Annotated in this window: 53 protein-coding genes; 10 read left to right on the plus strand and 43 right to left on the minus strand. The window is 69.4% G+C overall.

The genetic code is table 11. The features are described 5' to 3' along the window. Window positions 1-128: 128 nt before the first annotated feature. On the minus strand, window positions 129-1,370 hold the full coding sequence (locus ACIBBB_RS19570; RefSeq protein WP_398983584.1) for a HupE/UreJ family protein: 1,242 nt from the start codon (window positions 1,368-1,370) through the stop codon (window positions 129-131). A 188-nt stretch (window positions 1,371-1,558) separates the two neighbouring features. Between ACIBBB_RS19570 and ACIBBB_RS19575 the strand changes: the two genes are divergently transcribed. Continuing rightward, window positions 1,559-2,227 carry a hypothetical protein gene (locus ACIBBB_RS19575; protein ID WP_398983586.1) on the plus strand — a complete coding sequence of 223 codons (669 nt, stop codon included), beginning with the start codon at window positions 1,559-1,561 and terminating at the stop codon, window positions 2,225-2,227. Window positions 2,228-2,276: 49 nt separating this feature from the next. Here ACIBBB_RS19575 and ACIBBB_RS19580 read toward each other — a convergent pair whose 3' ends face one another. The 4 genes from ACIBBB_RS19580 to glmS are packed head-to-tail and all read right to left on the minus strand — an operon-like array spanning window position 2,277 to window position 6,191. Next, the gene (locus tag ACIBBB_RS19580) at window positions 2,277-2,450 is read right to left on the minus strand and encodes a hypothetical protein (RefSeq protein ID WP_398983588.1); all 174 of its coding nucleotides are present in this window, start codon (window positions 2,448-2,450) and stop codon (window positions 2,277-2,279) included. Continuing rightward, entirely contained in the window at window positions 2,447-3,901 is a 1,455-nt protein-coding gene (locus ACIBBB_RS19585; protein WP_398983590.1) for an NAD(P)H-hydrate dehydratase, read from the minus strand. The genes ACIBBB_RS19580 and ACIBBB_RS19585 overlap by 4 nt, the downstream gene beginning before the upstream one ends. Before the next feature lie 30 nt (window positions 3,902-3,931). Then, complete coding sequence (locus ACIBBB_RS19590) at window positions 3,932-4,300, minus strand: holo-ACP synthase (RefSeq protein WP_398983943.1); 369 nt, start codon at window positions 4,298-4,300, stop codon at window positions 3,932-3,934. A 43-nt stretch (window positions 4,301-4,343) separates the two neighbouring features. Next, window positions 4,344-6,191 carry a glutamine--fructose-6-phosphate transaminase (isomerizing) gene (gene glmS, locus ACIBBB_RS19595; RefSeq protein WP_398983592.1) on the minus strand — a complete coding sequence of 616 codons (1,848 nt, stop codon included), beginning with the start codon at window positions 6,189-6,191 and terminating at the stop codon, window positions 4,344-4,346. Between the two features lie 175 nt (window positions 6,192-6,366). Between glmS and ACIBBB_RS19600 the strand changes: the two genes are divergently transcribed. The 3 genes from ACIBBB_RS19600 to ACIBBB_RS19610 are packed head-to-tail and all read left to right on the plus strand — an operon-like array spanning window position 6,367 to window position 10,290. Continuing rightward, complete coding sequence (locus ACIBBB_RS19600; RefSeq protein WP_398983594.1) at window positions 6,367-8,268, plus strand: hypothetical protein; 1,902 nt, start codon at window positions 6,367-6,369, stop codon at window positions 8,266-8,268. A gap of 50 nt (window positions 8,269-8,318) precedes the next feature. Continuing rightward, a complete protein-coding gene (gene coaA, locus ACIBBB_RS19605) occupies window positions 8,319-9,317 on the plus strand; it encodes a type I pantothenate kinase (RefSeq protein ID WP_398983945.1) in 999 nt (332 codons plus the stop codon). Between the two features lie 28 nt (window positions 9,318-9,345). Next, window positions 9,346-10,290 carry a DUF389 domain-containing protein gene (locus ACIBBB_RS19610; RefSeq protein ID WP_398983597.1) on the plus strand — a complete coding sequence of 315 codons (945 nt, stop codon included), beginning with the start codon at window positions 9,346-9,348 and terminating at the stop codon, window positions 10,288-10,290. 71 nt (window positions 10,291-10,361) lie between these two features. On the opposite strand, the gene glmM is transcribed toward ACIBBB_RS19610, so the two are convergent. The 4 genes from glmM to ACIBBB_RS19630 all read right to left on the minus strand — a co-directional run bounded on the left by glmM (window position 10,362) and on the right by ACIBBB_RS19630 (window position 14,836). Next, window positions 10,362-11,729, minus strand: coding sequence for a phosphoglucosamine mutase (gene glmM, locus ACIBBB_RS19615; protein ID WP_398983599.1), 1,368 nt, complete (start codon window positions 11,727-11,729; stop codon window positions 10,362-10,364). Between the two features lie 211 nt (window positions 11,730-11,940). Then, window positions 11,941-12,468: a 30S ribosomal protein S9 gene (gene rpsI / locus ACIBBB_RS19620; protein WP_189107637.1), complete on the minus strand. Its 528-nt coding sequence runs from the start codon at window positions 12,466-12,468 to the stop codon at window positions 11,941-11,943. A 42-nt stretch (window positions 12,469-12,510) separates the two neighbouring features. Continuing rightward, complete coding sequence (gene rplM, locus ACIBBB_RS19625; RefSeq protein ID WP_398983602.1) at window positions 12,511-12,954, minus strand: 50S ribosomal protein L13; 444 nt, start codon at window positions 12,952-12,954, stop codon at window positions 12,511-12,513. Between the two features lie 250 nt (window positions 12,955-13,204). Beyond that, entirely contained in the window at window positions 13,205-14,836 is a 1,632-nt protein-coding gene (locus ACIBBB_RS19630; protein WP_398983604.1) for an ABC-F family ATP-binding cassette domain-containing protein, read from the minus strand. 86 nt (window positions 14,837-14,922) lie between these two features. Here ACIBBB_RS19630 and ACIBBB_RS19635 point away from each other — a divergent pair, with 86 nt between their 5' ends. After that, window positions 14,923-15,807, plus strand: a complete 885-nt coding sequence (locus ACIBBB_RS19635; RefSeq protein WP_398983606.1) for a hypothetical protein — start codon at window positions 14,923-14,925, stop codon at window positions 15,805-15,807. Here the strand turns inward: ACIBBB_RS19635 and truA are convergent. The 31 genes from truA to rpsJ all read right to left on the minus strand — a co-directional run bounded on the left by truA (window position 15,775) and on the right by rpsJ (window position 33,122). Beyond that, window positions 15,775-16,674 carry a tRNA pseudouridine(38-40) synthase TruA gene (truA, locus tag ACIBBB_RS19640; protein WP_398983608.1) on the minus strand — a complete coding sequence of 300 codons (900 nt, stop codon included), beginning with the start codon at window positions 16,672-16,674 and terminating at the stop codon, window positions 15,775-15,777. The two genes, ACIBBB_RS19635 and truA, sit on opposite strands and share 33 nt — an antisense overlap. A 101-nt stretch (window positions 16,675-16,775) precedes the next feature. Continuing rightward, a complete protein-coding gene (rplQ, locus tag ACIBBB_RS19645; RefSeq protein ID WP_398983610.1) occupies window positions 16,776-17,291 on the minus strand; it encodes a 50S ribosomal protein L17 in 516 nt (171 codons plus the stop codon). Between the two features lie 80 nt (window positions 17,292-17,371). After that, a complete protein-coding gene (locus ACIBBB_RS19650) occupies window positions 17,372-18,394 on the minus strand; it encodes a DNA-directed RNA polymerase subunit alpha (protein WP_003956430.1) in 1,023 nt (340 codons plus the stop codon). Between the two features lie 143 nt (window positions 18,395-18,537). Then, on the minus strand, window positions 18,538-18,942 hold the full coding sequence (gene rpsK / locus ACIBBB_RS19655) for a 30S ribosomal protein S11 (protein WP_003956432.1): 405 nt from the start codon (window positions 18,940-18,942) through the stop codon (window positions 18,538-18,540). A 64-nt stretch (window positions 18,943-19,006) separates the two neighbouring features. Continuing rightward, window positions 19,007-19,387 carry a 30S ribosomal protein S13 gene (rpsM, locus tag ACIBBB_RS19660; RefSeq protein WP_164252337.1) on the minus strand — a complete coding sequence of 127 codons (381 nt, stop codon included), beginning with the start codon at window positions 19,385-19,387 and terminating at the stop codon, window positions 19,007-19,009. A 186-nt stretch (window positions 19,388-19,573) separates the two neighbouring features. Continuing rightward, window positions 19,574-19,687 carry a 50S ribosomal protein L36 gene (gene rpmJ, locus ACIBBB_RS19665; protein ID WP_003956441.1) on the minus strand — a complete coding sequence of 38 codons (114 nt, stop codon included), beginning with the start codon at window positions 19,685-19,687 and terminating at the stop codon, window positions 19,574-19,576. Window positions 19,688-19,742: 55 nt separating this feature from the next. Next, entirely contained in the window at window positions 19,743-19,964 is a 222-nt protein-coding gene (gene infA, locus ACIBBB_RS19670; protein WP_003956442.1) for a translation initiation factor IF-1, read from the minus strand. Window positions 19,965-20,157: 193 nt separating this feature from the next. Next, window positions 20,158-20,994 (minus strand): type I methionyl aminopeptidase, encoded by an 837-nt coding sequence (gene map / locus ACIBBB_RS19675; RefSeq protein ID WP_398983947.1) that lies wholly within the window; start codon window positions 20,992-20,994, stop codon window positions 20,158-20,160. A 164-nt stretch (window positions 20,995-21,158) separates the two neighbouring features. Further along, window positions 21,159-21,821: an adenylate kinase gene (locus ACIBBB_RS19680; RefSeq protein WP_398983613.1), complete on the minus strand. Its 663-nt coding sequence runs from the start codon at window positions 21,819-21,821 to the stop codon at window positions 21,159-21,161. Next, window positions 21,821-23,140 (minus strand): preprotein translocase subunit SecY, encoded by a 1,320-nt coding sequence (gene secY, locus ACIBBB_RS19685; protein ID WP_078075536.1) that lies wholly within the window; start codon window positions 23,138-23,140, stop codon window positions 21,821-21,823. The genes ACIBBB_RS19680 and secY overlap by 1 nt, the downstream gene beginning before the upstream one ends. Before the next feature lie 266 nt (window positions 23,141-23,406). Beyond that, on the minus strand, window positions 23,407-23,862 hold the full coding sequence (rplO, locus tag ACIBBB_RS19690) for a 50S ribosomal protein L15 (protein ID WP_078075537.1): 456 nt from the start codon (window positions 23,860-23,862) through the stop codon (window positions 23,407-23,409). A gap of 1 nt (window position 23,863) precedes the next feature. Further along, window positions 23,864-24,046, minus strand: coding sequence for a 50S ribosomal protein L30 (gene rpmD, locus ACIBBB_RS19695; RefSeq protein WP_189107645.1), 183 nt, complete (start codon window positions 24,044-24,046; stop codon window positions 23,864-23,866). After that, window positions 24,046-24,648 carry a 30S ribosomal protein S5 gene (gene rpsE, locus ACIBBB_RS19700; protein ID WP_023539330.1) on the minus strand — a complete coding sequence of 201 codons (603 nt, stop codon included), beginning with the start codon at window positions 24,646-24,648 and terminating at the stop codon, window positions 24,046-24,048. Before rpsE ends, rpmD begins: the two co-directional genes overlap by 1 nt. 46 nt (window positions 24,649-24,694) lie before the next feature. Next, window positions 24,695-25,078 (minus strand): 50S ribosomal protein L18, encoded by a 384-nt coding sequence (gene rplR / locus ACIBBB_RS19705; RefSeq protein WP_398983617.1) that lies wholly within the window; start codon window positions 25,076-25,078, stop codon window positions 24,695-24,697. Between the two features lie 2 nt (window positions 25,079-25,080). After that, window positions 25,081-25,620, minus strand: a complete 540-nt coding sequence (gene rplF, locus ACIBBB_RS19710) for a 50S ribosomal protein L6 (RefSeq protein ID WP_078075540.1) — start codon at window positions 25,618-25,620, stop codon at window positions 25,081-25,083. A 21-nt stretch (window positions 25,621-25,641) separates the two neighbouring features. Further along, a complete protein-coding gene (rpsH, locus tag ACIBBB_RS19715) occupies window positions 25,642-26,040 on the minus strand; it encodes a 30S ribosomal protein S8 (protein WP_398983620.1) in 399 nt (132 codons plus the stop codon). Window positions 26,041-26,266: 226 nt separating this feature from the next. Beyond that, window positions 26,267-26,452, minus strand: a complete 186-nt coding sequence (locus ACIBBB_RS19720) for a type Z 30S ribosomal protein S14 (RefSeq protein ID WP_003948630.1) — start codon at window positions 26,450-26,452, stop codon at window positions 26,267-26,269. Between the two features lie 2 nt (window positions 26,453-26,454). Further along, window positions 26,455-27,012, minus strand: a complete 558-nt coding sequence (gene rplE, locus ACIBBB_RS19725; RefSeq protein ID WP_023539334.1) for a 50S ribosomal protein L5 — start codon at window positions 27,010-27,012, stop codon at window positions 26,455-26,457. Then, entirely contained in the window at window positions 27,012-27,335 is a 324-nt protein-coding gene (gene rplX / locus ACIBBB_RS19730) for a 50S ribosomal protein L24 (RefSeq protein WP_398983622.1), read from the minus strand. Before rplX ends, rplE begins: the two co-directional genes overlap by 1 nt. A gap of 2 nt (window positions 27,336-27,337) precedes the next feature. Continuing rightward, window positions 27,338-27,706 (minus strand): 50S ribosomal protein L14, encoded by a 369-nt coding sequence (rplN, locus tag ACIBBB_RS19735; RefSeq protein ID WP_023539336.1) that lies wholly within the window; start codon window positions 27,704-27,706, stop codon window positions 27,338-27,340. A gap of 103 nt (window positions 27,707-27,809) precedes the next feature. Continuing rightward, on the minus strand, window positions 27,810-28,100 hold the full coding sequence (rpsQ, locus tag ACIBBB_RS19740; protein WP_189107649.1) for a 30S ribosomal protein S17: 291 nt from the start codon (window positions 28,098-28,100) through the stop codon (window positions 27,810-27,812). Beyond that, window positions 28,100-28,324 (minus strand): 50S ribosomal protein L29, encoded by a 225-nt coding sequence (rpmC, locus tag ACIBBB_RS19745; RefSeq protein WP_031230018.1) that lies wholly within the window; start codon window positions 28,322-28,324, stop codon window positions 28,100-28,102. The genes rpsQ and rpmC overlap by 1 nt, the downstream gene beginning before the upstream one ends. Next, a complete protein-coding gene (gene rplP, locus ACIBBB_RS19750) occupies window positions 28,324-28,743 on the minus strand; it encodes a 50S ribosomal protein L16 (RefSeq protein ID WP_023539339.1) in 420 nt (139 codons plus the stop codon). Before rplP ends, rpmC begins: the two co-directional genes overlap by 1 nt. A 5-nt stretch (window positions 28,744-28,748) precedes the next feature. Then, window positions 28,749-29,603, minus strand: a complete 855-nt coding sequence (gene rpsC / locus ACIBBB_RS19755) for a 30S ribosomal protein S3 (RefSeq protein ID WP_398983626.1) — start codon at window positions 29,601-29,603, stop codon at window positions 28,749-28,751. Beyond that, window positions 29,603-29,950 carry a 50S ribosomal protein L22 gene (rplV, locus tag ACIBBB_RS19760; protein WP_364605559.1) on the minus strand — a complete coding sequence of 116 codons (348 nt, stop codon included), beginning with the start codon at window positions 29,948-29,950 and terminating at the stop codon, window positions 29,603-29,605. The genes rpsC and rplV overlap by 1 nt, the downstream gene beginning before the upstream one ends. Before the next feature lie 42 nt (window positions 29,951-29,992). Continuing rightward, entirely contained in the window at window positions 29,993-30,274 is a 282-nt protein-coding gene (gene rpsS / locus ACIBBB_RS19765; protein WP_023539342.1) for a 30S ribosomal protein S19, read from the minus strand. 12 nt (window positions 30,275-30,286) lie between these two features. After that, entirely contained in the window at window positions 30,287-31,123 is an 837-nt protein-coding gene (gene rplB / locus ACIBBB_RS19770) for a 50S ribosomal protein L2 (RefSeq protein ID WP_147874343.1), read from the minus strand. Between the two features lie 47 nt (window positions 31,124-31,170). After that, complete coding sequence (rplW, locus tag ACIBBB_RS19775; protein WP_078075546.1) at window positions 31,171-31,488, minus strand: 50S ribosomal protein L23; 318 nt, start codon at window positions 31,486-31,488, stop codon at window positions 31,171-31,173. Continuing rightward, entirely contained in the window at window positions 31,488-32,150 is a 663-nt protein-coding gene (gene rplD, locus ACIBBB_RS19780; RefSeq protein WP_398983629.1) for a 50S ribosomal protein L4, read from the minus strand. Before rplD ends, rplW begins: the two co-directional genes overlap by 1 nt. 4 nt (window positions 32,151-32,154) lie before the next feature. Then, window positions 32,155-32,799 (minus strand): 50S ribosomal protein L3, encoded by a 645-nt coding sequence (gene rplC, locus ACIBBB_RS19785; RefSeq protein WP_354607261.1) that lies wholly within the window; start codon window positions 32,797-32,799, stop codon window positions 32,155-32,157. A 14-nt stretch (window positions 32,800-32,813) separates the two neighbouring features. Then, window positions 32,814-33,122, minus strand: coding sequence for a 30S ribosomal protein S10 (gene rpsJ / locus ACIBBB_RS19790; protein WP_003948644.1), 309 nt, complete (start codon window positions 33,120-33,122; stop codon window positions 32,814-32,816). A gap of 531 nt (window positions 33,123-33,653) precedes the next feature. Here rpsJ and ACIBBB_RS19795 point away from each other — a divergent pair. The 4 genes from ACIBBB_RS19795 (at window position 33,654) to ACIBBB_RS19810 (ending at window position 38,356) form a co-directional block, all read left to right on the plus strand. Then, on the plus strand, window positions 33,654-33,818 hold the full coding sequence (locus ACIBBB_RS19795) for a DUF1059 domain-containing protein (protein ID WP_398983632.1): 165 nt from the start codon (window positions 33,654-33,656) through the stop codon (window positions 33,816-33,818). Between the two features lie 745 nt (window positions 33,819-34,563). Beyond that, window positions 34,564-36,249 (plus strand): methyltransferase domain-containing protein, encoded by a 1,686-nt coding sequence (locus ACIBBB_RS19800; protein ID WP_398983634.1) that lies wholly within the window; start codon window positions 34,564-34,566, stop codon window positions 36,247-36,249. Between the two features lie 230 nt (window positions 36,250-36,479). Further along, entirely contained in the window at window positions 36,480-37,781 is a 1,302-nt protein-coding gene (locus tag ACIBBB_RS19805) for a HEAT repeat domain-containing protein (protein WP_398983636.1), read from the plus strand. 278 nt (window positions 37,782-38,059) lie between these two features. Next, the gene (locus ACIBBB_RS19810) at window positions 38,060-38,356 is read left to right on the plus strand and encodes a hypothetical protein (RefSeq protein ID WP_398983638.1); all 297 of its coding nucleotides are present in this window, start codon (window positions 38,060-38,062) and stop codon (window positions 38,354-38,356) included. A 193-nt stretch (window positions 38,357-38,549) separates the two neighbouring features. On the opposite strand, the gene ACIBBB_RS19815 is transcribed toward ACIBBB_RS19810, so the two are convergent. Beyond that, entirely contained in the window at window positions 38,550-39,176 is a 627-nt protein-coding gene (locus ACIBBB_RS19815; RefSeq protein ID WP_398983640.1) for a GPP34 family phosphoprotein, read from the minus strand. Window positions 39,177-39,244: 68 nt separating this feature from the next. On the opposite strand from ACIBBB_RS19815, the gene ACIBBB_RS19820 reads away from it, so the two are divergent. Beyond that, complete coding sequence (locus ACIBBB_RS19820; RefSeq protein ID WP_398983642.1) at window positions 39,245-39,448, plus strand: hypothetical protein; 204 nt, start codon at window positions 39,245-39,247, stop codon at window positions 39,446-39,448. A gap of 37 nt (window positions 39,449-39,485) precedes the next feature. On the opposite strand, the gene ACIBBB_RS19825 is transcribed toward ACIBBB_RS19820, so the two are convergent. After that, complete coding sequence (locus ACIBBB_RS19825; protein WP_398983644.1) at window positions 39,486-42,287, minus strand: poly(A) polymerase; 2,802 nt, start codon at window positions 42,285-42,287, stop codon at window positions 39,486-39,488. Beyond that, window positions 42,287-43,990 carry an RNA ligase family protein gene (locus ACIBBB_RS19830; protein WP_398983646.1) on the minus strand — a complete coding sequence of 568 codons (1,704 nt, stop codon included), beginning with the start codon at window positions 43,988-43,990 and terminating at the stop codon, window positions 42,287-42,289. Before ACIBBB_RS19830 ends, ACIBBB_RS19825 begins: the two co-directional genes overlap by 1 nt. Between the last annotated feature and the right edge of the window lie 239 nt (window positions 43,991-44,229).

Raw genomic sequence — 44,229 nt, forward strand, 5'->3', positions numbered from 1 at the left:
GAGACGACCGCGACCTTCGCACCAGCTGAACTTATGGACTTCCGGGAACTTCTGGACTTTCCAGAGAACCCGCGCGGGCGTCCCGGCCCGCCACGTCACACCCCGTCACACCACGTCACGTCATCACGTCACAGCCCGAACAGCCGTTGCGTGAACCAGATCAGCCCCATGACGCACACACCCGCGGAGATGGCGCCGGTCGCCCAGAGGGCGGCCCTCGGCGCACGGTGCCGCAGCAGGGCCAGCAGCGGGAAGACCAGGGCGATGATCGCCAACTGCACAGCTTCGATACCGACGTTGAACACCAGGAGCGACCAGAGCAGGGTCCACGAGAACGCCTCGTCGATGCCCAGCGCGCCCGCGAAGCCCAGGCCGTGCACGAGGCCGAAGCAGAACACCACCCCGAGGCGGAGCCGGCCCGCACGGTCCAGGCCGAGGCGACCACGTCCGGCCGATCCGCCGGAGCCGGTTACCGGGCCGGGGCCGAGGTCGAGTTCGCCGGCGTGATCGCCTCGCCGCCGGATCCGCCAGAGGTACCAGCCGGCCACCACGGCGATCGACAGCGCGATGACGGGCTCCACGACGCTCGACGGCACGTCGACCAGACCGAGGGCGGCGAGCATGAACGTCACCGAGTGCGCCAGGGTGAAACTGGTCGCCGCGAGCACGATCTCGCGCAGCCGCCGTGACCCGGCGATGAGGGCCAGCAGGAACAGGATGTGGTCGACGCCGCCCAGCAGATGCTCGGCGCCCAGGCGGAAGAACTCCCAGAACCGCTCGTACCAGGACTGCCCCACGGAGAACGACGGATGACCGGCGTCGAGCGCGGCGCTGCCCGACCGGCCGTCGATCTCGTAGGTGACGATCGTCTTGGTGCCGGTGACGTAGGTCTCGGCGTCGGGGAACAGCTCGCTGCGCACCTGGCGGTCGCCACCCTCCCCGGGACAGGCCCAGTCGAGCAGCAGCCCGGCGTACGGCACGCCTTCCTGCCTGCCCATCGTGAAGTCGCCGACCCGGGCCGGCGTGCAGGCGGCGCCGCCCGAGGTGACCGAGAAGCGCTCGGTGACGTACGAGACGGCCGACTCCGCGTGGGTGTTGAGCGCCGCGGCCTGCGCGGCAGTGTCGCCGTCCTCGAACGCGGCGTTCCCGGTCCGGAAGAGGGGATCGTCCGCCTCGGTGTCGGCGGCGGACACGACGAAGAGGTCGTACTCAAGCTTCAATTCGGTGCGTATATGACCCTTTTCACCCGAGCTGACGTCCGCGTAGACGGTCGAGGTGAATCCGTGGGCCTGCGCCGACGGGCCGAGGCTCAGGAGAGCGATCACCGCGGCGGTGATCCCGACGAGGGCGCGGCGGAGGTGTCGTGACATGTGACTGGCTCCTTCAGGTTGCCAGTGCACGGTGGACGTCATGGGTGAACACGAACCGGCCGGTCGGCGAATACCGGAAAAACAAGCGCGATGACGACACCTGATGATGAAGCAGTCAGAAGCCGGGATAGCAGGATGTAGGCGAACCATCCACCACCCCGTCCGCCTTCTCTTGGAGGAAGATCGCCTTGCGCCCCCCGCTTCGGGCCGTCGCCGCGCTGGCCGCGACCGCCGCGCTGGTCACCGGATGCAGCTCCGGCGACGACTGGTCACAACCGCACCCTGAACCGACCGCCGTCGGCACTCTCGCCCAGGGATTCGTCCCCTCCCCGTCACTCGCCCCGGAGGCGACCACGACGCCGCGGCCCGGCTCCTGGGACGGCGTCCACCCCTCGGAGGACTACCGCGTGGTGCTGCTCACCACGGGTGACGACCGTCCGACCAGGGCCCTCGTGAAGGCGGTCGAGAACTGGGGCGAGGAGGAGCACGTCGACCTCAGAACGGTGGCCGCGGACAACCCCCACGACTTCATACCCAGCATCGGCGAAGCGATGGAGATGCGCCCCGACCTCATCGTCAGCGCGGGCAACGACCTCATCGACCCCCTCGCGATGGTCACCCCCAACCACCTGTCGCAGCCGTTCCTGGTCGTGGGCGCGGAGCTGGCCGAGCCCACCGGCAACGTCACGGCGGTCGACTGGTCGGGCGCGTCGTTCCGCGGCGAGGGCCTCGGCGCCTCCTCGGCGTACGACCCCGCCTCGTTCACCCCCGAGCGCTGCGCGGCGGCCATCAGGGCGGGCGTCGCGGCGGTGCTCAACGACCTGACCGGGATAGTGATCTGGCTCGACAAGGTCTGAGGGGCGGCGGGCACGCACGATGTCGCACATCCTGAGCGTGCGGACCGGTTCAGGGCCGGGGCAGCGACAGAGTGGGCATCTGCCCGTGACACAGGCGCTGCCCGTCCCCGGACACGTGCAGCGTGAACGTCTCCGGCGCGGGCCGGCCGGCCATGTCGTACGCGTCCAGGACACGTTCGACGCGCTCCCACAGCTGAGACCCGGAGTGTCCGCCGCGGCTCACCCCTCCGCCACCACGTCCCGCCAAGCCCCCCGCAGCCCCGCCGCCACGTCCTCCGCGCTCACCGGTGCGCCCCGCGCCGCCGTGCGGGCCGCCAGGCCGTGGAGGTACGTGGCCGCCGAGGCCGCGTCCCGTGCCGGGAGGCCCGAGGCCAGCAGGGAGCCCGTCAGGCCCGAGAGGACGTCGCCGCTGCCCGCCGTCGCCAGCCAGGGGGTGCCCGTCGGGTTGACGCGGACCGGGGCCGAGGGGTCCGGGGAGGCGACCAGGGTGGTCGAGCCCTTGAGCAGGACCGTCGCGCCGTACCGCGCCGTCAGTTCGCGTACCGCCGCCAGCCGGCCCGACTCCACCTCCTCGCGGGGGACTCCCAGCAGCGCCGCCGCCTCCCCCGCGTGCGGGGTGAGCAGCGTCGGGGCCGTACGCGCCCGTACGGCGCCGGCGTCCAGGCCGCGCAGGCCGTCCGCGTCGATCAGGACGGGGACGTCGGAGGCCAGGGCGTCCCGTACGCCCGGCTCGTCCCCGAGGCCCGGGCCGACCACCCACGCCTGGACGCGGCCCGCCTTCGCCGGCGGCCCGGCGTGGATCAGGGTCTCGGGGAAGCGGGCGATCACCGCGTCCCCGGCGGGACCCACGTACCGCACCGCCCCCGCGCCCCCGTGCAGCGCGCCCGCCACCGAGAGCACCGCCGCCCCCGGGTAGCGCGCCGACCCGGCGACGACACCCACGACCCCTCGCCGGTACTTGTCGCTCTCCCCCGTCGGCACCGGCAACAGCCGTGCCACGTCCGCGTGTTGGAGCGCCTCCAGCTCCGGCACCGACGGCAGCACCGCGCCGAGCCCGATGTCGACGAGCCGCACCGCGCCCGCGTACTCCCGCGCCGGGTCGATCAGATGGCCCGGCTTGTACGTGCCGAAGGTCACCGTCGCGTCCGCCCGCAGCGCCTCCCCGACCACCTCGCCGCTGCCCGCCTCGACCCCGCTCGGCAGGTCGACGGCCACGACCACCGCGCCGGAGCCGCGCGCGGCGCGCGCCACCGGCACCGCGTCGGGCCGCAGCCCGCCGCGCCCGCCGATGCCGGTGATGCCGTCCACGACGAGATCGGCGGCGGCCAGTACGTCGAACGGGTCGGACGAATTGTCGAGGGATCGCCCGCCCGCGCCCAGCAGCGCCGCGAGCCCGCCCGCGTGCGCCCGTTCGGGGGCCAGCAGCACCGCCGAGACCCCGGCCCCGCGCCGCGCGAGGCGGGCCCCGGCGTACAGCGCGTCGCCGCCGTTGTCGCCGCTGCCGACGAGCAGGACGACCCGGGCCCCGTACACCCGGCCCCGCCGCCGCAGCAGATCCACGCAGGCGGCGGCCAGCCCGGCCGCCGCCCGCTGCATGAGTACGCCCTCGGGGAGCCGGTCCATCAGCTCCCGTTCGGCGGTCCGTACGGTCTCCACGCTGTACGCGATACGCATGGCACCGAGTCTGCCGCACCGGACCCCGGCTCACCCCTCCGCGATCACCACCGCCGACGCGATCCCGGCGTCATGGCTGAGCGACACATGCCAGGTCCGTACGCCCAGTTCCGCCGCGCGCGCCGCCACCGTGCCCCGTACCCGCAGCCGCGGCTGGCCGGTCTCCTCGACGTACACCTCGGCGTCCGTCCAGTGCAGCCCGGCCGGCGCGCCCAGCGCCTTGGCCAGCGCCTCCTTCGCCGCGAAGCGTGCGGCCAGTGAGGCGATGCCGCGCCGTTCCCCGCTGGGCAGCAGCAACTCCCTCTCCGAGAAGAGCCGTTCGGCCATGGCCGGCGTGCGCTCCAGCGACGCCGCGAAGCGTTCGATCTCCGCGACGTCGATCCCCACCCCGATGATCACTGCGGTCCTGCCTCTCACTCCACCGTGTCTCACTCCCGGTGGCTCACTCCACCGTCACGGACTTCGCCAAGTTTCGCGGCTGGTCCACCTCGTTGCCGCGGGCGGTCGCCAGTTCGCACGCGAAGACCTGCAACGGCACCGTCGAGACCAGCGGCTGAAGGAGCGTCGGCGTGACCGGGATACGGATGAGATGGTCCGCGTACGGCACCACCGCCTCGTCGCCCTCCTCCGCGATGACGATCGTCCGCGCCCCCCGCGCCCGGATCTCCTGGATGTTGGACACGATCTTGTCGTGCAGCACCGAACGCCCGCGCGGCGACGGTACGACGACCACCACCGGCAGGTCCTCCTCGATCAGCGCGATCGGACCGTGCTTGAGCTCACCGGCCGCGAAGCCCTCGGCGTGCATGTACGCCAGTTCCTTCAGCTTCAGCGCGCCCTCCAGCGCCACCGGGTGGCCGACGTGCCGCCCCAGGAAGAGCACCGTCCGCTTGTCGGCGAGGGAGCGCGCCAGCTCCCGTACCGGTTCCATCGTCTCCAGCACGCGCTCGACCTCGTGGGAGATGCGCGACAGTTCGCGGATGACGGCCCGGATCTCGTCGCCGAACTTCGTGCCGCGCAACTGCCCCAGATACAGCGCGACCAGATAGCAGGCCACGAGCTGCGTCAGGAACGCCTTCGTCGACGCGACCGCGACCTCGGGGCCCGCGTGCGTGTAGAGGACGGCGTCCGACTCCCTCGGGATGGTCGAGCCGTTGGTGTTGCAGATGGCGAGCACCGTGGCGCCCTGGTCGCGCGCGTGCCGCAGCGCCATCAGCGTGTCCATCGTCTCGCCGGACTGGGAGATCGCGATGACGAGGGTGCGGGTGTTCAGGATCGGGTCCCGGTAGCGGAACTCGCTCGCCAGCTCCACCTCGCAGGGGATGCGGGTCCAGTGCTCGATGGCGTACTTCGCGATCAGCCCGGCGTGGAAGGCGGTCCCGCACGCCACGATGACGACCTTGTCGGCCGCGCGCAGCACGCGGGGCGGGATCCGTACCTCGTCCAGCGTCAGCGAGCCCTCGGCGTTGATGCGGCCGAGGAGGGTGTCGGCGACGGCCTTCGGCTGTTCGGCGATCTCCTTGAGCATGAAGTAGTCGTAGCCGCCCTTCTCGGCTGCCGACGCGTCCCAGTCGATGTGGTACTCGCGCACATCGGCGTCCGCGCCGTCGAAGTCGGTCACCCGCACGCCGTCCCGGCGCAGTTCCACCACCTGGTCCTGGCCGAGCTCGATCGCGGAGCGCGTATGGGCGATGAAGGCCGCGACGTCGGAGGCGAGGAAGGACTCGCCGTCGCCCACGCCCACCACGAGCGGCGAGTTGCGGCGGGCGCCGACGACGACGTCCGGCTCGTCCGCGTGCACGGCGACCAGCGTGAACGCGCCCTCCAGCCGCCCGCACACCCGCCGCATCGACTCGGCCAGCTCGCCGCAGGACGAGAACGCCTCGGCGAGCAGATGCGCCACGACCTCGGTGTCGGTCTCGGAGGACAGGTCGTGCCCGCGGTCGGTCAGCTCGGTGCGCAGGGCGGCGAAGTTCTCGATGATCCCGTTGTGCACGACGGCGACGCGGCCCGCGTTGTCGATGTGCGGATGGGCGTTGATGTCGGTCGGGCCGCCGTGCGTGGCCCACCGGGTGTGGCCGATACCGGTGGCGCCGCTCGGCAACGGCCTCTCCACCAGCGCCTTCTCCAGATTGACGAGCTTGCCCGCCTTCTTCGCCGAGGCCACCTGGCCGTCGGCGAGCACCGCGACACCGGCCGAGTCGTACCCCCGGTACTCAAGTCGCTTGAGACCGGCGATGACCACGTCGAGCGCCGACTGTCCACCGACATAACCCACGATTCCGCACATGAGCGGCAGCCTACGGCGGGCGGTGGCGAGGTCCCGGGAGCGCTCGCGGGCGACATCCACGAAGCTGGGCCGACCGCCCCCGACCTGGGGCGACCGCCCGGCCCCGCTACTCCATGCGATACGGCTTTGTCACCGAAAGCCTCTGGTGGCGGGCACCTCCCAGCGCCTTCAATGGATGACCGTGACGATGACCGCGACGCTGCGCACCTTGATCACCCTGCCGCGGATGCTCCGCCACGGCGCGGCCGTCGGCGCGTATCTGCCCCCCGACGCGTCCGTCGTCCTCGACCCGCCGACGCCGGAGCTGCGGACCGCGCTCACCGCCGCGTACGCGGGTGATCACGCGCCGGCCAGGGACCTGCTCGCGGCCACCCGCCTCGGCGCCGAGTGGGAACGGCGCGGCGGATACGTGCCCCGGCTGGCCGAGAGCGCGCTGCACAGCCCCGGCTGGCTGGACGCGTGGCTCGCCGAGTCGCCGCGGGACCCGGACGCCCTGCTGGTGAAGGCGGAGCACTGCGTCCAGCAGGCGTGGGAGATACGGACGGGCGCCCGCGCGAGCGACGTCTCGCCCGACCAGTTCCGGGCGTTCTTCGCGCTGCTCGACGACGCGGTCCCGGTGATCAGCGCGGCGACCGAGCTGAACCCCACCGACCCCGTGCCGTGGCAGGTCGCGCTCACCCACGCGCGCGGCAGCCAGGCGCCGCGCGAGGTCTTCGACGCGTACTGGTCGGAGGCCACCGCCCGCGCGCCGCACCACTACGGCTGCCATCTCTCGGCGCTCCAGTACCTGTGCGACAAGTGGTACGGCACGCACGAGGAGATGTTCGACTTCGCCGAGCGCGCGGCGCAGGAGGCCCTGCCGGGCTCGAAGCTGCGCGCGCTGCCGCTGCTGGCGGCCGTCGAGTACGACGTGGTGGCCGACGGCGCCCCGTCGGAGGGCGGCGGCCCGATCGACCGGTCCCGGATCCACGCGGCGCTGAAGCGGGCGCAGGAGTTGTCGGACGCGTACCCGCACGGCGACCCGGAGGTCGCCGGGGTCCGCAACCACCTGGCGCTGATGCTGATCCTGGCGGACCGGCACGGGGAGGCGCTGGAACAGTTCCGGGCGGTGGGGGTGCACGCGACGGAGTACCCGTGGGCGTATCTCGGGGACGCGCGGGGGGAGTTCCTGGACTTCCGGGCGGGTGTACGGATGCATGTGGCGGCGCGGGTGCCGTTCTTCTCCCGCCCGAAGCCGTACGAGTCGGAGCCCGCCCCCTCCGCCGCCTCCCCCTCCGCCCCTTCCGTCCCGTACTGTCTGGCGCTGGTCGCGGCCCCGCCGTACGCCGTCGTGGACGCGGCGCTGATGTGCGGTGTCCCGCTGCGGATAGCCCCGGCGCCGGGAAGATCCTCGTACGTCGAACTGGCCGCCGACCCCGAGCCGGGCGTCCGCGCCACGCTCCTCGGCGAGGACCGGCTCACGGCGGCGGCCGACAACATCACCACCGGCGAACCGTGGCCGGCCCTGGTCCTGCGCCGGACGGGCGACCGCTACGGCTTCACGCTGCTCCAGCGCGGCAAGAAGATCGCCGACCACAACTGGGACCCGGCGGCACCGGTCCCCGACCACGCGGCGGTCACGGCCACGGCCGCCGCACTGGCGGAGGCGTACGGCATCACGGACACCCGCCCCCTCACCAACCTCCTCCGCGGCTCCGACGCCCCGGCCCGGCGCCAGTCGGCCCTGGTCGCGGCGCTCGGCCTCCCCCCGATCCCCCCGGGCTTCGGCACCCGCGACGAAATCCTCACCACCCTCCCCGACGCCCAGATCCTGGCCCGCCGCGGCTTCCTGGCAGGCATCCTGGACACCCTCTCGGGCGACCCGACGGGCCACCCGCCGCTCCCCCGCCGCCGCCGCTGGTGGGCCCTGCGCATCACGGCCCTGCTGCTGTTCACCCCGGTGACGGCGTACGCCTGGTGGTCCCCGGACATCGGCTGGCTCCGCGCCTCGCTGTCGACGATCGCGACGTGCTACATCGCGGGGCAGCTGGCGGGGGCGTGGCGACGGCGGGGGCGCGTGGGGAAGGGCACCACGTGACCCACCCCACCCCCCACAACCAACCCCCCACCCCCGACAATGGCGACGTGATCACTCCGTCTTCGCCGTCACGAAGCGTCCACCGCCGGGCCGAGCACGGGCCGACCCCCTTCGTCGACCTCAGCCGCGCCGAGTGGAGCGCGCTCCGCGACAAGACCCCACTGCCGCTCACCGCCGATGAGGTCGAGCGGCTGCGCGGGCTCGGGGACGTCATCGATCTGGACGAGGTACGGGACGTCTATCTGCCGCTCTCCCGGCTGCTCAACCTGTACGTGCAGGCCACCGGCCAGCTCCGCGGCGCGCTCAACACCTTCCTCCAGGACGCCGGCAACGGCCACGGGGCCCAGCGCGGCACCCCCTTCGTGATAGGCGTCGCCGGAAGCGTGGCCGTCGGCAAGTCGACCGTCGCCCGGCTCCTCCAGGCGCTGCTCGCCCGCTGGCCCGAGCACCCCCGCGTGGAGCGCGTGACCACCGACGGGTTCCTCCTGCCGATGAAGGAGCTCCGGGCGCGCGGTCTGATGTCGCGCAAGGGCTTCCCGGAGTCGTACGACCGCCGGGCGCTGACCCGCTTCGTCGCCGACATCAAGGCCGGCAAGGAGGAGGTGACGGCGCCGGTCTACTCGCATCTGAAGTACGACATCGTGCCGGGCGAGAAACTGACCGTACGACGCCCCGACATCCTCATCGTCGAGGGCCTCAACGTCCTCCAGCCCGCTCTCCCCGGCCAGGACGGCCGTACCCGCGTCGGTCTCGCCGACTTCTTCGACTTCAGCGTGTACGTCGACGCGCGCGCGGAGGACATCGAGCGCTGGTATCTGAACCGGTTCCGCGAGTTGCGCCGGACGGCCTTCCAGAACCCGTCCTCGTACTTCCTCAAATACACCCAGGTCTCCGAGGAGGAGGCCCTCGACTACGCGCGCACCACCTGGCGCACCGTCAACCGGCTCAATCTGCTGGAGAACGTCGCACCCACCCGCGGCCGTGCCACCCTGGTCCTCCGGAAGGGCGCCGACCACAAGGTCCAGCGCCTGTCCCTGCGTAAACTCTGAAACTCCGAGCGAGGGTCTGAGATCCACCGTGCTGCATCTGCGCCTGATCGTCCCCGCCGACCTGACCGACCGCGTCGTGAGCACCCTGGAGCGGACCGTCGGCGCCACCCACCTGGTGGTCGTCCCGGGCGCCGCCCGCGACCCGGCGGGCGATCTCGTCCTGTGCGACGTCGCGCGCGAGGCGGGCGACGGTCTCATCGCCGAGCTGCGCGGTCTCGGACTCGACGAGAACGGATCGATCGCCGCCGACGACATCGGGCTGTCCCTCTCCCGGCGCGCCGATCAGGCGGAGGAGGATGCCCCGGGCGAGGGCGCCGACGCCGTGCTGTGGGAGCAACTGGCGGACGCGACCCACGAGGAGTCCACCCTCTCGGTCACGTATCTCGCCTTCCTCACCCTCGCGACGATGATCGCCGCCTGCGGTGTGGTGCTGGACAACGCGATCCTGATCGTCGGGGCGATGGCGGTGGGGCCCGAGTTCGGGCCGCTCGCCGGGATCTGCACGGCGGTGGTACGGCGCTCCGCGCGGCTCGCCCTGCGCTCAACGGGCGCGCTGCTCGCGGGGTTCGCCGCCGCGATGGTGCTGACGACCGGCTTCAGCCTGCTGATGAACGCGTTCGGACTGTTCCACAGGTCCATGCTGGAGGCGGACCGCCCGAACACCTCCTTCATCTTCAACCCGGACCTGTTCTCCCTGGTGGTCGCGGTGCTCGCCGGGGTGGCCGGCATGCTCTCGCTGACCTCGGCCAAGTCCGGCGCGCTGGTCGGCGTCGCCATCTCGGTGACCACGGTCCCCGCCGCCGCGAACGCGGCCGTCGCCCTCGGCTACGGCGATCTGTACCAGGTGGGGGGCTCCAGCGGCCAGCTCCTGATCAACCTCGGCGGCATCGTCGCCGCCGGAACGCTCACCCTGCTGGTCCAGAAAGCACTCTGGGCCAAGGGGCGCGGGAAGCCGGTGCCCGAGAGCCACTGACCTCCCGCCCGAAGCGCCACCGCGATCCCGCCGGAAGCGTCGGTCCCGCCGACCCCGGAGACCCGACTCCCTTACCCCAGCGCCGACTTCACCACGTCCGCCAGCCGCCCTGCCACCGCGCGCGCCTGCTCGATGTCGGCCGCCTCCACCATCACCCGTACCAGCGGCTCCGTACCCGAAGGCCGCAGCAGCACCCGGCCCGTCGACCCGAGCTGCTCCTCCGCCTCCGACACCGCCGTCGCCAGCTCCGCCGACGTCGTGACGCGCGACTTGTCCACGTCGGGCACATTCACCAGGACCTGCGGCAGCCGCCGCATCACGCCCGCCAGGTCCGCCAGCGACCGGCCCGTGCTCGCCACGCGCGCCGCCAGCATCAGACCGGTCAGCGTGCCGTCGCCGGTCGTCGCGTGGTCGAGGACGATGACATGCCCGGACTGCTCCCCGCCGAGGGCGTAGCCGTGCTCCTTCATCGACTCCAGTACGTAACGGTCGCCGACCGCCGTCTGTACGAGGGTGATGCCCTCACGCTCCATCGCGATCTTGAAGCCGAGGTTGGACATCACCGTCCCCACGACCGCGTCCTCGCGCAGCGTCCCCGCCTCACGCATCGCGAGGGCCAGCACGGCGAGGATCTGGTCGCCGTCGACCTCCTCGCCCGCCGCGTCCACGGCGAGACAGCGGTCGGCGTCGCCGTCGTGCGCGATGCCGAGGTCCGCGCCGTGCTCGACGACCGCGGCCTTCAGGAGGTCCAGATGGGTCGAGCCGCAGCCGTCGTTGATGTTCAGGCCGTCCGGCTCCGCGCCGATCGTGACGATCTCGGCGCCGGCGCGGGTGAACGCCTCCGGCGACACACGGGCCGCGGCGCCGTGCGCCTCGTCCAGGACGATCTTGAGCCCGTCGAGCCGGTTCGGCAGCACCCCGATGAGATGCGCGATGTACTGGTCGAAGCCCTCGTCGTACTCACGGACCCGTCCCACGCCCGCACCGGTCGGCCGCTCCCACGGGGCACCCGTGCGGTGCACGGTGTTCTCCAGATACGCGGCCTCGATCCGGTCCTCCAGCTCGTCGGCCAGCTTGTGACCGCCGCGCGCGAAGAACTTGATGCCGTTGTCCGGCATGGCGTTGTGGCTCGCGGAGAGCATCACGCCGAGGTCGGCACCCAGCGCACCGGTGAGATACGCCACCGCGGGAGTGGGCAGCACACCGACGCGCAGGACGTCCACGCCCGCGCTCGCGAGACCCGCCACCACGGCGGCCTCCAGGAACTCACCCGAGGCACGCGGATCGCGCCCCACCACCGCTGTCGCCCGATGGCCCTCGAACGTGCCCGCCTCGGCGAGTACGTGTGCCGCCGCGACCGAGAGGCCGAGCGTCAGCTCCGCCGTCAGATCCGCGTTGGCGATACCGCGCACGCCGTCCGTGCCGAAGAGTCGTCCCACAGCTGTCCCTCCGAAAATGCTCAGAACTTGCCCCGAAGAGCTCCGCCAAGATCCAAGGAGAACACGGGGATTGCCCGGGGGATCATCCAGGGGATCGGGAAGCTCGGAAAACGAACGCCCCGGCAGCACGGAGTGCCGCCGGGGCGAACATATGCCATACATACGCCGTGAAGCCGTAAGGGCCATGGCGTGGTAAGGCCGAGCGAGCGGTTTAGCGCTTGCTGTACTGCGGCGCCTTGCGGGCCTTCTTGAGACCGGCCTTCTTGCGCTCGACCGCGCGGTCGTCACGGCTCAGGAAGCCGGCCTTCTTCAGCGGGGCGCGGTTGTTGTCCACGTCCGCCTCGTTCAGCGAGCGGGCCACACCGAGGCGCAGCGCGCCGGCCTGGCCGGAGACGCCGCCACCCGAGATACGGGCGATGACGTCGTAGCGGTTGTCGAGTTCGAGCACCTTGAAGGGCTCGTTGACAGCCTGCTGGTGGACCTTGTTCGGGAAGTAGTCCTCGAGCGAACGCCCGTTGATCTTCCACTTGCCGCTGCCCGGAACGATCCGGACACGGGCGATGGCGTTCTTACGACGGCCCAGGCCGGCGGCCGGCTGGGGGTCGCCGAAGCGGGAAGCCAGCGACTCGGAGGTGTACTCGCCCTCGACGGGGGTCTCCGACTCGAAGGTCGTCACCTCGGCGAACGTCTCTTCGCCCTCGGGGGCGTCGACGGGGGTCTCTGCGGTGGTCTCGGCCACGATGTTCCTCAGATTTCTTTTCGTCTTAGGCGGTGGCCGGGATTACTGCGCGACCTGGGTGATCTCGAACGGGACCGGCTGCTGGGCCGCGTGCGGGTGCTGGTCGCCCGCGTACACCTTCAGCTTCGAGAGCATCTGACGGCCCAGGGTGTTCTTGGGGATCATGCCCTTGATGGCCTTTTCCACGGCCTTCTCGGGGCTCTTGGCGAGCAGCTCGTCGTAGCGGACGGAACGCAGACCACCCGGGTAGCCGGAGTGGCGGTACGCCATCTTCTGGGTCTTCTTGTTGCCGGAGAGGTGGACCTTCTCGGCGTTGATGATGACGACGAAGTCGCCCATGTCCATGTGAGGGGCGTAGATCGGCTTGTGCTTGCCCCGGAGGAGGTTCGCTGCCGTAGTCGCCAGACGGCCCAGGACGATGTCCTGCGCGTCGATGATGTGCCACTGGCGCGTGACATCGCCGGGCTTGGGGCTGTACGTACGCACGGTCGTAGCCTTCGCTTCTTCAGTGAGTGGGTCCTGACAAGGCCACCCGGACGATCACGACAGCCCTGGCAGACGTACGGGGACGCAACCCGTGCCTGCCGCTGGATCATCGGCCCGGTGGACCGGCGTAAGGGCCTCTCACGTGAGAATGAACAAGCCAATACGCATAACGAACCAGAAGGATACCCAGGGTGCGCCGTACGGGTCAAAACGAGGCCCCCCAAGGGCCCCGGCCCCGCCCGCGCGAGCCCTACCGCGCCCGCTCCACCCGCCGCTCGTCCCACACCGGCTCCACGCTCTCCCGCACCACCCCGTCCGACCCGAAGACCAGGTACCGGTCGAAGCTCTTCGCGAACCACCGGTCGTGCGTGACGGCGAGCACCGTCCCCTCGTACGCCTCAAGCCCGTCCTGAAGGGCCTCCGCCGACTCCAGGTCCAGGTTGTCCGTCGGCTCGTCCAGCAGCAGCGCCGTCGTCCCGCCCAGCTCCAGCAGCAGGATCTGGAAACGCGCCTGCTGCCCGCCCGACAGCTTGTCGAACGGCTGGTCCCCCTGCCGCTCCAGCTCGTAGCGGCGCAGCACGCTCATCGCACCGCCCCGGTCCTTCGCGTGCTCGGTCCACAGGATGTCGACCAGGGTCCGCCCCAGCAGCTCCGGGTGCGCGTGCGTCTGCGCGAAGTGGCCGGGCACGACGCGGGCGCCCAGCTTCCACTTCCCCGTGTGCGCGACCGACGGATCGCCCGCGAGCAGCCGCAGGAAGTGCGACTTGCCGGAGCCGTTCGACCCGAGGACCGCGACCCGCTCGCCGTAGAAGATCTCCAGCGAGAACGGCGTCATCAGACCGGTCAGCTCCAGGTTCTCGCAGGTCACCGCCCGTACCCCGGTACGCCCGCCCTTGAGCCGCATCCGGATGTCCTGCTCGCGCGGCGGTTCCTGCGGCGGGCCGGCGTCCTCGAACTTGCGCAGCCGCGTCTGGGCGGCCCGGTAGCGCGAGGCCATGCCGTCGTTGTACTTGGCCTTCTGCCCCAGGGCCCTGACCAGCTCCTTGAGCTGGACGTGCTGCTCGTCCCAGCGCCGGCGCAGCTCCTCGAAGCGGGCGAACCGCTCCTTGCGGGCCGCGTGGTACGTACCGAAGCCGCCGCCGTGCACCCAGACGTCCGACCCGGCCGGGCCCGGCTCCACGCTCACGATCCGCTGGGCGCTGCGCGCCAGCAGCTCGCGGTCGTGCGAGACGAACAGCACGGTCTTGGAGGTCTCCTTGAGCCGCTCCTCCAGCCACCGCTTCCCCGGCACGTCCAGATAGTTGTCCGGCTCGTCGAGCAGCAGGACCTCGTCGGGCCCGCGCAGCAGCGCCTCCAGCACCAGCCGTTTCTGCTCGCCGCCGCTGAGCGTCTTCAGCGCGCGCCACTGGGCCTTCTCATACGGGACGCCGAGCGCCGCGACCGTACAGGTGTCCCACAGGGTCTCGGCCTCGTACCCCCGCACCTCCGCCCAGTCGCTGAGCGCCTGCGCGTAGCTCATCTGCGCGGCCTCGTCGTCCCGCTCCATGATGGCGTTCTCGGCGGCGTCCACGGCCCTCGCCGCTTCCCTGATGCGCGGCTGGGCGACGGAGACCAGCAGGTCGCGGACGGTGCGCTCGTCCCGTACGGAGCCGACGAACTGCTCCATCACGCCGAGCCCGCCGGAGACGGTGACCGTCCCGCCGTGCGGCTGGAGGTCCCCCGCCATCAGCCGCAGCAGCGTCGTCTTGCCCGCGCCGTTGGCGCCCACGAGCGCCACGACGGCGCCTTCGCCGACCCGGAACGAGGCATCGCCGAGGAGCACCCGCCCGTCCGGTAGGTAGTACTCCAGATGCGCGGCCTCAAGATGTCCCATGCTTCGCATTGTCAGGGCCAGGACCCCACTCTCCCAACCATTTTCCCCTCCCGTACCCCGACCGGATCACCTCCCGCGCGGTTTAAACTCCCGCCATGAGCTTTGGTCAAGGGGGGCCCTACGGACCGCCCCCACAAGGGCCGTACGGATCGCGTGACCCGCAGGGGCAGACACCGGACTGGGCCGCGCTCGCCGACGCCTCGGCACAGCGCGCCCGGCGCAGGCGGTGGATGCTGATAGGCGGCGGCGCGCTCGCGACCGCCGCCGTCGCGGCGATCGTCGCGACGGCCGTCGTGTCCATGAACGGCGACGGCGGCGGGCGGGCGAGCGACAAGAACGCGAGCGACCTGCCCGCGCCGCCCGACCTGCCCAGCGAGAGCGCCGAGCCCGAGCCGTCCTTCTCGGAGGCCGTGCCGCTGCCGCCGCCGAACCCGAAGGACTTCATCTCCACCGAGGACAAGGACACGGCGCCGCTCGGCGCGGACACCCTGTTCCCCGGCTCCAAGCTGACGATGGGCGACCGCGAGTACACGAAGGGCGCGACGAACCGCACCACGAACTGCGCCGGCGCCACCCAGGACGACCTCGGCTCGATCCTCGCCTCCAACACCTGCGACCAGGTCATCCGCGCCACGTACACCCGTGGTGGCACGGCGGTGACCGTCGGTGTCGCCGTTTTCTCCACCGAGACGCAGGCGCTGAAGGCGAAGAAGGAGGCGCGCGGCGGTCTGGCCTCACTCTCCGGGTCGGGTGTCCCGACGTTCTGCCGGGGAGGCACGATCTGCCGCAAGACCACCAACTCGGTAGGCCGGTACGTGTACTTCACCGTCGGCGGCTTCACCAACGGCAAGGACGTCGTGAAGACGGACAAGGACGTCTACACCACCGGTGACGACGTCGCGGAGTTCACCTTCCTCCAGATCCGCAAGCGCGGTGAGACGCAGGCGTCAGCAGCAGCCACCGCACCCGTCGACCAGTGACGTGGTGCCTGTCCCGCCGGCAGCCGGCAGGGTCCGCTTGTTGCGGGCCAGCCGGTTGCGGGCGGCGAGCTGGTCGTCGGCCGGGTAGCCGACCTCCTCCAGGGTGAGTCCGTGCGGCCGTACGACATGGACGGCCGAGTCCCGCACCCCGGCGGCCAGCACCTTCGCCGGCCACTCCACGGGCCGGTGCCCGTCGCCGACGAACAGCAGCGCGCCGACCAGCGAGCGCACCATGTTGTGGCAGAAGGCGTCGGCACGCACCGTAGCGGTGACGACGCCGTGCGCGTCCCGCTCCCACTCCAGCCGCTGGAGCGTACGGATCGTCGTCGCGCCCTCGCGCCTCTTGCAGTACGCGGCGAAGTCGTGCTCCCCAAGCAGCCCCGCCGACGCGGCGTTCATCGCCTCCACGTCCAACGTCCAGTCGTGCCACAGGACATGGCTGCGCAGCAGCGGGTCGACGCCGCCGGGATCGTCGGTGACGCGGTAGGCGTAGCGCCGCCAGATCGCCGAGAAACGGGCGTTGAAGCCCGGTGGGGCCTCCTCGGCCCGCCACACCCGCACATCGTGCGCCAGACGCCCCGCGAGGCGCCGCAGCAGCCTCTCCCGGTGCTCGGCCCACAGTTCGACGGGCAGGTCGACGTGCGCGACCTGGCCGCGCGCGTGCACGCCCGCGTCCGTCCGTCCCGCGACGGTGAGCTCGTACGTCCGCGCGGACCGGGTCACGACCTTCAGCGCGTCCTCGATGTCCCCCTGGACGGTCCGCCGGGTGGCCTGCCGCGCCCAGCCGGAGAAGTCCTTCCCGTCGTAACTCAGGTCGAGCCGCACCCGTACGAACCCGGGCGCCGCCCCCTCGATGTCCTCACTCACCCGCGGCTCCTCTCCAAAGCCTCTCCAAAGCCTCTCGAAACGGAGCGGGCCCGCCCCCGTGAGGGAGCGGGCCCGTCCTTCGGACAGTCGTCAGAACGCGCTCAGGCGTCCTTGGGCTCGTCCTTGGCCTCGGTCTCGACCGGCTTGGCGTCCTCGACGGGGGCGTCCTCCGTGGAGTCCGCCTCCTTCTTGAGGGCGTCTTCCTTGACGGCGCGCTTCGTGGCGGCCTCGGCCTCACCGGTGGCCTTCTGCGCCACGGTCAGGGCCTCGACCAGCTCGATGACCGCCATCGGGGCGTTGTCGCCACGACGGGGACCGATCTTGGTGATGCGGGTGTAGCCACCGGGGCGGTTCTCGTACCGCGGGGCGATCTCGGTGAAGAGCGAGTGCACGATGCTCTTGTCCGTGATCGTCTGGAGAACGAGGCGACGGTTGTGGATGTCGCCCTTCTTCGCCTTGGTGACCAGACGCTCGGCGACCGGACGCAGGCGGCGGGCCTTGGCCTCGGTCGTCGTGATCTTGCCGTGCTCGAACAGCGCCTTCGCGAGGTTCGCGAGAAGCAGCCGCTCGTGCGCGGCGCTGCCGCCCAGACGGGCACCCTTGGCGGGCTTCGGCATGGTGTTACCCCTTCATATCTGCACCGGCCGTATCAGGTACCGGTGTCAGTTCCCCGCAGACGGATGTCCGCGGAAAGGCTTCAGTACTGCTCGGTCTCCACGAAACCGGCGTCCGCGTCGTCGTCCGCGCCGAACGCGTCGGCGGCGGCGGTGGGGTCGAATCCGGGCGGGCTGTCCTTGAGGGCCAGGCCCATGCCGGCCAGCTTCGCCTTGACCTCGTCGATCGACTTGGCGCCGAAGTTACGGATGTCGAGCAGGTCCGCCTCGGACCGCGCCACGAGCTCACCCACGGAGTGGATGCCCTCGCGCTTGAGGCAGTTGTACGACCGAACGGTGAGCTCCAGCTCCTCGATCGGCAGGGCGAGATCGGCGGCGAGCGCCGCGTCCGTCGGCGACGGGCCCATGTCGATGCCCTCGGCGTCGATGTTGAGCTCGCGCGCCAGACCGAACAGCTCGACCAGCGTCTTGCCGGCGGACGCCATGGCGTCGCGGGGGCGCATGGCCTGCTTGGTCTCGACGTCGACGATCAGCTTGTCGAAGTCGGTGCGCTGCTCGACACGGGTCGCCTCGACCTTGTACGTGACCTTGAGCACCGGCGAGTAGATGGAGTCGACCGGGATACGGCCGATCTCCTGGCCCACCTGCTTGTTCTGGACGGCGGAGACGTAGCCGCGACCGCGCTCGACGGTCAGCTCCATCTCCAGCTTGCCCTTGCCGTTCAGCGTCGCCAGCACGAGGTCCGGGTTGTGGACCTCGACACCGGCCGGGGGCGCGATGTCGGCGGCGGTGACCAGGCCGGGGCCCTGCTTGCGCAGGTACATCACGACCGGCTCGTCGTGCTCCGAGGAGACGACGAGCTGCTTGATGTTGAGGATGAGGTCGGTGACGTCCTCCTTGACGCCCGGCACGGTGGTGAACTCGTGCAGGACCCCGTCGATCCGGATGCTGGTGACAGCGGCTCCGGGGATCGAGGAGAGGAGCGTACGGCGCAGAGAGTTACCGAGCGTGTAGCCGAAACCCGGCTCCAGGGGCTCGATCACGAACCGCGAGCGGTATTCGTCGACGACCTCTTCGGTCAGCGACGGACGCTGAGCGATAAGCATGGAAATGCCTCCAGTCTTGGCACCCGCTATTTGATGCCAACAGAACAAGGATACGGGCGGTACGGGGCGAAGGCCCCGTACCGCCCGCGGTGCTTCTTCAGCCGGCTCCGCCGGCGGGCCGCACCCTCAGGGGGTGCGGAGAATCAAACGCGGCGACGCTTCGGGGGGCGGCAGCCGTTGTGCGGGGTGGGGGTGACGTCCTGGATCGAACCCACCTCCAGGCCGGTGGCCTGGAGCGAGCGGATCGCGGTCTCACGGCCGGAGCCGGGACCCTTGACGAAGACGTCGACCTTGCGCATGCCGTGCTCCTGCGCCCGGCGGGCGGCCGACTCGGCGGCCATCTGCGCGGCGAAGGGGGTGGACTTGCGCGAGCCCTTGAAGCCGACGTGGCCGGCGGAGGCCCAGGAGATCACGTTGCCCGAGGGGTCGGTGATGGAGACGATGGTGTTGTTGAACGTGCTCTTGATGTGGGCGTGCCCATGAGCGACGTTCTTCTTTTCCTTGCGGCGCACCTTCTTGGCAGCGCCCTGACGACCCTTGGGGGGCATCTATTACTCCTACGGGAGGTGGTCGGTCCTACAGCGAAGACCGCTGATGAGCGTCCGCTGAGGACTACTTCTTGCCCGGCTTCTTCTTGCCGGCGATGGCGCGACGCGGACCCTTGCGGGTACGAGCGTTCGTGCTCGTGCGCTGGCCGTGGACCGGCAGGCCGCGACGGTGGCGCAGACCCTGGTAGCAGCCGATCTCGACCTTGCGGCGGATGTCGGCCTGGATCTCGCGACGGAGGTCACCCTCGGTCTTGAGGTTGCCGTCCACGTACTCGCGGAGCTTGACGAGGTCTTCCTCGGCGAGGTCGCGGACGCGCACGTTGGGGTCGACGCCGGTGGCGGCGAGGGTCTCCTTGGACCGGGTGCGCCCGATGCCGAAGACATAGGTGAGGGCGACCTCGACGCGCTTTTCGCGCGGGAGGTCAACGCCTGCGAGGCGTGCCATTCATGGCTCCTGTGTGATTTCGGAGGTCTTCCGCAGTGACTATCCCGGACCGCTGTGCTCTCTCCGGGTCCCCGGCCTCCGCCGGAGGTGTCGGCGCCATCAGCTGGTGCGGATGGCGTCGGACACTGCGTATATACGTTGTCGCTCGCGTCGCGCGAAGTACTGCGAGATGCAGGGGGTCGTGCGTCAGCCCTGGCGCTGCTTGTGGCGCAGGTTGTCACAGATGACCATGACCCGACCGTGACGGCGGATCACCTTGCACTTGTCGCAGATCTTCTTGACGCTCGGCTTGACCTTCATGGTGTGAGGTTCTCCGGGTCAGTGCCGGCACCCCGGGAGCGGGGTGAGGCAAGATCTACTTGTATCGGTAGACGATCCGGCCACGCGTCAGATCGTAGGGAGACAGCTCCACCACTACCCGGTCATCGGGAAGGATTCGGATGTAGTGCATCCGCATCTTGCCGCTGATGTGCGCGAGGACCTTGTGACCGTTCTGGAGCTCCACCTTGAACATGGCGTTCGGGAGAGACTCGATCACGGTGCCCTCAATTTCGATGGCACCTTGCTTCTTGGCCACGCTTCGCCCTTCGAATCGGCTACCTTGATCGATTCTGGGCCGCCGTATGCGGACACACGGGTACACCAGAGCCGACGCGTCAGTCTACGGCAGGGCTCTCGAAAACACGAATCGTTGAGTTTGCCCACCCTCGGAGATCGTCAACCCTTGGAGAACGGGCCACACCCGTACGGCCCAGGGCCGGGGCGGCTCCTCACGCCAGCGGATCCGGCGCCGCCGTCACACCCAGCTCCGCCAGCTTCGCCTTACCGCCATCGACCGCCGTCAGGACCAGCGGGCCGTCCTCCGTCAGCGCGACCGAGTGCTCCCAGTGCGAGGACCAGGTGCCGTCGGTCGTGATGACCGTCCACTCGTCGGCCAGGACCTCCGTGTGCGGCGTGCCGAGCGAGACCATCGGCTCGATCGCCAGACAGAAGCCGGGGACCAGCTTCGGGCCCTTGCCGCGCTTGCGTGAGACGTAGTTCAGCAGGTGCGGGTCCATATGCATCTGGCTGCCGATGCCGTGGCCGCCGTAATCCTCGACGATGCCGTACCTGCCGCCGCCGGGCTTCGGCTGGCGGCGGATGTACGTCTCGATCGCCCGCGAGACGTCGACCAGCCGGGCACCGCCCCGCATCGCGGCGATCCCCGCCCACATCGCCCCCTCCGTCACGCGCGAGAGCTCGACCAGCTCCGGAGCGTGACCGCCGCCCACGAAGGCCGTGAAGGCCGCGTCACCGTGCCAGCCGTCCACGATCGCGCCGGCGTCGATCGAGATGATGTCGCCGTCCTTCAGTACGGTCGTGGTGTCCGGGATCCCGTGCACCACCACCTCGTTGACCGAGGTGCAGATCGTCGCGGGGAACCCGCCGTAACCGAGGAAGTTGGGCTTCGCGCCATGGTCGGCGAGGACCTTGCGCGCGACCTCGTCCAGGTCCTTCGTGGTGGCGCCGGGCACCGCGGCCTCGCCGGTGGCCGCGTGGATCGCGGCGACGACCAGCCCGGCCTCGCGCATCTTCGCGATCTGCTCGGGGGTCTTGATCTCCACCATGACGGCGGCCTGCCTCACTCGGTCGAAGAAACGTTGTCTCCCCGCGCGGCGTCCGCGCGGGAACATCTACGGTAGTCGCCGGACAGCAGTACGGCCGTGGTGCCCCTCGGGGCGCCCCGGCCGTATCACTGTGCCGTACAAGGTGGAACCACGGTGAACCGGACCTATGCGGCCCGGCCCCCCTCCTCCAGAGCCGCCATCGCGCGCTCGGTCACCTCGGCGACCTTGCCCAGCGCCGAGATGGTGACCACGAGGCCCTGCTCCCGGTAGTGGTCGATGATCGGCTCGGTCTGCGTGTGGTAGACCTCCAGCCGCGTGCGGACCGTCTCCTCCGAGTCGTCGTCCCGCTGGTACAGCTCGCCGCCGCACTCGTCACACACACCCTGCTTCTTCGGCGGGCTGTACGTGACGTGGAAGACGTGCGAGCTGTCGTTGCGGCAGATCCGCCGACCGGCGATCCGCTTGACCACCTCGTCCTCGTCGACCTCCAGGTCCAGCACGGCGTCCAGGTGCAGCCCCTCGGCCGTGAGCGCCTTGTCGAGCGCTTCGGCCTGCGAGACGTTGCGGGGAAAGCCGTCCAGAAGGAAGCCGTTCGCGGCGTCCGGCTGCCCCATCCGATCCAGCGCCATCGCGATGGTGACCTCGTCGGGAACCAGGTTCCCGGCGTCCATGTAGCCCTTCGCCTGCACGCCGAGGTCGGTGCCCCGGCTGATGTTGGCGCGGAAGAGGTCACCGGTGGAGATGTGCGGGATGGACAGGTTCTTGGCGAGGTACGCAGCCTGCGTTCCCTTGCCGGCACCGGGCGGTCCGACGAGGACGATTCGCATCAGCGGAGGAACCCTTCGTAATTACGCTGCTGGAGCTGGCTCTCGATCTGCTTCACGGTCTCCAGACCCACACCCACGATGATCAGGATGCTTGTCCCGCCGAACGGGAAGTTCTGGTTCGCGCCGCCGAAGCCTGCCAACGCCATCGTTGGGACGAGAGCGATCAACCCCAGGTACAGCGAGCCCGGCCAAGTGATCCGGTTGAGTACGTAACTCAGATACTCGGCAGTAGGTCGACCGGCCCGGATGCCCGGGATGAAGCCACCATACTTCTTCATGTTGTCCGCTACTTCTTCGGGGTTGAACGTGATGGCCACGTAGAAGAAGGCGAAGAACACGACCAGCACGAAGTAGGTCGCGATGTAGTACGGATGGTCGCCCTTGATGAAGTGGGCTTCGATCCAGGTCTTCCAGCCCGACTGCGAACTGGAGAACTGCGCGATCAGCGCCGGGATGTAGAGCAGCGACGACGCGAAGATGACCGGGATCACACCCGCCTGGTTGACCTTCAGCGGGATGTACGTCGACGTACCGCCGTAGGACCTGCGGCCGATCATCCGCTTCGCGTACTGCACGGGGATCCGGCGCTGCGCCTGTTCGACGAAGACGACGAGACCCACCATCACGAAGCCGATCAGAATGACCGTGCCGAACTCGATCCAGCCCTGAGCGAGCTTGCCGCTCTCCTTGATGGCCCACAGCGCGCCGGGGAAGCCGGCGGCGATGGAGATGAACATCAGGATGGACATGCCGTTGCCGATGCCCTTGTCGGTGATCATCTCACCGAGCCACATGACGGCGGCCGTACCGGCGGTCATCGTGATGACCATCGTGACGGTGATGAAGATCGACTGGTCGGGAACGATCTCCGAGGCCACGGGGCAGCCGCTGAAGAGCGCGCCGCTGCGTGCGGTTGCCACCAGACCGGTGCCCTGGAGCACCGCGAGGGCGACTGTCAGGTATCGGGTGTACTGAGTGATCTTGGCCTGGCCGGACTGCCCTTCCTTCTTGAGGGCTTCGAGTCGGGGGATGACCACGGTCAGCAGCTGCAGGATGATGCTTGCCGTGATGTACGGCATGATGCCGAGCGCGAAGATCGTAATCTGCAGCAGCGCTCCGCCGCTGAACATGTTCACCAAGCCGAACAGGCTGTTATTGCCCTTCTGGGCTGCGTCGACGCACGTCTGTACGTTCTCGTAGCTGACGCCCGGGACGGGGATGTGCGCCCCGAACCGGTACAGCACGATGATGAACAGCGTGAAGAGCAGCTTCTTGCGCAGGTCGGGCGTCTTGAACGCCCGGGCGAACGCGGTGAGCACGGTGCCTCCTGCGACCCCCGCGCTCGCGCGTCAAGGGTGACGGTCTTGAGGATCGACGGATACATATCAGGCAAAAAGCCACGCGACCACCCCTGCGGACAGTCCGCGTGGCTCGGGGTCCGGGGGCGGGCCCCCGGGTTCATACAGCAACAGTGCACGCCACCTTACCGGCGTACCCGCTCCACTAGGAACGACCAACCGGGGATGCCCCTTTTGAGAGGCACCCCCGGTTGGTCGTTCAGTCCATCGAATTCGTCCGAGACGTCTCAGACGAGTTCGGTGACGGAGCCGCCGGCGGCGGCAATCTTCTCCTTGGCGGAGCCGGAAGCGGCGTCAACCGAAACCGTCAGCGCCACGGAGATCTCGCCCTGGCCCAGGACCTTGACGAGGCTGTTCTTGCGGACCGCACCCTTGTCGACCAGATCGGCCACAGTGACCTCGCCACCCTGCGGGTAGAGCTCGGCCAGCTTGTCCAGGTTGACCACCTGGTACTCGGTACGGAACGGGTTCTTGAAGCCCTTGAGCTTCGGCAGCCGCATGTGGAGGGGCATCTGCCCGCCCTCGAAGCGTGCCGGAACCTGGTAACGGGCCTTGGTGCCCTTGGTGCCACGACCCGCTGTCTTGCCCTTGGACGCCTCGCCACGGCCCACACGGGTCTTGGCGGTCTTGGCTCCGGGGGCAGGACGGAGGTTGTGGACCTTCAGCGGCTTCTGCTCCGCCATGTCAGTCGACCTCCTCAACCGTCACGAGGTGCCGCACGGTGTTGGCCATGCCGCGGAACTCGGGACGATCTTCCTTGACAACCACATCGTTGACCCGCTTGAGGCCGAGCGAACGAAGGGTCTCGCGGTGGTTCTGCTTGCTGCCGATGTACGACTTCTTCTGCGTGATCTTGAGACGGGCCATTACGCACCCGCTCCCGCACGCGCACGAAGCAGAGCCGCGGGGGCGACGTCCTCAAGGGGCAGACCGCGGCGGGCCGCGATCTCCTCGGGACGCTGCAGACCCTGGAGGGCCGCCACGGTCGCGTGCACGATGTTGATCGGGTTCGACGAACCGAGCGACTTCGACAGGATGTCGTGGACGCCGGCGCACTCGAGCACCGCGCGCACCGGGCCACCGGCGATGACGCCGGTACCGGGGGACGCGGGCTTGAGCAGGACGACGCCCGCCGCCTTCTCACCCTGGATCGGGTGCGGGATGGTGCCCTGGATACGGGGGACCTTGAAGAAGTGCTTCTTGGCCTCCTCAACACCCTTGGCGATGGCGGCCGGCACCTCCTTGGCCTTGCCGTAACCGACACCCACGGTGCCGTCACCGTCGCCCACCACGACCAGCGCGGTGAAGCTGAAGCGACGACCACCCTTCACGACCTTGGCGACACGGTTGATCGCGACGACACGCTCGACGTACGCGGTCTTCTCGGCGGCAGCGCCACCGTCACGGCCCTTCCGGTCCCGCCGCTCGCCGCCACCGGCACCGCTTCCGCGGCGCTGGGGTCCAGCCATTGGATTTACCTCTCTCTGTTACGTCCGCTAGCTCCGGAACCGGGGCTTAGAACTTCAGCCCGGCTTCACGGGCGGCGTCAGCCAGAGCGGCAATCCGCCCGGCGTACTGGTTGCCACCACGGTCGAACACGACAGCCTCGATACCGGCGGCCTTGGCGCGCTCGGCGACCAGGGCACCCACCCGCTGTGCCTGGGCGCTCTTGTCGCCCTCGCCACCGCGGATCGACGAGTCCAGGCTCGACGCCGAAGCGAGCGTGTGGCCCGCGATGTCGTCGACGACCTGGGCCACCATGTGGCGGTTGGAACGCGTCACAACGAGCCGCGGGCGGACCTGCGTGCCCGAGACCTTCTTGCGTACGCGGATGTGACGGCGCTTGATGGCAGCGGCCTTGTAGGCCTTGCCCTTGGCGATCTTTACACCGTATGCCATGGCTACTTACCCGCCTTTCCGACCTTGCGGCGGATGACCTCGCCGGCGTACTTGACGCCCTTGGCCTTGTACGGGTCGGGCTTCCGCAGCTTGCGGATGTTCGCCGCGACCTCGCCGACCTTCTGCTTGTCGATGCCCTCGACACTGAGCTTCGTCGGGGACTCGACCTTGAAGGTGATGCCCTCGGGGGCCTCGACGACGATCGGGTGGCTGTATCCGAGCGCGAACTCCAGGTTGGAGCCCTTCGCCTGGACGCGGTAACCGACACCGCTGATTTCGAGCGCCTTGGTGTATCCCTGGGTCACACCGGTGATCATGTTCGCCACCAGCGTGCGGGACAGGCCGTGCAGGGCCTTGTTCTGACGCTCGTCGTTCGGACGCAGCACCTTGAGGGTGCCGTCATCGTCCTTGGAGACCTCGATCGGCGCTGCGACGGTGTGCGAGAGGGAACCCTTGGGGCCCTTCACCGCGACCGTGCGGCCGTCGATGGTGACGTCCACACCGGTGGGAACCTGGATGGGGAGCTTGCCGATTCGCGACATGAGCTTTTCCTCCGTTCCCGACTACCAGACGTAGGCGAGGACTTCCCCACCTACGCCCTTCTTGCCTGCCTGCTGGCCGGTCAGAAGACCGTGGGACGTGGAGATGATCGCCACGCCCAGGCCGCCGAGCACCTTGGGCAGGTTGGTGGACTTGGCATACACGCGCAGACCCGGCTTCGAGATGCGCTTGATGCCGGCGATCGAACGCTCGCGGTTCGGGCCGAACTTCAGCTCAAGGGTGAGGCTCTTGCCGACCTCGGCGTCCTCGACCTTCCAGCCGGTGATGAAGCCCTCCTGCTGGAGGATCTCCGCGATGTGCGACTTGATCTTGCTGTGCGGCATCTCGACGCTGTCGTGATACGCCGAGTTCGCGTTACGCAGACGCGTGAGCATGTCTGCGATGGGATCAGTCATGGTCATGAATTGGCCTTCGGCCTCTCTCGCCGGGGTTTCCTGTATGCGCCATCCCTCTCCCCGCTCGATGGCGGGACGGGTGCGGTGCGGGGACCTACGGCGTAGTAAGTTTTGGGCGCCGGACGCCCAACCCCGCAAGCCTACGGCATGTGGGGCAGGGCATCCGCCGACCAGTTGCTTACCGAGAGCTCTGGTTGATTCCTTACTTCAACTCAACGCTGAAGTAGCGGAATTACCAGGAGCTCTTGGTGACGCCCGGCAGCTCGCCGCGGTGTGCCATCTCACGAAGGCAGACACGGCAGAGGCCGAACTTGCGGTAGACGGAGTGGGGACGCCCGCAGCGCTGGCAGCGGGTGTAACCGCGCACGCCGAACTTCGGCTTGCGGGCGGCCTTAGCGATCAGAGCCTTCTTCGCCACGGTCAGTTCTCCTTGAACGGGAAGCCGAGGTGACGAAGGAGGGCACGACCCTCGTCGTCGTTGGTCGCCGTGGTCACCACGGTGATGTCCATGCCCCGGACCCGGTCGATCTTGTCCTGGTCGATCTCGTGGAACATGACCTGCTCCGTGAGACCGAAGGTGTAGTTGCCACGGCCGTCGAACTGCTTGGGCGACAGGCCGCGGAAGTCACGGATACGCGGCAGCGCGAGCGACAGCGTACGGTCCAGGAACTCCCACATGCGGTCACCGCGGAGGGTGACGTGGCAGCCGATCGGCTGCCCCTCGCGCAGCTTGAACTGCGCGATCGACTTGCGGGCCTTGGTCACGGCCGGCTTCTGGCCGGTGATCGTGGTGAGGTCCTTGATGGCACCCTCGATCAGCTTGGAGTCGCGGGCGGCGTCGCCCACACCCATGTTGACCACGATCTTGACGAGACCGGGGACCTGCATGACGTTCTCCAGGGAGAACTCCTCACGCAGCTTGCCGGCGATCTCCTCGCGGTAGCGCAGCTTCAGACGCGGCGCGGTTGTGGTCGTCATCAGATGTCCTCACCGGTCCGCTTGGCAACGCGGATCTTGTTGCCCTCGTCGTCAAAGCGGTACCCGACGCGGGTGACGACCTTCTTGCCGTCCTTCTCCACGACCAGCGACACGTTGCTGATGTGGACAGGGGCCTCGGTCGTCACGATGCCGCCGGTCTGCGAACCACGAGCGGTCTGGCCGGCCTTGGTGTGCTTCTTGACCCGGTTGACACCCTCGACGAGGACACGGTCCTGCGTGGGGTAGGCCACGATGACCTTGCCCTGCTTGCCCTTGTCCTTACCGGTGATGACCTGAACCAGGTCGCCCTTCTTGATCTTCATGCTTACAGCACCTCCGGCGCGAGCGAGATGATCTTCATGAACTTCTTCTCGCGCAGCTCACGGCCCACCGGGCCGAAGATACGGGTGCCACGAGGGTCGCCGTCGTTCTTCAGAATGACGGCGGCGTTCTCGTCGAAGCGGATGTACGAGCCGTCCTGGCGGCGGCGCTCCTTCACGGTGCGAACGATGACCGCCTTGATGACGTCACCCTTCTTCACGTTGCCACCGGGGATCGCGTCCTTGACGGTGGCGACGATGACGTCACCGATACCCGCGTAGCGGCGACCCGAGCCACCGAGAACACGGATGCAAAGGATCTCCTTGGCACCAGTGTTGTCGGCGACACGCAGTCGCGACTCCTGCTGGATCACGTCTATCTCCTGATCGTCTGCCGGTTCCCGGTGGGGGCCGTGACGTACGTACGGCCCCCACCGAGCCTGGCGGAACTACTCCCAGAGAATGCCCTGGGAGGGATTACTTGGCCTTCTCGAGGATCTCGACGATGCGCCAGCGCTTCGTCGCCGACAGCGGCCGGGTCTCCATGAGGAGGACACGGTCGCCGATCCCGGCGGCGTTCTGCTCGTCGTGCGCCTTGAGCTTGTTCGTACGGCGGATGACCTTGCCGTACAGGGCGTGCTTCACGCGGTCCTCGACAGCGACGACGACGGTCTTGTCCATCTTGTCGCTGACGACGAGACCCTCACGGGTCTTGCGGAATCCGCGGTCGCTCTTCGCGGTCGTCTCAGTCACGTTGCTCTCAGTCATCAGGCGCTCTCCACCGTCTCGATGCCCAGCTCGCGCTCACGCATCAGGGTGTAGATCCGCGCGATGTCCTTCCGGACCAGCTTCAGCCGGCCGTGGTTCTCAAGCTGACCGGTCGCCGCCTGGAAGCGGAGATTGAACAGCTCTTCCTTGGCCTCGCGAAGCTTGTCGACAAGCTCCTCGTTGCCCAGTTCACGCAGCTCGGACGCCTTGGTAACGGCCGCCATCACGACTCACCTGCCTCGCGCCGAACGATGCGGCACTTCATCGGAAGCTTGTGGGCGGCGCGGGTGAGCGCCTCCTTGGCAACCTTCTCGTTCGGGTAGGACAGCTCGAACATCACCCGACCGGGCTTGACGTTCGCGATCCACCATTCGGGAGAACCCTTACCGGAACCCATGCGGGTCTCGGCGGGCTTCTTCGTCAGGGGACGGTCCGGATAGATGTTGATCCAGACCTTGCCGCCACGCTTGATGTGACGGGTCATCGCGATACGAGCGGCCTCGATCTGACGGTTCGTCACGTATGCCGGGGTCAGCGCCTGGATGCCGTACTCGCCGAACGCAACCTGCGTGCCACCCTTGGACATTCCGCTGCGCTTCGGGTGGTGCTGCTTGCGGTGCTTGACCCTACGGGGGATCAGCATTTCGGTCAGGCCTCCGTTCCGCCGGTAGAAGTGGGCGCGGCCTCCGCGGCCGGAGCAGCCGTCGCGTCGGCCTTGGGGGCCTCCGCACCGGGAGCCTGCTGCGGCTTGCGGCCACCACGGCCGCCGCCACGCTCGCCACCGCGGCCACCGCGGCCGGCGGGACGGTCGTTGCCGCCACCACGGGCCGGACGGTTGCCCGCGCGCGCCGCGGCGTTCTCGGCGCGCACCTCGGCGATGTTCTTGACGTCGCCCTTGTAGATCCAGACCTTCACGCCGATACGGCCGAAGGTCGTCTTGGCCTCGAAGAAGCCGTAGTCGACGTTGGCCCGGAGCGTGTGCAGGGGCACGCGGCCCTCGCGGTAGAACTCCGAGCGCGACATCTCGGCGCCGCCGAGACGGCCACCACACTGGATCTTGATGCCCTTGGCGCCGGCCTTCATCGTCGACTGCATGCTCTTACGCATGGCGCGACGGAAGGAGACACGCGAGGACAGCTGCTCGGCGACGGCCTGGGCCACCAGCTGAGCGTCCACCTCGGGGTTCTTGACCTCAAGGATGTTCAGCTGGACCTGCTTGCCGGTCAGCTTCTCCAGCTCGCCGCGGATACGGTCGGCCTCGGCGCCGCGGCGGCCGATGACGATGCCCGGACGTGCGGTGTGGATGTCCACGCGGACGCGGTCACGGGTGCGCTCGATCTCCACCTTGGAGATACCGGCACGCTCCATGCCCTTCGTCATCATGCGACGAATGGAGACGTCTTCCTTGACGTAGTCCGCGTACAGCTTGTCGGCGTACCAACGGGACTTGAAGTCCGTGGTGATGCCGAGCCGGAACCCATGCGGGTTAACCTTCTGGCCCATTACCGGGTTCCTTCCTTGCTGCTGAGGACCACGGTGATGTGGCTGGTCCGCTTACGGATCCGGTAGGCACGCCCCTGGGCGCGCGGCCGGAACCGCTTGAGGGTCGGACCCTCGTCCACGTACGCCTCGCTGATGACCAGCGAAGTGGCGTCTGGGTGGTCGTAGTTGTGCGCGGCGTTGGCAATGGCGCTGTCAAGCACCTTGCCGACCGGCACGCTCGCGGCCTGCGGGGCGAAACGCAGGACCGCCTGAGCCTCCGTGGCATCCATGCCACGGATGAGGTCCACCACGCGGCGGGCCTTCATGGGCGTGACGCGGATGTACCGCGCCTGGGCCCTGGCTTCCATGGTTGTCCCTTCGGTGTGAGTCATAGTCGTTTCCACCCCGCCTTAGCGGCGCTTCGACTTCCGGTCGTCCTTGACGTGGCCGCGGAAGGTGCGAGTCGGCGAGAACTCGCCGAGCTTGTGGCCGACCATCGACTCGGTGACGAACACCGGGACATGGATCTTGCCGTTGTGCACCGCGATGGTGTGGCCCAGCATTGCCGGGATGATCATCGAGCGACGGGACCAGGTCTTGATGACGTTCTTGGTGCCAGCTTCGTTCTGGACGTCCACCTTCTTGATGAGGTGGCCGTCGACGAAGGGCCCCTTCTTGAGACTGCGCGGCATCTAAACCCGCTCCTAGCGCTTCTTGTTCGTCTTGCGGCGGCGGACGATGTACTTGTTGCTCGCCTTCTTCGGCGAACGCGTACGACCTTCCTTCTGACCCCACGGGCTGACCGGGTGGCGACCACCTGAAGTCTTGCCCTCACCACCACCGTGCGGGTGGTCAACAGGGTTCATGGCGACACCGCGGACGGTCGGGCGGACGCCCTTCCAGCGCATACGGCCGGCCTTGCCCCAGTTGATGTTCGACTGCTCGGCGTTGCCGACCTCACCGATGGTGGCGCGGCAGCGGACGTCGACCAGCCGGATCTCTCCGGACGGCATACGAAGGTGGGCCATGGAGCCCTCCTTCGCCAGCAGCTGTACGGAAGTGCCCGCGGAACGGGCGAACTTCGCGCCGCCGCCGGGACGCAGCTCGATGGCGTGGATGGTCGTACCGACCGGGATGTTGCGCAGCGCCAGGTTGTTGCCGGGCTTGATGTCGGCGGACGGGCCGTTCTCGACACGGCTGCCCTGCGTCAGGCCACGCGGCGCGAGAATGTAGCGCTTCTCGCCGTCCGCGTAGTGCAGGAGCGCGATGCGCGCGGTGCGGTTCGGGTCGTACTCGATGTGCGCGACCTTGGCCGGCACGCCGTCCTTGTCGTGACGACGAAAATCGATCACGCGAAAAGCGCGCTTGTGGCCGCCGCCCTGGTGGCGAACGGTCACACGACCGGCGTTGTTACGGCCGCCCTTGCTGTGCAGGGGGCGGACCAGCGACTTCTCCGGCGTGGACCGCGTGATCTCGACGAAGTCGGCGACGCTGGAGCCACGACGGCCCGGGGTCGTCGGCTTGTACTTGCGGATACCCATTTCTCAGTCCTCGGAATATTCCGGACTTCGATTCGATCCGACTCCCGTTAGGAAGTCGGGCCGCCGAAGATGTCGATACGGTCGCCCTCGGCGAGGGTCACGATGGCGCGCTTGGTGTCCGAGCGCTTGCCGAAACCGGTGCGGGTGCGCTTGCGCTTGCCCTGCCGGTTGATCGTGTTGACCCCGGTGACCTTGACCGAGAAGACCGCCTCGACGGCCTGCTTGATCTGGGTCTTGTTGGAGCCGGGCGCGACGATGAACGTGTACTTGTTCTCGTCGAGCAGCGCGTAGCTCTTCTCGGACACCACAGGCTTGACGAGAACGTCACGCGGGTCCGTGAAGGTCTTGCTGGTGATCTCGGCCATCAGGCTTCGCTCCCCTCGGTGTCGGCAGTCTGTCGCGCAGCCCCGCCGGACACGAAGGACTCGAAGGCGGCCTTGGTGAAGACCACGTCGTCGGAGACAAGCACGTCGTATGTGTTGAGCTGTCCCGGGTCCAGCAGGTGGACCTCGGGGAGGTTGCGCGCGGACAGCCACGCGGCCTCGTCGCTCCGCTCGACGACCAGGAGCACGTGCTTGCGCTCACTGACCTTGCCGAGCAGGCTCTTGGCGGCCTTGGTGGACGCCGCGCCCTCGACCACGTCGGAGACGACGTGGATACGAGCGTTGCGGGCCCGGTCCGAGAGGGCCCCGCGCAGGGCGGCGACCTTCATCTTCTTCGGGGTCCGCTGCGAGTAGTCACGCGGGGTGGGGCCGTGTACGACGCCACCGCCGGCGAACTGCGGCGCACGGGTCGAACCCTGACGGGCGCGGCCGGTGCCCTTCTGGCGGTAAGGCTTCTTGCCACCACCACGGACCTCGCCACGGCGCTTGACCTTGTGCGTGCCCTGACGGGCGGCGGCCAGCTGCGCGACGACGACCTGGTGGATCAGCGGGATGCTGACCTTGGCGTCGAAGATCTCGGCCGGGAGCTCGACGGTCCCGGTCTTGTCGCCCGAGGGCGACATGATGTCGATGGTGCTGCTCATGTCTTCAGGCCCCCTTCGCCGCGGTGCGGACCAGGACGAGGCCGCCGTTCGGACCAGGAACCGCACCCTTGATCAGGATGAGGCCCTTCTCCGCGTCAACGGCGTGAACGGTCAGGTTCTGGGTGGTGACCCGCTCATTGCCCATACGGCCGGCCATCCGCATGCCCTTGAACACGCGGCCCGGGGTGGCACAGCCACCGATGGAGCCGGGAGAGCGGTGCTTGCGCTGGGTTCCGTGACCGGCGCCGAGGCCCTTGAAGTTGTGACGCTTCATGACACCGGCGAAGCCCTTGCCCTTGCTCTTGCCCGTGACGTCCACGCGGACGCCGGACTCGAACACAGCGGCGGTGACCTCCTGGCCGAGCGTGTACTCGGACGCGTCGGAGGTGCGGAGCTCCACCAGGTGGCGGCGGGGGGTCACGTCGGCCTTGGCGAAGTGGCCCTTGAGGGGCTTGTTCACCTTGCGCGGGTCGATCTCGCCGAAGGCGATCTGGACCGACTCGTAGCCGTCGGAGTCATTCGTACGGACCTGGGTAACGACGCAGGGTCCGGCCTTGACCACGGTCACCGGGACGACACGGTTGTTCTCGTCCCAGACCTGGGTCATGCCGAGCTTCTCGCCCAGGACACCCTTGATCTGCTTTGCCATCTCTTCCGCGCCTCTCAGAGCTTGATCTCGATGTCGACGCCGGCCGGAAGGTCCAGGCGCATCAACGAGTCAACGGTCTTGGGCGTCGGGTCGAGAATGTCGATCAGGCGCTTGTGCGTGCGCATCTCGAAGTGCTCGCGCGAGTCCTTGTACTTGTGCGGCGACTTGATGACGCAGTACACGTTCTTCTCAGTGGGCAGCGGCACCGGGCCCGCGACCGACGCACCAGTGCGAGTCACCGTCTCGACGATCTTCTTCGCCGAAGAGTCGATGACCTCGTGGTCGTAGGCCTTGAGCCGGATGCGGATCTTCTGTCCCGCCATGGCTACTCAGTAGTCCTGTTCTCTCGAAACGCTCTGGCCCCCGGGCGGGGTGTGCGACGTGATGTCCACGCACTGCTTGTCTCCGACCCACGCGGTCGGGCGTGTCGCATTCCCTCTACGGACGAATCCCGAAGGATTTCCCTGCCAAGGGGTTGCGGGCCCAAAGACCGCGAGACCGGGGACGAACGCCCACCGGGCGCCTGGCCGGTACCCCGCTGACACTTCCCGGAAGATTCCCGTACGTCCGCCCCAGCGCTGCCGTGAGAGGCAGATGGGACGACGAGTACTGTGGGACTCGCTTCCGGTCCTCCCGGCGGGAGGCGCGCAGCATCGGCACTCAACCGAGCAACCTGAGCAGTGTGCCATATGGCCCGGAGCCCTGGCCAATCGCGGCCGGAGAGCGTACCCCACGGGGTGAGCGCCGAATCCTCGGGTGGACGCGGAGCGCGTCCGAGATGGCCGGAGTCACCTGATCAGGAGGACACTGGTACACAGAGGTGGATTATGCGCAAAGTAGTCGACAGCCGGGACATGCCGAGCGAAACGAACTGCACCCTCGCGATCACGGGCGAGGAGGACGAAGCAGTCCGCGCCCCGACCGAACAAGGGGCCTCGGCCCACGGCCACGAGAACACGGCGGAACTGCGGACCCAGATCCGGTCAACGCTGAGGGACGAGATGCCGCAGCAGGTCTGAGGCCGGCGCTCAGCGGTGGGCGGCGTAGGTGACGAGGTCGGGCCGCCGGCTGACGGCAACGCCCGCCGATCGCCGGTGGGTCTCAGACGGTTCGTGCCACGGCGGCGCGCAGTTCGCGTACACCGTTGATGGGCGAAGACCAGTTCCGCGTCGACGCGCTCGACAAGGGTGTTGAGGAGAGGCTGCGGCTCCCGAACCCGGGCGCTCCGGCTCGGCCGTCGCCCATGCCGAAAGGGCCAGGTAGAACGCTTTGACGCAGACCACGAGGTTGTCGAAGTCACGGCGCGGCGTTCCGTCTGCCTTGGTAGCGGTCCGCTTCTGCCACTCCTGGAACGTCTCGGCGCTGAGATGAAGGCTCTGCTACCAGTGGTCACGCAACAACGGCTGAATGGGCCGCAGCCCCTTCGAGTGTCGGGCACTCGCTGACGCTGCGCCCGATGGCGCTCGGCCCCCACAACATGCCCCCGACCGGCTGGAGATCATCGACAACCCAGTTGGGCATTTGGCATCCGATATAGGAAAAAGCTGGGACTCCTGCCGTCCAAAGAATCTCAGGGCGGAAAGATGCTGGCCGACGCGGCGATTCCCGTCGACTCCGCGTAGGTATAAGGACTTTGGACGCATAGAACTCTCCGCCCTGGATAGTGATGCGCTCAGACCGTGCGGCTCCTGAGCCCGGGGGCCTGAGCCGTGCGGGGCTGCCGCACCCGGGCGTGATTCCCCGAAACCGAAGGGTTCCTCCACTGTGCCACCGGCTCAAGAGTTCGGCGACAACCCTGTTGGAGTACGAGAAACCGGGCACTACACAGAGGAGTACGTTCCCAGCTTCGTCGAGAAGTGGGACTCGCTCATAGATTGGGAGAAGAGGGCGGAAAGCGAGGGAAACTTCTTCATCGACCTGCTGCGCAAGCGGGGAGTGAAGAGCGTGCTCGACGTCGCGACGGGGACCGGATTTCACTCCGTGCGGCTGCTGTCGGCCGGATTCGAAACAGTAAGTGCGGACGGCAGCGCAGAAATGCTGGCGATGGCCTTCGAGAACGGCACCAAGCAGGGGGGTCATATCCTGCGCGTCGTCCAGGCGGACTGGCGCTGGCTCAACAGAGACGTTCACGGCGAGTACGACGCCATCGTCTGCCTCGGCAATTCATTCACACATCTCTTCTCGGAGCGCGACCGGCGCAAGGCGTTGGCCGAATTCTACGCGATGCTCAAGCACGATGGAATCCTCGTTCTGGACCAGCGCAATTACGATGCGATTCTGGACGATGGTTACACCAGCAAGCACACGTATTACTACTGCGGTGACGACGTCACCGTGGAGCCGGAGTACGTCGACGAGGGTCTGTGCCGAATGCGGTACAGCTTCGCGGACGACTCGGTGTATCACCTCAATATGTTCCCGCTGCGGAAGGAGTACGCCCGTCGGCTCATGTCCGACGTCGGCTTTCAGCGCATCGAGACTTACGGTGACTTCCAGCACACCTACCGGGGTGGGGAGCCGGACTTTCTTGTGCATGTGGCAGAAAAGGAATATCGGATGGATGACGAGAAGGAAGGGCGATACTCCGGTGCGGTGAGTACCGCCCGCAGTTACTACAACTCGTCTGACGCCGATACCTTCTATGCCACGGTGTGGGGCGGCGAGGATATCCATATCGGTCTTTACGAAAGCCCCGGGGAGTCCATCACGGACGCCAGCGCCCGGACCGTCCGGCGGATGGCCTCGAAGCTGGAGCTGACACCGGAGTCCGTGGTGCTCGACCTCGGGTCGGGCTACGGCGGTTCGGCACGGTATCTGGCTGAGACGTACGGCTGCCGGGTCCTCGCGCTCAACCTCAGCGAGGTGGAGAACCGGCGCCACAAGGAGCTGAACGCGGCCCGCGCTCTTACCGGCATGATCGAGGTCGTGGACGGGTCCTTCGAGGACATCCCGTACCCGGACTCCTCGGTCGATGTCGTCTGGTCCCAGGATGCTTTCCTGCACAGCGGGAACCGCGTCCAGGTGCTCGCGGAGATCGCGCGGGTGCTGCGGCCGGGCGGCCGACTCATCTTCACCGATCCGATGGCGGCGGACGGCTGCCCCACCGGTGTCCTGCAGCCGATTCTCGACCGTATTCACCTGGACGACATGGGCTCGCCCGCCTTCTACACACGCGAGCTGACCCGACTCGGCTTCACCGCCGTCGACGGCGGCTTCGAGGAGCACCGCGGGCAGCTGGTGACCCACTACGCGCGCGTCCTTGAGGAGACGGGGCGGCAGGAGACCGAAGGGCTGGCCAGGAAGGTCAGCCACGGCTACCTCGCCCAGATGAAAAAGGGCCTCGGCCACTGGATCGACGGCGGCCGCAAGGAGCACATCACCTGGGGCGTCTTCCACTTCAAGCTCGGGGGCAACGGCCGTGGTGCGGCAGCGCCGCCCGGGTCGGCGTGAGCCAGACTCCGCCACGCCACCGATCTGGAAGAAACGGCCATAAGGCGTCCCACTCTTCGCCCATCTCGGAGGAGATCCGCTTCGGGACGGAGTAACCCGCCCCCGCAGACACGCGCCCAGCAGGGCCGACCGCACCCCGCGGCCGGCCCTGCCTCGCGCCACGTCCTGTCAGTGGCTTGCAGCACCATGAACCCTTTGAACGGCGATCACGCGCCCGAGAGGAGACTGCGGTGGATGCGATCAAGGCCCTTGCCGACCCCGGCCTGCGGGAGGCGGCACGGGAGAGCCTGGCCGCGAGGGGCCTCGCGGCGGTGCGACCGCTGCTCGACGAGTTGCTGGACGCGACGTCAGTCGTCGGGCGCCGGGAGATCGAGTTCGTGCTGACCAAGCGGATCGGGCCGGCCGCCTTCGACGAGGTGCTGGCGGCGCTGGCCGCGACCGAGGACGAGGAGTCACGCCACCGCCTCGGTGGCGTGTTCACGTCGTTCCGCGCGGTCGACCGCTATGTCGAGGCGCTGTCGCATCCGTCCGCGGAGGTACGGTGCTGCGCCATCTTCGGAATCCGGTCCGTCTGCTCAGTGGCGGGCGGCGCCGAACCGGAGCCCGGCGTGGACTACGGCCTGGTGATCGACGCGTTGATTCCGTTGCTGGCGGATCCGGACGCGGAAGTGGCCCACTGGGCGGAGCGGGTGCTGAAAGTGCTGGGGCCGGGCGTCGTGGAGCCCCTGCGCCGCGTGCGCGGTCATGGGCCGGGACGACTTCGGTCACGCGCCCTGACCATCCTCGCATCGGTCGGCGGCGAAGAGGCTCTGTCGCCGGCGGACCGGGCCGCTGTGGATCGGCTGATCCGTATCAAGTTGTCCGACGACGAGGCCCAACCCCTGGACGTCGGCTCCACGTCCTGGATCGGCGTCCCCACCGGCGACCAGCGGGGAGTCATAGAGCTGCTCGGCCTCTTCGACGCGAGGCCCGCGACGTTTGCGCTGGGACTGAGCGTCGGAATGCACGACAGCCACGACGGCGTCGAACACGGCAGGGTCTACGTCACCCCGGAGGTCGACGGATGGACCCTGATACTCGGCCCCTGGTGCGATCCGGGCGACCCGGAACGCGCGGAGGATGTACTGCGCGTCGTCACCGAGCTGAGCCGTCGCTACGGCCGGGCCCAGGCGTATCACTCCGTCGAGGAGGACGGCGGATCGGCCTGGCTCGTCGTCGAGAACGGCAACGTCGTACGCCGCTTCCGCGCGTCCTGGGAAGACGACGACGCGCAGTTCACACTGGGTGAGCCCCTGCCCGAGGAGCGCGCCGCCTGCGTCGAAGAGGGCATTATCCCGGTGGGGGATGCCGGGGCCGACGACGAGGAGTGGACAGACCTCGCCGCGTACCTCTCGCCGCGACTCGCGGAGCAACTGGGCGTCAGCCCGATGGACTTGGGCCCGCATACCACGGTGCGCGGAGTCGGGAGGGTGACGCTCACCCCGTACGCGCGCGAACACGGAAGGCCGAACACGGGCGCGTACGCGATCTAGGGTCTGGACCCGTAGGTGGTGCGTGAGCAGTCGGGTGAGGAGGCGGGTCGAGGTCTGCCTGTCCTCGGCCGACAGCGTTCCAACAGGTCGCCCTGGCACCGGCCGAGCATCGCCTGCCTGCACCACCGCGGCAAGGCAGTTGCGGGCCATCTGTCAGGCGGCGCACCCGGTGGTGCAGAGGTTGCCTCCGCACCGAATACATAGAGCGCTCCATCAGCTACCTTGAGCAACCAAGTGGATCGCATCTTGCGCGGTCCGTTGCATGAGGGGATCTCAACATGATGCGACGACGCATGGCCGTGGCCCTCGGGGCGCTGGCGGCCGGCGCGACCTTGGCAGTCGCGGTGTCCGGATCGGCGTACGCGGCGGAAGGCGTCCTGATCATCAACGGCAACAAATACAAAGACCCGAGCGGCTGCTACGCCATCGATCGGTACCCGACCTCGGTGACCAACCACACCGACGCCATCGCCGAGGTCCACTCCGGACCGGGCTGCACCGGCCTGGTCGAGGAGCTGGTCTACCCGGGCAGGACGTACAACACGGAAACAGCCCACAGCGTGTTCGTCCTCTGAGCCCACTGGCGGCACCGGCGCCTCGTTCCCAGCGGGGCGCCGCGTGTCCGGACTCCCTGATCACAACTCAGAACAGGAGCCTTGCGCTCCGGGGTCCGGCCCGAACGGAGTCGCTACCTGAGCTGCCAGGTCGGTGACGGCAACACCGCCGGGCGTCCGCTCCATCTCCCGGTCCCGCCACCGACCCACACACCTAGCTGGTGACGGCGATGACACTCCCCACGGAGACCGCTGCCACGGTACGCATCACAGCGGAGTTCACCGCTTCGGCGCCCCAACTGCCCCGCTCCAGCTCCTTCGCACGCTGGTGGACCTTGCCCGACCACGGGACGGACCGGTGCAGGCTGGGCAGGGTGCCGCTCGCGGAGAGCAGCCCGATCAACGCCGCCGTATGGGCATCGGGCTCCGCGCCGTCGATCAGGACGGCGCGGACCTTCTCCACGAGGGCCTTCTTGTGTCCGGTGTCCCCGGCGGTCGTCGCGGTCGACCGGAACAGCCCCAGCGTCTTCTTGGTCTCCTGGCGCAGCATGCCCCGCTCGACCAGCCGGTCGAGCACGGTCTCCCGCAACCCGGTACCGATCTCGATGAGAAGGGTCTGGACACCTCGCACCCGTCCGGCGACCTTCTCGTGGGCGGCCCGGAGCACGGGATCCGACAGCGGATCACCGACGACGGCGTGCACCTTCAGACCGTTCAGTCCCTTGTCGTTCTCGTCCACCCTGACGTGCCCGCCGAGGCCCAGCTCTACGAGAACGGCGCCGCCCAGGGTGTAGAACAGCGTGCCGACTCCCGCGATCGCTCCCGATTTGTCGTCGAACATCAGCAGCGTCAGATCTTCGACGAGAGGGTCTTGTTCTGCATGGTCTCTTTCCAGCCGTCGCCACCGGCATGGCCGCGACGCAGGGCACCTGCGCCGCCCTCGCCGGCACACTGGCCCAACTCACCTCCCCCGCCACGGCGATGACCCTGATGGCGGCGGGATCGGTCACCGTGACCCTGACCCTCGCGGCGCTCGGCACGCACGAGGAACGTCGCTCGGCCGCCCCCGGTACGCGCCCGGACGTCAGGTCGGAACCCACCGCCACCGAGTAGCCGGTCCTGCCCGAGCGGCCCGGAAACCGGGGGCGGTTCAGTGCAGGGTCGGTACGTCGCCTCCGCGCGCCCACGCGACATCCACGTCCCGCAGACCCCGGCCCCACGGCGCCACGATGCCCGCGAGCGCCGCCGCGTCCGGCGGGGTGGCGCCGAGGCCGATCGCGTAGCGGACGCGATCCCGGTCCCCGTCCGTCGTGTACGGGCGCGGCCAGGCGTGCGCGTCCCGTACCCCGGCCGCTTCGAGCGCGGTGAGCAGCGCCCGTACGCGGCCCCGGAACCGGCCCAGGGTGTCGGGGCGGCGCGTGGACACCGTGGCCACCGCCCAGGCGGCGTGGCGGCGGTGGAGGGGTGGGGGTGGGGAGAGCGCTGGGGAGGCAGCCGTCTCCAGGAGTTCCCAGGCCCGGTAGAGCTCCTGGACCAGCAGGTCGCGGTGGCCGGGGCCGACCTGGTCCGTGCAGCTGCGGATCGGGGCGGTCGGGGTCAGGACGGTGACCGGGGCGGCGGTCGTGGGGGCGGCAACTCCCGTGAGGCCGACGGGTACGTGCCAGTCCCAGGCCGCCCACGTGCCGAAGAAGTGCCGGAGCAGGTCCCCGGGCTCCACCGCGTCCGTCTCCGTGACCGTGCGTGCCGCCAGTGCCGCCCAGGCCAGACCGGGCAGCCCCCCGAACGGCGCCGAGTCCAGTCCTCGGGCCCCCGCCCACGCCTTCACCTCCCTCGCCAGTCGCGCGAAGGCACCGTGACGGTCACCGACCGCGTCCCGTACCGCCGCCGCGTCGCTCACCGCGCTCAGCGCGAGCGCCGCCGCCTCGCCCAGCTCGGCCCGACGGTCCACGGCCCGCGCCGGAGGCAGCGAACCGGCCGCCACCACCGCCAGGTCGACGCCCAACCCGCCCACCGTGAACCGGAGTCCGGGCACGCGTGCGCCGATCACCTCCCGTACGGGAGACGCGCCGTCGGGGAGCGCGGCGCTCACCCGGCGCCGTATCCCGTCCATGTCCACCGACTCGCCCGGCACCGCGGCCACCAGGTCCAGATCCGCCCCGGCGGACGCGCAGCCCATACGGCGGGAACCCACCACATGGAGAACACCCAGCGTCCGCGCGAGCAGGCGCGCGGTGGACTCGGCGCCGACGGCGGGCGGCTTGACCGGCGGCTCGCCCTCCGGGACCCAGGTGATCTCCCCCGTACCGAGCGCGACCCTCGCCCGCACCCGCATCGGCTCGTCACCCCGCCGCGAGAGCAGCACCAACTCGCCCACCGTGGGCGACACTTCGTCGAGCCGGGCCTCGATGCCGGGCGCGACCCGCTGCGGGTCCCGGCTCCGCCCCAGCGTCGGATGCGGCGTGAAGCCCTCGGCCCGCCGCCCGCCGCAGCGTGGGAACCGCTGTTCCAGCGCCCGCCGCAGCTCCTTCCACGGTGCGTCGGAGCCCTCCGCCGCCGGGTCCGGCCAGAGCGTGGCGTCCTCACGGCGCCCGAAGGTGCGCACCCCGCCCAGCCGCGCGGTGAACGGCGCCGTCCCGGCGGCGGCAGCCGCCAGCAGCGGCGCCGCGCGCTTGAAGTCGGACTCCGGGACGAAGCCGAAGAGCACGTTCACATGTGGCGGCCGGCGGTCGACCTGCGGGTCGTGCTCCCGCCGTACGGCCTGGAGGGGAGCCCACAGCTCGTGCGGCGGTAGCCAGGCGACGGCCGTACGAGCCGTGGCCTGGACGTCCAGCACCTCCGCGGGTGTGTCCGGCGCCCCGAGCGCGACCTCCGCCTGCACGCCGTAGTGGTCGGAGATGTAGAGCCCCCGCACGTCCGGCGTGTCCCCGCGCAGCACCGCCCCGGCCACCACCCCGCTCCCCCGCAGCAGCACCCGGTCCAGGCGCGATGCGCGGCCCGAGAGCGAGGCCACCGCCGCCAGCGGATTGGTGACCGGATCGAACGTGGGCGTGCGGTCCTCGGAGCCGTACACCTCGCTCCAGGCGTCCCGCAGCCCGAGCGCGGCGGCCGGTCCCTCGCCCCCACCGGAGCCGTCGTTGAAATCCCCCAGCAGGATCAGATCGGTGTCGATACCGCCCAACCCCTCGGCGAGGGAGGCCAGTTCGCCACGGCGCCGGGCCGGACCGTCCTTGGAGTGGTCGCTGCTCAGGTGCGTGGCCGCCACGACGAGCGGCCCCGAAGCCGTCTCCACGGTGAGCGCGGTGACGGCCTTGTGCGGGCCGAGCGCGTGCCGTCCCGCCTCCCGTACGGGCAGCCGGCTGAGGAGCAGCAGACCGGTGTCGTCGACGTCGCGGCCGTCCGGGTCGGTGCCGAGGGTGTAACTCGCCCGCACCCAAGGTGCGTTCAGGAGCATCGCCAGTAGGTCGACCTCGACCTCCTGGAGGGCGATGACGTCGGCCCCGGACTCGGCGAGGGCGGCGAGCAGAAGGGGGCGCCGCGCGGCGGTGTCGACGCGGTCGCTGTCGTAGCGGTCCCAGAGGGTGTTCCAGGTCAGGACGCGCAGCGAGGCGGGAGCGGGTACGGAGGTGACGCTCGCGGGCACCCACTCGCCGCCCTCGTACGCGTACGGCGTGCACGCCGTGAAGAACGGCGCCCGCAGCAGCCGCGCGTGCCGCACCCGCCCCGCGTCCGTCGCGTCGATGCGGTCGACGCCGGTCGCCCGGTCCCAGACCACCTCGCCGTCCGCCTCGACGAACAGCACGCGGTGCCACGGTATGTCGCCGCCGGGCACGAACGCGGGCAGCGGGATCCGCCCCGGGGTCGTACCGCGCCGGCTGACGCCGAGGACGAAGCGCGCCGGATCGAAGCGCGGGTCCCAGCGCACCTGGTGGTAGAGCTGATCGCTGGTCCGCATCAGGGTCCCCCGCTCTCGATGTCGTCGGCGTCCTGGACGGCCCCGGTCGCCCCCACGTACCACGTACGGTGCGCGTCCCCCGGATACGGCGGTACGAAGCGGTGCAGCTGCCCCGTGAGTACGTCGGCCGGCACCGGGTGCGGCCGTACGCCGTTGCGCCTGATCAGCTCCGCCTCGTCCACGAGCAGCACCGCGTGCGTGACGAACGCGTCGCGCCGCCGCGCCACCGCCCGTACGAGCGAACGCTGCTGCTGGTTGAGCGAGGTGGCGTCCCACACCACCGTCCCCCCGGCCGCGAGCGCCCGGTCGAGACGGTCGAGGCCGTCCCGGAGGATGTCGTTGGCCCGCTGATCGGCGCGCTCGCCGCGCTCCTCGCGCAGGTCGTCCAGCGAGATCCGCGTCCCCACGCCGGTGAGCCCTCCTACGAAGGTGCTCTTCCCGCTCCCCGAAGGACCGACGAGCTGAATCAGCGTGGGGAAGTCCCCGGACCGCCACCGCCAGGTCGCGGCCACCGCCTCCTCGACGGTCGCCAGACGCCCGTCGACCCAGGCGTCCCGCGCCTGCGCCCAGCACCGTCCGACCGCGTCGGGGCCGAGCCCGTCCAGCGCGGCACGCAGCCCCGTACGCAGCGCCTCCAACGGCTCGCGGTCCAGCAGCCCCGCCTCCTCGGCGAGCAGCGCGGACCACTCGACCTGCTCCCGCGCACGGCCGTTCTCCGCGCGCACGGCGGCGACGGCGTGCAGCACCCCCAGGTCGGCGGCGAGGGCCATCCGCGCGAGCCCGCCGCGGCGCTCGTCGTCGGGGAACGGCCGGTGCAGACCCGTGTGCAGACCCACCAGGTCGGCGACGCGTCGGGCCGGCGCCATCCCGAGCGGCGCGACGAGCGCGGCCGCGAGCCGCCCGCGCGGCACGTGAGGCAGGAACGCGGCGAGAACCCCGCCCAGCCGGTCGTCCCCGTGCCGCCCGCCCGCGTCGAGCCGCCCGGCAGCCTCCCGTGCCGCGCGCTCGTCCCCCTCCACACCCACGGCCCTCGCCAGGGCCCCCGCGTCCACGGGACCCCCCGACCGCACGTCCCACAGCGCGGCACTCGCCCCGAGCCCGTTCTCCACGACGGCGGCGTGCATCCAGTGCGTATCGGTCTGTACGTGATGCGGCCGCACCCACTTGGCGAGCCGCCGCCCGAACTCCTCGCGCACGAAGCCCTCGACGGTCCGTACGACGTAACCCTCATGCCGTGCCGGGTCCAACTTCAGCCCCCGCAGGGCCCGTTCGTCGAACGTCCCGCGCCACAGCACGCGCGGCGCGGGAATCCCCAGCCGCCGAAGCATCCGCACGGTCTCGTCCCAGCCGAGACAGCGCTCGCCGTCCCACACGGAGAAGCCGTAGAACCAACTCTCCAACTCTTCGTACGCGATCGAGTGCCGCGCGTACATGTTCTCCCCGCACACCCGCACCCCGTCCGGGATCAACGGACCGACCCGCCCCTGGAGCGCCTTCACCCAGGCCCGCGACGGATGATGCCCGGAGTCCAGCGACCGGGCGTGCAGCCCGTCGCGGTACAGGGTGGTGTTCTCCCCGTCCATCTTCTCGGTGACGACGACTTCCCGCCCCCGCAACCCGTCCAGATCCCCGGCCCGCACATCGTCCGAGGTGACGCCGGGCGACCAGGGCAGGTGCGCCGTACGCGGATACGCCGTACGCATGCCCCACTCCCCCGTAGCCCCACGACCGCTTACCCGGCAACCCTAGGAGCGCGACGGAACCCGATCCATCGATTAACGGCCCCCGGGCGCTCCGCTGCCCGCCGCCCGCTGCCCGCCGCCCGCCGCCCGCCGCAGAACAGAGAAGTGGGGGGGGGCCCCCCCCCCCGGGGGGGGGGGCCCCGCGGGGGGGGGGGGGGGGGGGGGGGCGGGGGGGCGGCGGGGGGGGGGGGGGGTGTGGT

The organism is Streptomyces sp. NPDC051217 (assembly GCF_044455465.1).
Classification (GTDB): Bacteria; Actinomycetota; Actinomycetes; order Streptomycetales; family Streptomycetaceae; genus Streptomyces.

Coding starts and splice junctions, on each gene's coding strand:
- ACIBBB_RS19570 (WP_398983584.1), bottom strand. CDS start 1,370: ATGTCACGACACCTCCGCCGCGCCCTCGTCGGGATCACCGCCGCGGTG.
- ACIBBB_RS19585 (WP_398983590.1), bottom strand. CDS start 3,901: ATGCGTATCGCGTACAGCGTGGAGACCGTACGGACCGCCGAACGGGAG.
- glmS (WP_398983592.1), bottom strand. CDS start 6,191: ATGTGCGGAATCGTGGGTTATGTCGGTGGACAGTCGGCGCTCGACGTG.
- ACIBBB_RS19600 (WP_398983594.1), top strand. CDS start 6,367: ATGACCGTGACGATGACCGCGACGCTGCGCACCTTGATCACCCTGCCG.
- ACIBBB_RS19630 (WP_398983604.1), bottom strand. CDS start 14,836: ATGCGAAGCATGGGACATCTTGAGGCCGCGCATCTGGAGTACTACCTA.
- ACIBBB_RS19635 (WP_398983606.1), top strand. CDS start 14,923: ATGAGCTTTGGTCAAGGGGGGCCCTACGGACCGCCCCCACAAGGGCCG.
- rplQ (WP_398983610.1), bottom strand. CDS start 17,291: ATGCCGAAGCCCGCCAAGGGTGCCCGTCTGGGCGGCAGCGCCGCGCAC.
- ACIBBB_RS19650 (WP_003956430.1), bottom strand. CDS start 18,394: ATGCTTATCGCTCAGCGTCCGTCGCTGACCGAAGAGGTCGTCGACGAA.
- rpsK (WP_003956432.1), bottom strand. CDS start 18,942: ATGCCCCCCAAGGGTCGTCAGGGCGCTGCCAAGAAGGTGCGCCGCAAG.
- rpsM (WP_164252337.1), bottom strand. CDS start 19,387: ATGGCACGCCTCGCAGGCGTTGACCTCCCGCGCGAAAAGCGCGTCGAG.
- rpmJ (WP_003956441.1), bottom strand. CDS start 19,687: ATGAAGGTCAAGCCGAGCGTCAAGAAGATCTGCGACAAGTGCAAGGTG.
- map (WP_398983947.1), bottom strand. CDS start 20,994: ATGGTGGAGATCAAGACCCCCGAGCAGATCGCGAAGATGCGCGAGGCC.
- ACIBBB_RS19680 (WP_398983613.1), bottom strand. CDS start 21,821: ATGCGAATCGTCCTCGTCGGACCGCCCGGTGCCGGCAAGGGAACGCAG.
- rplO (WP_078075537.1), bottom strand. CDS start 23,862: ATGGCGGAGCAGAAGCCGCTGAAGGTCCACAACCTCCGTCCTGCCCCC.
- rpmD (WP_189107645.1), bottom strand. CDS start 24,046: ATGGCCCGTCTCAAGATCACGCAGAAGAAGTCGTACATCGGCAGCAAG.
- rpsE (WP_023539330.1), bottom strand. CDS start 24,648: ATGGCTGGACCCCAGCGCCGCGGAAGCGGTGCCGGTGGCGGCGAGCGG.
- rplR (WP_398983617.1), bottom strand. CDS start 25,078: ATGGCATACGGTGTAAAGATCGCCAAGGGCAAGGCCTACAAGGCCGCT.
- rplF (WP_078075540.1), bottom strand. CDS start 25,620: ATGTCGCGAATCGGCAAGCTCCCCATCCAGGTTCCCACCGGTGTGGAC.
- rpsH (WP_398983620.1), bottom strand. CDS start 26,040: ATGACCATGACTGATCCCATCGCAGACATGCTCACGCGTCTGCGTAAC.
- rplE (WP_023539334.1), bottom strand. CDS start 27,012: ATGACGACCACAACCGCGCCGCGTCTGAAGCTGCGCTACCGCGAGGAG.
- rplX (WP_398983622.1), bottom strand. CDS start 27,335: ATGAAGATCAAGAAGGGCGACCTGGTTCAGGTCATCACCGGTAAGGAC.
- rpsQ (WP_189107649.1), bottom strand. CDS start 28,100: ATGACTGAGAGCAACGTGACTGAGACGACCGCGAAGAGCGACCGCGGA.
- rpmC (WP_031230018.1), bottom strand. CDS start 28,324: ATGGCGGCCGTTACCAAGGCGTCCGAGCTGCGTGAACTGGGCAACGAG.
- rplP (WP_023539339.1), bottom strand. CDS start 28,743: ATGCTGATCCCCCGTAGGGTCAAGCACCGCAAGCAGCACCACCCGAAG.
- rpsC (WP_398983626.1), bottom strand. CDS start 29,603: ATGGGCCAGAAGGTTAACCCGCATGGGTTCCGGCTCGGCATCACCACG.
- rplV (WP_364605559.1), bottom strand. CDS start 29,950: ATGGAAGCCAGGGCCCAGGCGCGGTACATCCGCGTCACGCCCATGAAG.
- rpsS (WP_023539342.1), bottom strand. CDS start 30,274: ATGCCGCGCAGTCTCAAGAAGGGGCCCTTCGTCGACGGCCACCTCATC.
- rplB (WP_147874343.1), bottom strand. CDS start 31,123: ATGGGTATCCGCAAGTACAAGCCGACGACCCCGGGCCGTCGTGGCTCC.
- rplW (WP_078075546.1), bottom strand. CDS start 31,488: ATGGCCGAGATCACCAGCAAGACCTTCACGGACCCGCGTGACGTTCTC.
- rplD (WP_398983629.1), bottom strand. CDS start 32,150: ATGAGCAGCACCATCGACATCATGTCGCCCTCGGGCGACAAGACCGGG.
- rplC (WP_354607261.1), bottom strand. CDS start 32,799: ATGGCAAAGCAGATCAAGGGTGTCCTGGGCGAGAAGCTCGGCATGACC.
- rpsJ (WP_003948644.1), bottom strand. CDS start 33,122: ATGGCGGGACAGAAGATCCGCATCCGGCTCAAGGCCTACGACCACGAG.
- ACIBBB_RS19795 (WP_398983632.1), top strand. CDS start 33,654: ATGCCGAGCGAAACGAACTGCACCCTCGCGATCACGGGCGAGGAGGAC.
- ACIBBB_RS19810 (WP_398983638.1), top strand. CDS start 38,060: ATGATGCGACGACGCATGGCCGTGGCCCTCGGGGCGCTGGCGGCCGGC.
- ACIBBB_RS19815 (WP_398983640.1), bottom strand. CDS start 39,176: ATGTTCGACGACAAATCGGGAGCGATCGCGGGAGTCGGCACGCTGTTC.
- ACIBBB_RS19820 (WP_398983642.1), top strand. CDS start 39,245: ATGGCCGCGACGCAGGGCACCTGCGCCGCCCTCGCCGGCACACTGGCC.
- ACIBBB_RS19825 (WP_398983644.1), bottom strand. CDS start 42,287: ATGCGGACCAGCGATCAGCTCTACCACCAGGTGCGCTGGGACCCGCGC.
- ACIBBB_RS19830 (WP_398983646.1), bottom strand. CDS start 43,990: ATGCGTACGGCGTATCCGCGTACGGCGCACCTGCCCTGGTCGCCCGGC.